General features: G+C 68.9%; 55 protein-coding genes and 1 pseudogene (2 of these 56 cut by a window edge). 27 read left to right on the forward strand and 29 right to left on the reverse strand.

The window, feature by feature from the left end; genetic code table 11:
- The 3 genes in view from MOQ72_RS03085 to MOQ72_RS03095 are tightly spaced (at most 4 nt apart) and all read right to left on the reverse strand, a layout consistent with a single transcriptional unit that may run on beyond the window.
- Positions 1–113, reverse strand: the 5' portion of a protein-coding gene (locus tag MOQ72_RS03085) for an IclR family transcriptional regulator (RefSeq protein WP_242180424.1). The gene continues 520 nt to the left of window position 1, outside the view; 113 of the gene's 633 nt are visible here — the first part of the coding sequence; its start codon is at positions 111–113; its stop codon lies beyond the left edge, outside the window.
- Between the two features lie 2 nt (positions 114–115).
- Complete coding sequence (locus MOQ72_RS03090) at positions 116–1,009, reverse strand: hydroxymethylglutaryl-CoA lyase (RefSeq protein WP_242180425.1); 894 nt, start codon at positions 1,007–1,009, stop codon at positions 116–118.
- Positions 1,010–1,013: 4 nt separating this feature from the next.
- Positions 1,014–2,225 carry a CaiB/BaiF CoA transferase family protein gene (locus tag MOQ72_RS03095; RefSeq protein WP_242180426.1) on the reverse strand — a complete coding sequence of 404 codons (1,212 nt, stop codon included), beginning with the start codon at positions 2,223–2,225 and terminating at the stop codon, positions 1,014–1,016.
- 316 nt (positions 2,226–2,541) lie between these two features.
- Between MOQ72_RS03095 and MOQ72_RS03100 the strand changes: the two genes are divergently transcribed.
- Complete coding sequence (locus MOQ72_RS03100; protein ID WP_242180427.1) at positions 2,542–3,876, forward strand: GntP family permease; 1,335 nt, start codon at positions 2,542–2,544, stop codon at positions 3,874–3,876.
- A gap of 60 nt (positions 3,877–3,936) precedes the next feature.
- Here MOQ72_RS03100 and MOQ72_RS03105 read toward each other — a convergent pair whose 3' ends face one another.
- The 3 genes from MOQ72_RS03105 to MOQ72_RS03115 are packed head-to-tail and all read right to left on the reverse strand — an operon-like array spanning position 3,937 to position 7,467.
- Entirely contained in the window at positions 3,937–4,599 is a 663-nt protein-coding gene (locus MOQ72_RS03105) for an MmgE/PrpD family protein (RefSeq protein WP_242180428.1), read from the reverse strand.
- Positions 4,600–4,601: 2 nt separating this feature from the next.
- Positions 4,602–5,918 (reverse strand): MmgE/PrpD family protein, encoded by a 1,317-nt coding sequence (locus MOQ72_RS03110; protein ID WP_242180429.1) that lies wholly within the window; start codon positions 5,916–5,918, stop codon positions 4,602–4,604.
- A 25-nt stretch (positions 5,919–5,943) separates the two neighbouring features.
- The gene (locus MOQ72_RS03115) at positions 5,944–7,467 is read right to left on the reverse strand and encodes an SLC13 family permease (RefSeq protein ID WP_242180430.1); all 1,524 of its coding nucleotides are present in this window, start codon (positions 7,465–7,467) and stop codon (positions 5,944–5,946) included.
- Between the two features lie 130 nt (positions 7,468–7,597).
- Here MOQ72_RS03115 and MOQ72_RS03120 point away from each other — a divergent pair, with 130 nt between their 5' ends.
- Positions 7,598–8,398 carry an IclR family transcriptional regulator gene (locus MOQ72_RS03120; protein WP_242180431.1) on the forward strand — a complete coding sequence of 267 codons (801 nt, stop codon included), beginning with the start codon at positions 7,598–7,600 and terminating at the stop codon, positions 8,396–8,398.
- On the opposite strand, the gene MOQ72_RS03125 is transcribed toward MOQ72_RS03120, so the two are convergent.
- The 11 genes from MOQ72_RS03125 to MOQ72_RS03175 form a co-directional block, all read right to left on the reverse strand.
- Entirely contained in the window at positions 8,399–9,223 is an 825-nt protein-coding gene (locus MOQ72_RS03125; protein ID WP_242180432.1) for an alpha/beta fold hydrolase, read from the reverse strand.
- A gap of 17 nt (positions 9,224–9,240) precedes the next feature.
- Positions 9,241–10,299, reverse strand: a complete 1,059-nt coding sequence (locus tag MOQ72_RS03130) for an ABC transporter ATP-binding protein (protein ID WP_242180433.1) — start codon at positions 10,297–10,299, stop codon at positions 9,241–9,243.
- Positions 10,296–11,294, reverse strand: coding sequence for an ABC transporter ATP-binding protein (locus tag MOQ72_RS03135; protein ID WP_242180434.1), 999 nt, complete (start codon positions 11,292–11,294; stop codon positions 10,296–10,298). The genes MOQ72_RS03130 and MOQ72_RS03135 overlap by 4 nt, the downstream gene beginning before the upstream one ends.
- Positions 11,291–12,238, reverse strand: coding sequence for an ABC transporter permease (locus MOQ72_RS03140; protein ID WP_242180435.1), 948 nt, complete (start codon positions 12,236–12,238; stop codon positions 11,291–11,293). The genes MOQ72_RS03135 and MOQ72_RS03140 overlap by 4 nt, the downstream gene beginning before the upstream one ends.
- Positions 12,235–13,179 (reverse strand): ABC transporter permease, encoded by a 945-nt coding sequence (locus tag MOQ72_RS03145; protein ID WP_242180436.1) that lies wholly within the window; start codon positions 13,177–13,179, stop codon positions 12,235–12,237. The genes MOQ72_RS03140 and MOQ72_RS03145 overlap by 4 nt, the downstream gene beginning before the upstream one ends.
- Positions 13,180–13,183: 4 nt before the next feature.
- Entirely contained in the window at positions 13,184–14,725 is a 1,542-nt protein-coding gene (locus tag MOQ72_RS03150) for an ABC transporter substrate-binding protein (RefSeq protein ID WP_242180437.1), read from the reverse strand.
- Positions 14,726–14,946: 221 nt separating this feature from the next.
- On the reverse strand, positions 14,947–15,858 hold the full coding sequence (locus MOQ72_RS03155) for an alpha/beta fold hydrolase (protein ID WP_242180438.1): 912 nt from the start codon (positions 15,856–15,858) through the stop codon (positions 14,947–14,949).
- Positions 15,855–16,325, reverse strand: coding sequence for an acyl-CoA-like ligand-binding transcription factor (locus MOQ72_RS03160; protein ID WP_242180439.1), 471 nt, complete (start codon positions 16,323–16,325; stop codon positions 15,855–15,857). The genes MOQ72_RS03155 and MOQ72_RS03160 overlap by 4 nt, the downstream gene beginning before the upstream one ends.
- Positions 16,326–16,435: 110 nt before the next feature.
- Complete coding sequence (locus MOQ72_RS03165) at positions 16,436–16,855, reverse strand: hypothetical protein (protein ID WP_242180440.1); 420 nt, start codon at positions 16,853–16,855, stop codon at positions 16,436–16,438.
- A 202-nt stretch (positions 16,856–17,057) separates the two neighbouring features.
- Entirely contained in the window at positions 17,058–17,456 is a 399-nt protein-coding gene (locus MOQ72_RS03170; RefSeq protein WP_242180441.1) for an acyl-CoA thioesterase, read from the reverse strand.
- A gap of 10 nt (positions 17,457–17,466) precedes the next feature.
- The gene (locus MOQ72_RS03175) at positions 17,467–17,679 is read right to left on the reverse strand and encodes a DUF2277 domain-containing protein (protein ID WP_242180442.1); all 213 of its coding nucleotides are present in this window, start codon (positions 17,677–17,679) and stop codon (positions 17,467–17,469) included.
- A gap of 370 nt (positions 17,680–18,049) precedes the next feature.
- Between MOQ72_RS03175 and MOQ72_RS03180 the strand changes: the two genes are divergently transcribed.
- The 3 genes from MOQ72_RS03180 (at position 18,050) to MOQ72_RS03190 (ending at position 19,670) form a co-directional block, all read left to right on the forward strand.
- On the forward strand, positions 18,050–18,631 hold the full coding sequence (locus tag MOQ72_RS03180; RefSeq protein ID WP_242180443.1) for a hypothetical protein: 582 nt from the start codon (positions 18,050–18,052) through the stop codon (positions 18,629–18,631).
- A gap of 230 nt (positions 18,632–18,861) precedes the next feature.
- On the forward strand, positions 18,862–19,203 hold the full coding sequence (locus MOQ72_RS03185; protein WP_242180444.1) for an ArsR/SmtB family transcription factor: 342 nt from the start codon (positions 18,862–18,864) through the stop codon (positions 19,201–19,203).
- Positions 19,200–19,670 (forward strand): SRPBCC domain-containing protein, encoded by a 471-nt coding sequence (locus tag MOQ72_RS03190; protein WP_242180445.1) that lies wholly within the window; start codon positions 19,200–19,202, stop codon positions 19,668–19,670. Before MOQ72_RS03185 ends, MOQ72_RS03190 begins: the two co-directional genes overlap by 4 nt.
- 62 nt (positions 19,671–19,732) lie before the next feature.
- Here the strand turns inward: MOQ72_RS03190 and MOQ72_RS03195 are convergent, their stop codons facing one another.
- Positions 19,733–20,368 (reverse strand): TetR/AcrR family transcriptional regulator, encoded by a 636-nt coding sequence (locus MOQ72_RS03195; RefSeq protein WP_242180446.1) that lies wholly within the window; start codon positions 20,366–20,368, stop codon positions 19,733–19,735.
- A 67-nt stretch (positions 20,369–20,435) separates the two neighbouring features.
- On the opposite strand from MOQ72_RS03195, the gene MOQ72_RS03200 reads away from it, so the two are divergent.
- The 4 genes from MOQ72_RS03200 to MOQ72_RS03215 all read left to right on the forward strand — a co-directional run bounded on the left by MOQ72_RS03200 (position 20,436) and on the right by MOQ72_RS03215 (position 24,762).
- On the forward strand, positions 20,436–21,239 hold the full coding sequence (locus tag MOQ72_RS03200) for an SDR family oxidoreductase (RefSeq protein ID WP_372495265.1): 804 nt from the start codon (positions 20,436–20,438) through the stop codon (positions 21,237–21,239).
- Between the two features lie 10 nt (positions 21,240–21,249).
- On the forward strand, positions 21,250–22,350 hold the full coding sequence (locus tag MOQ72_RS03205; RefSeq protein WP_242180447.1) for an NAD(P)H-dependent amine dehydrogenase family protein: 1,101 nt from the start codon (positions 21,250–21,252) through the stop codon (positions 22,348–22,350).
- A 100-nt stretch (positions 22,351–22,450) separates the two neighbouring features.
- The gene (locus MOQ72_RS03210) at positions 22,451–23,329 is read left to right on the forward strand and encodes a universal stress protein (protein WP_242180448.1); all 879 of its coding nucleotides are present in this window, start codon (positions 22,451–22,453) and stop codon (positions 23,327–23,329) included.
- A gap of 98 nt (positions 23,330–23,427) precedes the next feature.
- Complete coding sequence (locus MOQ72_RS03215; protein ID WP_242180449.1) at positions 23,428–24,762, forward strand: nicotinate phosphoribosyltransferase; 1,335 nt, start codon at positions 23,428–23,430, stop codon at positions 24,760–24,762.
- 43 nt (positions 24,763–24,805) lie between these two features.
- Here the strand turns inward: MOQ72_RS03215 and MOQ72_RS03220 are convergent, their stop codons facing one another.
- Complete coding sequence (locus MOQ72_RS03220) at positions 24,806–25,333, reverse strand: CGNR zinc finger domain-containing protein (protein ID WP_242180450.1); 528 nt, start codon at positions 25,331–25,333, stop codon at positions 24,806–24,808.
- A gap of 85 nt (positions 25,334–25,418) precedes the next feature.
- Here MOQ72_RS03220 and MOQ72_RS03225 point away from each other — a divergent pair, with 85 nt between their 5' ends.
- The 4 genes from MOQ72_RS03225 (at position 25,419) to MOQ72_RS03240 (ending at position 27,848) form a co-directional block, all read left to right on the forward strand.
- Positions 25,419–26,294, forward strand: a complete 876-nt coding sequence (locus tag MOQ72_RS03225) for an alpha/beta fold hydrolase (RefSeq protein WP_242180451.1) — start codon at positions 25,419–25,421, stop codon at positions 26,292–26,294.
- A gap of 30 nt (positions 26,295–26,324) precedes the next feature.
- A complete protein-coding gene (locus MOQ72_RS03230) occupies positions 26,325–26,498 on the forward strand; it encodes a hypothetical protein (RefSeq protein WP_242180452.1) in 174 nt (57 codons plus the stop codon).
- 51 nt (positions 26,499–26,549) lie between these two features.
- A complete protein-coding gene (locus MOQ72_RS03235; RefSeq protein WP_242180453.1) occupies positions 26,550–26,954 on the forward strand; it encodes a MaoC/PaaZ C-terminal domain-containing protein in 405 nt (134 codons plus the stop codon).
- Positions 26,955–27,035: 81 nt separating this feature from the next.
- On the forward strand, positions 27,036–27,848 hold the full coding sequence (locus tag MOQ72_RS03240) for an MBL fold metallo-hydrolase (RefSeq protein WP_242180454.1): 813 nt from the start codon (positions 27,036–27,038) through the stop codon (positions 27,846–27,848).
- A 43-nt stretch (positions 27,849–27,891) separates the two neighbouring features.
- Here MOQ72_RS03240 and MOQ72_RS03245 read toward each other — a convergent pair whose 3' ends face one another.
- Complete coding sequence (locus MOQ72_RS03245; protein WP_242180455.1) at positions 27,892–28,479, reverse strand: TetR/AcrR family transcriptional regulator; 588 nt, start codon at positions 28,477–28,479, stop codon at positions 27,892–27,894.
- A 95-nt stretch (positions 28,480–28,574) separates the two neighbouring features.
- Here MOQ72_RS03245 and MOQ72_RS03250 point away from each other — a divergent pair, with 95 nt between their 5' ends.
- On the forward strand, positions 28,575–28,982 hold the full coding sequence (locus MOQ72_RS03250; RefSeq protein ID WP_242180456.1) for a hypothetical protein: 408 nt from the start codon (positions 28,575–28,577) through the stop codon (positions 28,980–28,982).
- A gap of 110 nt (positions 28,983–29,092) precedes the next feature.
- Here MOQ72_RS03250 and MOQ72_RS03255 read toward each other — a convergent pair whose 3' ends face one another.
- From MOQ72_RS03255 to MOQ72_RS03270, 4 genes are all read right to left on the reverse strand, one after another.
- Complete coding sequence (locus tag MOQ72_RS03255; protein ID WP_242180457.1) at positions 29,093–29,518, reverse strand: archease; 426 nt, start codon at positions 29,516–29,518, stop codon at positions 29,093–29,095.
- On the reverse strand, positions 29,515–30,927 hold the full coding sequence (locus tag MOQ72_RS03260) for an RtcB family protein (RefSeq protein ID WP_242180458.1): 1,413 nt from the start codon (positions 30,925–30,927) through the stop codon (positions 29,515–29,517). Before MOQ72_RS03260 ends, MOQ72_RS03255 begins: the two co-directional genes overlap by 4 nt.
- Before the next feature lie 114 nt (positions 30,928–31,041).
- On the reverse strand, positions 31,042–32,373 hold the full coding sequence (gene dctA, locus MOQ72_RS03265; protein ID WP_242180459.1) for a C4-dicarboxylate transporter DctA: 1,332 nt from the start codon (positions 32,371–32,373) through the stop codon (positions 31,042–31,044).
- A 187-nt stretch (positions 32,374–32,560) separates the two neighbouring features.
- Positions 32,561–33,874 (reverse strand): FAD-binding protein, encoded by a 1,314-nt coding sequence (locus MOQ72_RS03270; RefSeq protein WP_242180460.1) that lies wholly within the window; start codon positions 33,872–33,874, stop codon positions 32,561–32,563.
- A gap of 109 nt (positions 33,875–33,983) precedes the next feature.
- Here MOQ72_RS03270 and MOQ72_RS03275 point away from each other — a divergent pair, with 109 nt between their 5' ends.
- The 7 genes from MOQ72_RS03275 to MOQ72_RS03305 all read left to right on the forward strand — a co-directional run bounded on the left by MOQ72_RS03275 (position 33,984) and on the right by MOQ72_RS03305 (position 44,213).
- Positions 33,984–34,514 carry a GtrA family protein gene (locus tag MOQ72_RS03275; protein ID WP_242180461.1) on the forward strand — a complete coding sequence of 177 codons (531 nt, stop codon included), beginning with the start codon at positions 33,984–33,986 and terminating at the stop codon, positions 34,512–34,514.
- Positions 34,515–34,601: 87 nt separating this feature from the next.
- The gene (locus MOQ72_RS03280) at positions 34,602–35,255 is read left to right on the forward strand and encodes a YdcF family protein (RefSeq protein ID WP_372495275.1); all 654 of its coding nucleotides are present in this window, start codon (positions 34,602–34,604) and stop codon (positions 35,253–35,255) included.
- A 63-nt stretch (positions 35,256–35,318) separates the two neighbouring features.
- Complete coding sequence (locus tag MOQ72_RS03285) at positions 35,319–36,752, forward strand: FGGY family carbohydrate kinase (protein ID WP_242180462.1); 1,434 nt, start codon at positions 35,319–35,321, stop codon at positions 36,750–36,752.
- The gene (locus tag MOQ72_RS03290; protein ID WP_242180463.1) at positions 36,749–38,137 is read left to right on the forward strand and encodes an NAD(P)/FAD-dependent oxidoreductase; all 1,389 of its coding nucleotides are present in this window, start codon (positions 36,749–36,751) and stop codon (positions 38,135–38,137) included. The genes MOQ72_RS03285 and MOQ72_RS03290 overlap by 4 nt, the downstream gene beginning before the upstream one ends.
- Complete coding sequence (locus tag MOQ72_RS03295; protein WP_242180464.1) at positions 38,134–39,390, forward strand: NAD(P)/FAD-dependent oxidoreductase; 1,257 nt, start codon at positions 38,134–38,136, stop codon at positions 39,388–39,390. Before MOQ72_RS03290 ends, MOQ72_RS03295 begins: the two co-directional genes overlap by 4 nt.
- 389 nt (positions 39,391–39,779) lie before the next feature.
- Positions 39,780–42,941, forward strand: coding sequence for an arabinosyltransferase domain-containing protein (locus MOQ72_RS03300; protein ID WP_372495266.1), 3,162 nt, complete (start codon positions 39,780–39,782; stop codon positions 42,939–42,941).
- A gap of 351 nt (positions 42,942–43,292) precedes the next feature.
- Complete coding sequence (locus MOQ72_RS03305) at positions 43,293–44,213, forward strand: AEC family transporter (RefSeq protein WP_242180465.1); 921 nt, start codon at positions 43,293–43,295, stop codon at positions 44,211–44,213.
- A 250-nt stretch (positions 44,214–44,463) separates the two neighbouring features.
- Here MOQ72_RS03305 and MOQ72_RS03310 read toward each other — a convergent pair whose 3' ends face one another.
- Positions 44,464–44,979: a lytic polysaccharide monooxygenase auxiliary activity family 9 protein gene (locus MOQ72_RS03310; protein ID WP_242180466.1), complete on the reverse strand. Its 516-nt coding sequence runs from the start codon at positions 44,977–44,979 to the stop codon at positions 44,464–44,466.
- A gap of 509 nt (positions 44,980–45,488) precedes the next feature.
- Between MOQ72_RS03310 and MOQ72_RS03315 the strand changes: the two genes are divergently transcribed.
- The 4 genes and pseudogenes from MOQ72_RS03315 (at position 45,489) to MOQ72_RS03330 (ending at position 49,605) form a co-directional block, all read left to right on the forward strand.
- Entirely contained in the window at positions 45,489–46,703 is a 1,215-nt protein-coding gene (locus MOQ72_RS03315; protein WP_308197845.1) for an RNA-guided endonuclease InsQ/TnpB family protein, read from the forward strand.
- 20 nt (positions 46,704–46,723) lie between these two features.
- Positions 46,724–46,975, forward strand: a pseudogene (locus tag MOQ72_RS03320) (AbgT family transporter); the annotation flags it as partial.
- A gap of 137 nt (positions 46,976–47,112) precedes the next feature.
- Positions 47,113–47,388: a hypothetical protein gene (locus tag MOQ72_RS03325; protein WP_242180467.1), complete on the forward strand. Its 276-nt coding sequence runs from the start codon at positions 47,113–47,115 to the stop codon at positions 47,386–47,388.
- Between the two features lie 66 nt (positions 47,389–47,454).
- A complete protein-coding gene (locus MOQ72_RS03330; protein WP_242180468.1) occupies positions 47,455–49,605 on the forward strand; it encodes a sensor histidine kinase in 2,151 nt (716 codons plus the stop codon).
- On the opposite strand, the gene MOQ72_RS03335 is transcribed toward MOQ72_RS03330, so the two are convergent.
- From MOQ72_RS03335 to MOQ72_RS03345, 3 genes are all read right to left on the reverse strand, one after another.
- Positions 49,592–51,403, reverse strand: a complete 1,812-nt coding sequence (locus MOQ72_RS03335) for a hypothetical protein (protein ID WP_242180469.1) — start codon at positions 51,401–51,403, stop codon at positions 49,592–49,594. The genes MOQ72_RS03330 and MOQ72_RS03335 overlap by 14 nt on opposite strands.
- A gap of 404 nt (positions 51,404–51,807) precedes the next feature.
- A complete protein-coding gene (locus MOQ72_RS03340) occupies positions 51,808–52,473 on the reverse strand; it encodes a response regulator transcription factor (protein ID WP_242180470.1) in 666 nt (221 codons plus the stop codon).
- Positions 52,464–52,961, reverse strand: a complete 498-nt coding sequence (locus MOQ72_RS03345) for a histidine kinase (protein ID WP_242180471.1) — start codon at positions 52,959–52,961, stop codon at positions 52,464–52,466. Before MOQ72_RS03345 ends, MOQ72_RS03340 begins: the two co-directional genes overlap by 10 nt.
- A gap of 181 nt (positions 52,962–53,142) precedes the next feature.
- On the opposite strand from MOQ72_RS03345, the gene MOQ72_RS03350 reads away from it, so the two are divergent.
- The gene (locus MOQ72_RS03350) at positions 53,143–55,395 is read left to right on the forward strand and encodes an Hsp70 family protein (protein WP_242180472.1); all 2,253 of its coding nucleotides are present in this window, start codon (positions 53,143–53,145) and stop codon (positions 55,393–55,395) included.
- Between the two features lie 21 nt (positions 55,396–55,416).
- Here MOQ72_RS03350 and MOQ72_RS03355 read toward each other — a convergent pair whose 3' ends face one another.
- A complete protein-coding gene (locus tag MOQ72_RS03355; RefSeq protein ID WP_242180473.1) occupies positions 55,417–56,262 on the reverse strand; it encodes an HTD2 family dehydratase in 846 nt (281 codons plus the stop codon).
- A gap of 226 nt (positions 56,263–56,488) precedes the next feature.
- On the opposite strand from MOQ72_RS03355, the gene MOQ72_RS03360 reads away from it, so the two are divergent.
- On the forward strand, positions 56,489–56,879 hold the beginning of the coding sequence (locus MOQ72_RS03360; protein ID WP_242180474.1) for an MmgE/PrpD family protein. 809 nt of this gene lie beyond the right edge of the window; the window shows 391 of its 1,200 coding nt (coding positions 1–391); its start codon is at positions 56,489–56,491; its stop codon lies off the right edge, out of view.

The raw sequence follows: 56,879 nt of genomic DNA on the forward strand, positions 1-56,879 counted from the left end.
AGACCGAGCGTTCTGGCCAGCTCGCTGGTGCCCATCGGCTGTCGCTCGACGCAGTCCAAGATGGCCACCGAGCGGTCCAGCACGCCGACTCCGGTGGTGAACGGTTCCGGCATGGTTATCGCCGGACCGGGGCGGGCGCGGCGGGGACCTTCGCCAGCGCGGACGGCAATGCGTGCCCGACCAGTTCGGCCAGCTGATCGCGCAGCGCGCCGAGCTTGGTGACGTCGACTCCGGTGTCGACGCCTTCCCGGTGGAACAGGTGGATCAGGTCGTCGGCCGCGATGTTGCCGGTCGCGCCCGGCGCGAACGGGCAGCCGCCCAGCCCGCCGAGCGCCGCGTCGAAGCGGCGGATGCCGCACCGGTACGCCTCCCAGGCATTCGCGTCGGCCATGCCGTAGGTGCTGTGCAGGTGCAGACCGATCCGTTCGACCGGGAACACGTCGCGCACGGCAGTGATCGCGCGGTTGATGTCGCGAGGTGAGGCCGCGCCGATGGTGTCGGCGAGGTGCAGGACGTCGACGCCGATGTCCGCGTAGTGCCGAGCGACCCGAACCACCCGCTCCACCGGGGTGTCACCGTCGAAGGGGCAGACGAACGCGGTGGCGATGCAGCCCTCGGTGCGGATTCCCGCATCGTGCAAGATCTCGGCGGCGCGCGCGAGGCGCTGCATCGCATCCGCCGTGCCGACACCGGAATTGGACTGGCTGTGGCCCTCGCTGGCCGACATCACCAGCCGCACGTGCTTCGCGCCCGCTTCCACCGCCCGCTGCGCACCCCGCTCGTTGAGCACGAGCGTGTGGCAGGTGGCCGGTTGGTCGGCCAGCCCGGCGACGACCTCGGCGGTGTCGGCCATCGTCGCCACTCGCGCGGGATTGACGAACGAACCGATCTCCAGGTGCTGGAAACCGGCGTCCACCAGCAACTTCCCAAAGCGCAGCTTGTCGGCGGTCGGCACGATCACCGGCTCGATCTGCAGTCCGTCGCGCAGCGACACCTCGGTGATGAGCACCAATTCAGATCACTCCTCCAGCCCGCAGTTCGGCGGTGTCCGCTGGCGAAAGCCCAAGCTCGGCCAGCACTTCGTCGGTGTGCGCACCCAATTCCGGCCCCAGCCAACGGGTACCGCCCGGCTCCTCGGTGAGCTTCGGGACGATACCGGGAAACAGCACCTCGCGGGTCTGGTCCCCCTCGATGCGCACCGGATGGCGTTCGTGCATGCCGCGAGCCGCGAAATGCGGGTCGGCGACGATGTCCGGCACGTCGTAGATCGGCCCGCTGGGCACCGAGGATTCCGCGAGCAGTTCCAGGACACGAGAACTGTCCAAGTTCTCGGTCCAGGAACTGATCGCCTCGTCGATCTCGGCACTGCGCGCGACCCGGCCCACGTTCGTCTGCAATGCGGGGTCATCGGCCAGATCGGCCCGGCCGATCAGCGTCATCAGTCGGGCGTAGATGGCGTTGTTGTTGCCACCGACCACCACATATTTGCCGTCGGCGCAGCGGTAGGTGTTCGACGGCGCCACGCCGGGCATGGTCGCCCCGGTGGCTTCCCGGGTGACGCCGAAGGCGTCGAAGTCGGGGATCGAGGACTCCATCAGCGAGTAGACCGCCTCGTAGAGCGCTACGTCCACGGTCTCGCCCGGCTGGCCCGCACGGCGGTGCAACAGCCCCATCAGGGCGCCGATGACCGCGTACAGACCGGCGACCGAATCAGCGAGGCTGACCCCGGTGCGCACCGGCGGCATGCCCGGATATCCGGTCAGGTGCCGCACCCCGCCGTACGCCTCGGCGACACCACCGAAGCCGGGGCGTCCCCGGTACGGACCGGTCTGGCCGAAACCGGAGATCCGCACCAGCACGGCCGCCGGGTTGATCTCGCGGATCTCCACCGGGCCGAGGCCCCACTTCTCCAGCGTGCCGGGCCGGAAGTTCTCCAGCACGACGTCCGCCCCGGCGATCAGCTTCCGCGCGACGTCCTGGCCCTGTTCGGAGCGCAGGTCGAGGGTCACCGAGCGCTTGTTGCGCGCCATGGTGCGGAACAGCAACGACACGTCGCCGCCGTGCAACCGCCAACTGCGCAGCTCGTCGCCGGTACCGGGGCGTTCGATCTTGATGACGTCGGCGCCGAACTCGGCGAGGATCCGACCCGCGGTCGGGGCCGCGATGAAGTTGCCGAGCTCGACGACCCGGACCCCGGTCAGGGGGCCCTGCCCATTGGGCGCCATCGCAACCTCTCCTGTTGTCACGGGCACTTCCAGTGGTGACGTGGTCACCGGGGGTCCGCAGGTCGATGCGGAGTCCGTCTTCGCAAGCCCTGCTTTATCAATATTTGGGAAATCTATGCCTCTATTCGGCAAGTCGGTAAAGTATCCGCTCGGACCAGGATTAACAAGATCTTGACCGCGCAACGATTACGGGTAGACTTCGCCGGTCCGTCTTCGTCGCCGCCAGGTGGGCACAACCTGCCTGAGCGGAAAAGCGCTGCTGGCAGCAGACCGTGGAGTCGGCGTGCGCCGACCCCGACGAATCGGACCCATAGTGATGTCGGACATCGTTGTCTTCGCCAACACCGCGATAACCATCATCGGTGTTGTGGTGCTCATCCTCCGGGCCAAGATCAGCCCGGCGATCGCGCTGGTGGTCGGCGCGATATACCTCGGCCTGGTCTCCGGGCTCGGACCCGAGCAGACCATCAAGTCGATCACCACCGGCTTCGGTGACCTGATGACCGAGGTGGGCCTGCTCATCGCGTTCGGTGTGCTGCTCGGCTCGCTGATGGCCTCGCTCGGCGCGATCGAGAAACTCGTCGACCTGCTGGTGCGGACCTTCGGGGCGCGGGCGTTGCCCTACACCTTCGGCACCACGGTCGGCACGCTGCTGCAATCGATCTTCGCCGACGTGCTCCTGGTGATCACCGCGCCGCTGGCCAGCCGATTGTCCCGCCAGGTCGGGCCGTACGGCGCGGCGCGGATGTGCGCGACGATGGCGCTGGGCATCGAGGTCGGCCTGGTGTTCGTGGTGCCCGGTGTCGGGGCGGTCGCGCTGGCCGGGGTGCTGCACCTGCCGTTCGGCAAGATGTTCATCTTCGGTGTCGTCACGGCGGTTTTCACCATCGTCACCACGCTGGCGCTGTTCACCGCGCTGGCCAAGCGCGGGCTGTGGAACCCGAAGCTGGACGAGACCGAGGAATTACCGGTCGCCGACGTCGCCGTGGACAAGTCGGAGCGCAAACTCCCGCCGCTGGGTCTGTCGTTGACCCCGCTGCTGCTGGCGTTGGCGCTGATCGCCTTCGGTGCGATCGCGGAAATGGCGGGGTTCAGCTCGCCGGTGGTGGCCTTCCTCGGCGACCCGGTGATCGCCCTGCTCATCGGCCTGATCGGGGCTCTGATCATCGCGCGGTGGAAGCTGCCGACTGAGCAGACCGCGGCGGCGTTCCGACGTGGTTTCCACGAAAGCGGGCAGATCCTCATCCTCACCGGTGTCGGCGGTTCGCTGGCGCAGACGGTGAAGGACATCGGCTTGGGCGAGTTGTTGAAGGGCTACTTCTCCACCAGCACGGTCGTCCCGCTGCTGCTGGTGTGGGTGGTCGCCGCGGTGCTGCACATCGCGATCGGCTCGGTGACCCTGGCATCGATCACCGCCGCCGGGGTGCTCGGCCCGGTGATGCCGATGCTCGGCATCGACCCGATCTTCGTCGCGTTGGCGGCCGGGGCGGGGTCGCTGTTCGTCGTCCACGCCACCAGCAACACCTTCTGGCTGCTGCAGACCCTGCTGCCGCAGACGACCCGCGGCGCGCTGAAATCGGTCACCCTGACGGTCTCGTGCGCCTCGATAATCGCCATGGTCCCCATCCAGCTCATGGCGCTGGTGTTCTGACGCCCTGCGGTGGCCGCGCTGGGTTGGACAGCGGACCAAACGCTGTCCAACCCAGCGCGGTCAGTTGGTTCGAGCTCCCAGGACTTCCGCGGCGAACCACCGTTTCCCCAGGTCGTGCAACAGGGTCTCGCCGTCGGCGGAAGGTGCGAGCAGGGCGAGCAGGCCCCGGCGGCCTTCGATCGGCTGGGCCGGTGCGGTGAAACCGCGCTCGCCCAACATCGCGGCCTCGATGCCGTCGGCGGCAGCGAACGCCGCGCGCAGGGCTGTCGTTTCCGGTTCCTCGGAGCCCGACACGGTAGTCACCTGCGTAGCGGCGAGGCCGAGCGCGTGGCGTGCGGCGACCGGTTCGGTCGACCCGGCGAGCGCGGCGCCGACGACCGCGAGCGCTTCCGGTCGGGCGCCGAGTGCGGCGGCCAGTCGGCACGCGACCTCGCAGCCGAGGACGGTCGCCCGATCCGCGTTGGCAGCATGGCGAATTCCGGCCACGGCCGCTGTTGCCGCGACCAAGGTGTGCACACCCGAATAGGCCAGTCCCGCCGCAGCGTCGAGCGCGCGCATGCGCAGATCGTCTTCCGGATGGGTCGAGCGCAGCGCCGCCAGGTGTTCGTCGTGCTGCGCGGGGTAGGCCATCGCGAAGTCGGCAACCGCGGTGCGGAGTTCGACTGGTATCGCAGGGTTTTCGGCCAGCACGAACCGAACCAGCGAACCGCTGATGTCCGTCATGATCATTCCTCCCCGGTGCATGCCTTCATGAACTTGGTCAGGTATCCAGGTCCGTCGCCAGCGACCGCCTTGACGACGGCGTCGGCGCCGCCGGGCAGCACCGGTTCGACGAGTCGGTGGACCTTGGTGTGCAGGTCCGCATCGGTCAGCGGGTTCGCCAAGCTGCCGCGCGCGGTCGGGACGTGCTGCCGCAGCACGTTGCCATCCTCGGTGGTGACCAAGACCTCGGCTTCCGCTCGCACGCGCTCCGGCTCGGGCACCAGCCGCACTTTCGCGCGCAACTGGGTCGCTGCGGCCGAAGCGACGAAATCGTCTTCGTAGGCAGCGAGATCGACGGTGCCCAGCAACAGACCCGCCGCAACACCGTGCACAGTGGAGAATCGCGCTTGCAGCCCGTCTCTCGGAGTCGGATTCCCGGTGAGCTCGGGAACCAGGGGATGGCAGCGGACCTCGACGCTGGCCACCTCGTCCGCCCCACCGGCCGCCTTAAGCGGCGCCGCGAGGTGCTCGGCGGCCTCGATCGCCGGATGCGTGACGATGCCGCACGGGTAGGGCTTGAACGTGTTGTGCCGCAACTCGAAACGCTCGCCGAGCTCGCCGACGAACTGCTGCTCGTCGTATTCCCTCGCGAGTCGTGCGGTGAAAGCTTCGAGGGTGTCGCCCGGCGCTGGGCCGTCCGCCGCCGCCAGCCGCGCCGCGAGCATGCCGTTGGCCGCGGCTTTGCCCGGATGGAACGGCTTCGTCATGGTGCCGAAGCCCTCCCGCATGCCGAGCCCGCGACCGATTCCCCAGAACAGCGCCGAGGCCAGCCGACGTCCGCGCAGGCCGAGCAGCAGTGCGGACGTCACGGCCGCACCGAACGCCCCGCAGGTTCCGGTGATGTGCCAGCCCAGGTCGTAGTGCGAGGGCGAAACAGCCACGCCGAGGCGCAGTTGCAGTTCGCACCCCCATGCGTAGGCGGTCAGCACGTCGGTGGCCGGTGCGGTCCCGACCTCGGGTTCGAGCGCGGCCAGCGCGCCGAGGCAAGCGGCGCCCGGGTGGATGACGGTGGCCAGGTGCGTGTCGTCGAAGTCGTCGAGGTGGGCGGCGATTCCGGTGGCGATCGCGGCATCCACCGGCGCGACTTCCGCGCGACGTCCAGGAATGCGGGCGGCTCCGCGAGAACCGGCTACGACCGCGTCCACTGCCGCGTGCCCGCTCGCGCCGATCGCGGTTCCGGCCACGTTGAGCAACGTGCGGCGCGCCATGGCGAGCACGTCCTCGGGCAACGGCCGCGCAACGGCCTCGTCGATCAGCTCGGCGATTCGTTTGGTGTCCACTGATCTCCTTCGTCGTAGTACTCGATCAAAGTCCGACCACCGGTGCGAGCGTCAGCACGCCGGTCACCAGGATGGCCACGCCCAGCACGTCGAACACGAGCCCCGAGCGCACCATGCGGGTGATGGGCACCAGCCCCGAGCCGTAGACGATCGCGTTCGGCGGTGTGGAGACCGGGAGCATGAAGCCGTATCCGGCGGCCGCGGTGGCCACCAGGCCAGGGATGAGCGGATCCACCCCGAGCGCCTGGGCCATGGGCAGCACGATCGGCAGCACGATGCCAACGCTCGCGGTGTTGCTGGTGGTCTCGGAGATCAGCAGTGCGGTGATCGCCGCCAGAACGGTCACACCCGTCAGCGACGACACTCCGATCAGTTCGGAGAAACCGGCGCCCACCCGTTCCGCGAGCCCGGTCTCGGAACTCAGGCTGCCGAGCACGATTCCGGCCGCGAACAACAGGATCGTGCCCCAGTCGATCTTCGCGGCGTCGGACCAGTCCAAAGTGGCCTTCCCCGGTTTGCCCGGCAGCGGCAGCACGAACAGCAGCGTGGCCGCGAGGATCGCGGCGACGCCTTCGGTGAGGTGGTCCCTGACCAGCTCGACGAAACCGTTGTCCTCGCCCAGCACGGGCTGCAGGATGCCGGGACCGGTCCACAGCACGACCGCGAGCGCGAACGCGATTGAGGTGTTCCGCTCGCCCCGGCTGAACGCGCCGAGCTTGGCGCGCTCGGCCGCGACGTATTCCTCGGCGTGGTCCAGCCGCTTCACCTCCGGTCGGTTCAACAGGAGCAGGACCAGGCACAGCACCACGAACATGGCGATCACGATCGGCGCGAACAGCCCGACCCACTGCACGAACCCGATGTCGCGGCCGGTCTGGTCCTCGACCAGCTGCCGCCCGATGAGCTGGTGCGGCGCCCCGATCGGGGTGAACAGCCCGCCGATGCTGGCGCCGTAGGCGATGACCAGCATCAGCGCGGTCGAGGTGCGCGATTGGCGCGGGGCGTTGCCGGTGCTGATCGAACTGACCGCGGCGATCACCCCGAGCCCGATCGGGAACAGCATGGCAACCGCCGCCGTGTTCGAGATGAACGCCGAGATCGCCGCCGCGAGGGCGCCGAAGGCGATCACCGTCCGCGCCGGTGAGCGGACCACACCGGGAATGGACAACATGCGCAGCGCGATGCGCCGGTCCAGCCCGTGCACGGTCATCGCGCGGGCGATCACGAACCCGCCGAGGAACACGAAGATCGTGTCGTTCCCGAACGCGCCGAACACGGTGTCCTCGTCGCCGACGCCGAGCAGCACGCACAGCGATACCGCCAGCAGTGCGGTCACCGCGAGCGGGATCGCTTCCGAGATCCACCAGATCATCACCAGCGCGAAGATCGCCGCCAGGGATCGCTGCGGGCCCGGTAATCCGTCCGCGAACAGCAGCACCGCGGCGAACGCGATGGGGCCGAGCAACAACCCCACGCGGCGGCGGACCAGGTCGAACCGCTCCTGCCGGTCGTGGCTGGTCACCGGCTCCGTTGCCGTCTTCCCGTCCACACCAACCTCCCATGTGCCCGTATTGCGGTACGGTGGTTCGTATCGTGGGCACCTTAGAATCAGGGGGCGAGCAGGCGCAAGCCTCGGTCGCGGCAACGGTGGCGAGATTGCGAGTGGCGTGAGGGGCAAGGTGACAGGGCAGGAAGCGCTGCCGGGCGTGCAATCGATCGACAGGGCCATGGCGCTGCTTTCGGTCTTCACCACGTCACGCCCAGTGGTTGGTGTGTCCGAACTCGCCCGCGCCACGGGACTGGCGCGGGGAACTGCGCACCGGCTGGTGACGGCGCTGGTCTCGCACGGTCTGCTCGCGCACGTGCCGGACACGACGAGCTATTGCCTCGGCCCGCGGTTGCTGGGACTGGCCGAGGTCGCCCGCCAGCAGCTCTCACTTGAGGCGCAGGCGGGCCCGGTGATGGCCTGGCTACGCGATCGCTGCACGGAGACGGTGGGTCTGCACGTCCTCGATGAGCTGCCCAGCAGGCGCACGGTCGCCCAAGCGGAATCCCCGCACCCGCTGCGCCGCACCTACACCGACCTCGGCGCCCCGATCCCCCCGCACCAGGGAGCGCCGGGCAAGCTGCTGCTCGCTTTCGCCGATTACCAGCTGTGCCAACGGGTGCTGGACGGTCCGCTGCCCGCAGCTGATGGCACCGGCAAGGTCGAGGCGCCAGAGCTCGCCGCCGAGTTGGACGAGATCCGGCAGAACGGGTTCGCGCTGTCGTTGGAGGGACGCGTGCCCGGTGTGGTGAGCATGGCCGTCCCGGTGCGGGACCACCAGAGCGAGGTGCGAGCCGCGCTGAGCATCTCGATCCCGTCGGTCCGCGCCGGTCGGGAAGAACTGCTCGCCTTGGTCCCGCTGGCCCGCGAAGCAGCCGAAGACCTATCCCACCGCCTCGGCCACACAACCGCTGTCAAAAGCCGATCAACCTGACTACCTCTCGATCACCGGCCAGTCCGCGCTCCGCGATCCGGTTAGTGCGTTGCGCAGTTTGGTCGTCAGGGTTGTTGGGTTGTCGTGGTTCATGAGGTGGCCTGCGTTCGGGATTTCCTCGTAGGTGGCCTGGGGGAGGGCTTGCAGCAGGATGTCCGCCGCCTTGCGGGGGCAGAAGCTGTCGTTCGCTGCGCCGATCACAGTCACCGGGCAGTTGATCGAGGTCAGCTCGGACGTCAGCGGGTTGCCCCGCAGGCCTGCCATCGCCGTCGCCGCGTTCGCGTAGCCGAGTCCGTCGCCGATGGCCGCTGCGCGGTGGGCTGCCACTTCGGAAACGTCCACCGTGGAGCTCGTGAGCATAGCTTCGGTGTCCTTGCGCAGTGTTTCGCGCATGCCGTCGGTGTCTCCGGCGAGGACCTGCTCGGTTCGGTGGTGGAAGAACTCCGCTGCCGTGTGCCCGACCACCGAAGAGGTGGCGAGTACGATCAGCCCCTTGACCAGGTCCGGCCGCCGCGCCGCAGCAGACAGCACCACGGTGCCGCCCAGCGAGAACCCCACGCACACCGCCGGACCGGAGACCTCGGTTAGGAAGGCGAGCAGATCGTCGCGGAGCTGGCTCAGCGTGCCGTCGGCATCGCCGAGCGTGCTGCCGCCGTGGCCTCGCAGGTCGTAGGCGAAAGTGCGGTGGTCGGTGAACTCCTCCTGCTGACGCCGCCAGCTGCGGTGGTCCTCGGCCAAACCGTGCACGAACACCACCGCTGGTCCGGACCCGCTGGTGCGGTAATGCGTCTCGATGTCGTTCAGCACGGCGGTCGCGGTCTGCAAGCCATCAACTCCCGGTGTCAGCTGCCTCCCGATTCTGATGTCCTCGGACGCACTGGTCCAGCGGCGGGCCGCAGGTCGATCACTGAGCCACCGGCCAGCGTCGGACCGCTGGTGTGCAGGTGGCAGCGGACCGTTCCGCCGCCGTCGACCGGCGTCGGCTGGGGAACCTCCACCCGGCAGATGTCCATCGCGTACGGGCAGCGGGGGTGGAACGCGCACCCGTCGGGCGGGTTGGTCGGATCGGGCGGATCGCCGGGGAGCACGATGCGTTCCCGTTGGCGTTGCACCTTCGGGTTGGGCACCGGAACTGCCGACAGCAGCGCTTCGGTGTACGGGTGCGCGGGGTGCGGGTAGATCCGCTGCGCCGGTCCGTCTTCCACCAGCCGACCCAGGTACATCACCGCGACGCGTTGGGCGAGTTGCCGGACCACGGCCAGATCGTGCGAGATGAACAGGTACGACGTGCCCAGCTCGGCCCGCAGTTCTTCCAACAGGTTGATGATCTGGTTCTGCGTGGAGACGTCCAATGCGGACACCGCTTCGTCGCAGATCACCACGTCCGGGTCCACCGCCAGCGCGCGGGCGATGGCCAGCCGCTGCCGTTGGCCTCCGGAGAACTCGTACGGATAGCGCTCCAGGTGCCGTGCCGACAGACCGACCCGGACCAGCAGATCGCGGACCCGGTCGTCACGCTCCTTGCCGCGCAGGCCCTCGTGCACTTCGAGCGGCTCGCCGACGCTTTCCGCGATCACCATCGACGGGTCCAGCGACGAGTACGGGTCCTGGAACACCATCTGGATGCGCCGACGGTGCCGCCGCAGTTCCTGGCCGCTGAGCGCGGTCAGCTCGGTCTCCCGCAGGCGCACCGTGCCCCGGTCCGGCTCGACCAGCCGCAGCAGCGCCCGTCCGGTGGTCGACTTCCCCGAACCTGATTCGCCGACCAGTCCGAGGATTTCCCCGGCGGCCAGTTCGAACGACACCCCGTCCACCGCGCGCAGCCGCCGTTCGCGCTGGAAGAATCCGCGCCGCAACGCGAAGCTCACCGACAGGTCCTCGACTTCGAGCAGAGCTGTCATGCCGGACCTCGCAGTTGGAGTTCGTCGGAGCGCACGCAGCGCGTGGTCCTGAGCTGGTCGATCTTGCGCAGTTCAACGGCGTCGGCGGCGCAGCGGTCGGTGGCGTACGGGCAGCGGGGGTGGAAGCGGCAGCCGTCCGGCATGGCGCCCGGCGGCGGCGCTTGGCCGGGAATGGTCGCGAGCCGGTCGGAGCCACCGAGCTCGGGCACGGCGGCCTGCGGCATCGCGGCCAGCAGTCCTTCCGCGTAGGGGTGCGGCGGATGGCTGAAGAGGTGGTCGACGTCGTCGGTGGCCACCACCTGCCCGGCGTACATCACCACCACCCGGTCGCAGATGTCGGCCACCACGCCCAGGTCGTGGGTGATGAACACCATGCCCATGCGCAGCTCGTCGCGCATCTGCCGGAGCAGGTCCAACACCTGGGCCTGGATGGTCACGTCCAGCGCGGTCGTCGGTTCGTCGGCGACGAGCACCTTCGGTTCGCAGCAGATCGCCATCGCGATCATCGCCCGCTGTCGCATCCCACCGGAGAACTCGTGCGGGTAGCTGCGCGCCCGGCGTGCCGCGTTGGGAATGCCGACCTGGTCGAGCGCGGCGACGGCACGGGCCGTCGCGATCCTGCGGGACACCCGCCGGTGGCGGCGCACGGTCTCGGCGATCTGGTCGCCGATGGTGAACGCGGGGTTCAGCGACGACATCGGCTCCTGGAAGATCATCGCGATGTCGTTGCCCCGGATGTCGGCCAGCCGCCGCTGCGGCATGCCGATCAGTTCGGTGCCGTCGAGCTGGATGCTGCCACTGGCGATCCGGCTGGTGCGCGGCGGCAGCAGGCCCAGCATCGCGAGGCTGGTGACGGTCTTGCCGGACCCGGATTCGCCGACCAGCCCCAACGTCGCCCCAGCGGCAACGGAGAACGACACCCCGTCGACCACCGTGACCCAGCCGCGGTCGGTGGCGAACCGGACGTCGAGGTCGGACACCCGCAGCACCGTCATCCGCCGCTCCTGATCTCGCGGCCCAGCGAGTCCCGCAGTCCGTCGCCGAGCACGTTGAACGCCAGCACGGTCAGCGCGATGGCGATACCGGGGAAGATCACCAGGTGCGGTGCGAGCGACACGAACCGCGCACCTTCCTGGAGCATCGAGCCCCAGCTGGCCTGCGGTGGCACGACGCCGAGGCCGAGGAAGCTGAGCGTCGCCTCGGCGAGCATCGAGAACGCCGCGACCAACGACAGCTGGACCAGCAGCGGGGACAGCACGTTGGGCAGCACGTGCCGTCGGATGATGCGGCCCGCCGGTGTCCCGATGCTGCGGGCCGCCTCGATGTAGGTCTCCTCCCGCACCGACAGCACCGTGCTGCGGACCAGCCGCAACAGGCGCGGCGCGGTGACCAGGCCGACCGCGAACATCGCATTGCCGAGACCGGGTCCGCGGGCGGCGACGATCGCCACGGCCAGGATCAGCGGCGGGAAGCTCATGAACGCGTCCGCCAGCCGCACCACCCAGCGGTCGAACCGACCGCCGAGGTACGCACCGACCAGCCCCAGCGGCACACCGAGCAGCACGGCCACGCCGACCGCCTCTACGGCCGCGAGCAGCGAGATGCGGCTGGCCACCAGCATCCGGCTGAGCATGTCCCGGCCGAACTGGTCGGTGCCCAGCAGGTGCCCGTCGGCGCCCGGCCCGGCGAGCACGTTGCGCAGGTTCTGGTCGTCGGGGTCGGCCGGTGCCAGCAGCGGTGCGAGCACCGCGACTCCGGTCAGCAGCACCAGGAACAGCAGCGACAACACCGCTGGACGCTGTCGTCGGAAGCGCCGCCAGAACCGCTGCCGGGGCGACTGGGGCGGGCCGAGGTCGTCCGCGGTGGCCGCCGCGGTGACGTGCCGGGTCCACCGCTGGTTGGTGTCGGTCAACTCGCGTCCTCCCTCGCCGGTGCTCATTGCGCGCGCACCTTGGGGTTGAGGTAGCCGTAGGACAGGTCCACCGCCAGGTTGGCCAGCAGCACCATCACCGCGGTGACCACCACGATTCCCTGCACCATCGGCAGATCCCGTTGCAGCACCGCGGTGATCGCCAGCTGGCCGAGGCCGGGGATGCCGAAGATCTGCTCGACGACCACGGTTCCGCCCAGCAGCACCGAAATCCGCATGCCGAGCACGGTGACCACCGGGGTGGCGGCGTTCTTCAACGCGTGCTTGCCGATGACGCTGGTGGTGCGCAGGCCCTTGGCGCGCGCGGTCCGCAGGTAGTCCTGGTCGAACACGTCGATCAGCGAACCGCGCAGCTGGCGGGTGAGTTCGGCGGCCGCCGCCAGGCCCAGCGTGCAGCTGGGCAGCAGCAGGTGCGCGAACCAGTCGATCGGATCGTCGTCCAGCGGCACGTATCCGGTGGCTGGCAGCAGATCCAGGTGCAGGGCCAGCGAGGTGGCCAGCAGCAGCCCCAGCCAGAAGTTCGGCATGGCCACGCCGACGGAGGTGCCCACCGTGAGCAACCGGTCCAGCCAGCCGCCCCGGTTGGTGGCGGCGACGATCGCGGCGGGCACGCTGATCAGCAGCGCCAGCGCGATGGCGAGCGCGGTCAGCGACACGGTCGCCGGGAGCCGTTCCGCGATGGCCCCGGAAACGCTGCGGTTGCTGAACATCGACGTACCCAGATCGCCTTGGACGGCGTTGCTCACCCAGCGCCAGTACTGCACCAGCAGCGAGTCGTTGAGGCCGAGCCGTTCGCGGGTGGCCGCGATCTGCGCTTCCGTGGCGTTCTCCCCGGCGATGGTGATCGCCGGATCGCCCGGCACCAGCAGGACCAGGCCGAACACGATCAGCGAGACCAGCAGCAACAGCGGGACCATCGCGGCCAGACGGCGGACCACCAGCTGGAACACCGCCTCACCTCCAAGTTCCGGCCGTGCCGACGCCGCGGAACTCCGGTTTGTTGGACAACCAGCTGCGCAGCCCGGTCACCCGTGGCGCATGCCCGTAGTTGGTGTCGGCGAAGACCACCGGCACGTCCAACGCCTGGTCCACGACGATCCCGCCGATCCGGTGGAACAGCTCGGCGCGCGCCGCCGGGTCGATCGTCTGCCGGACCTGGCCGATCAGCTGTTCCAGCTGCGGCAAGGTGTGGCCGCCTGGGTTGGAGAATCCTTTGCTGCCGTACAGCAATCCGAGGGTCTGGATCGGGTCCGCGCGCCCGCCCCACGGCGCGACCATCGCGTCACCCTGCTGGCGCCCGTAGAACAGATCGGCCGCTTCGCTGGAGGCGGCCTCGCCGATGTTCATCCGCACACCTACCTCGGCCAGCTGCTCCTGCAACGCGACGGCGACGCCGGGATCGGTGCTCGGCACGATCGCCTCGAACTCGAATCCGCCGGGCAGCCCGGCTTCGGCGAGCAGTTGCCTGGCCTTTCGGGGGTCGTACGGGTACAGGTCGGGCAGCTCGGGATCGTTGGCGTAGTAGCCAGGCGGGAACGGCTGAACGGCCGGTGCGCCGTTGCCGAACAGCACTCCCGCGATGATCGCTTCCCGGTCGATGGCGTGGTTGAGCGCGCGCCGCACCCGGACGTCGTCGAACTCGGAGCGGGTTCGGTTGAGCTGCAGGTGGTAGAAGGCCAGCGTGACATCACCGACGACGCCCAGGTCGTACTGCCGGGCCTCGGCGACCTGGTTGCCCTGCAACAGCGCCGCGTCGACCTCACCGGCGCGCAGCGCGTTCATCCGCGTGGTCTGGTCGGACTGGATGACGATCACCATCGTCTCGACCAGCTGAGCGGCCGGGTCCCAGTAGCCCGGGGAACGGCGCAGCACGACCCGGTCGTTCGGGCTGTAACTGACGATCTGGTACGGCCCCGCACCGACCGGCCGCAGGTCCAGCTGGGGGTCGTCGAACGCCGCCGGGCTGACCATCATCCCGGCCCGGTCCGACAGCGCGCCGACCAGCGAGCTGTCCGGTGCGCTGAGCACCAACTCGACGGACAGCGGTCCGAGCACGTCGACCCGCGTCACCGATCTCAGTTCGGAGGCGACCGTGGAGCCTTCCAACGTCCGGGCGCGGTCCAGGTTCGCCTTGGCGGCGGCCGCGTCGAACGGGGTGCCGTCGTGGAAGCGCACTCCCGGTCGCAACTCCAGGACCAGGCGTTTGCCGTCGTCCGCGTAGTGCCAGCCGGTGGCCAGGCCCGGCACCGGTTCGGCCATCGTGGTCAGGTGCACCAGTCGGTCGTAGACCGGGAACAGCGTGGCGTTGTCGAAACTGGACGATGCGCGGTGCGGGTCGTAGCGGCTGGGGCCGACGGTGTAGGCGAACCGGAAGGTGCTTCCCGCGCCGCCGGAGGCCGAGCCGGTCGCTTCGGTGTTGATGCCTCCGCAGGCCGCGGTGACGGTCAGCAGCCCGGCCAGGGTGGCTGCGGCGAAGCGCTTCCGGTGTGCGGGCACGCGAACCTCCGGCTTCCGGTCGGTGCTGCGACGGTCGAGCGGGTCTTCGGCGGAAGTTCACGAGCACGCCTGGTGATGCGGCACGAGTCGGGGATCTCGCGGTCGGTCGCCCTATTCAAGGAGACCTGAGTCACAGAATCAAATAGCGTTGGCCGAACGGACGAATAGGGCGAAACGATGCCTGCGAACGGGTGTTGATCGGTGCAGAACCGCCGCGTGGTTCAGCGTGTGCCGGACAGGAAGGACTGGACGATTTCGGCGACCTGATGCGGTTTTTCGAAGAGCATGCCGTGGCTGGCGTCGATCTCGCGGACCGTCACGTTCGGTCGCTTCGCGGTCAGCGCGGCGAGGTCGCGGCTCAGCCCGGCGTGCAACGCCTGCATCAGATCGGTGAATTCCGGTGGGAATCCGGCGAGCCGGGTCGCGCGCACGAGCTGGAACGGTCCGGTGATCCGCTGGAAGATCGGCAGCGCGTCGGCGAATTCCGAGGCATCTCGCAGCGCTTCGAGCACCGCGGGTCCGGGGTGCGGCCATGTTTGACCATTGTGGACCGACAGACCGCGTTGTGTCATCGCTACCCAGTGCTCGGCGTCGATGCCCAGTTGGGTCGCGAAAGCGGCCTGCTGGTCCAGCAGCGCGGCCACCTGCTCGGCGCTCATCGGCTGTCCGGAAGCTGTTGTCTGGGTGGCGAAAACCTCGCGCAGCCGGGCCAATTGCGCGTGCACCTGTTCGGTCGGCATCCCGACGTAGTTGTCGGGGTGCGTTGCTGCCGCGCGATGGCCGTCGAGGCTCATCGCGGCGGGGCAGTCGGGATGGCGCACCGCCCACATCCCGGCGATCATCCCGCCCAGCGAATGTCCGACCACCGCAGGCGATGGCGATGCGAAGTGTTCGGCCACCGCGTCCAGATCGTCGAGCACCGCGTCCCAGTTCCAGGGCCCGTCGCCGGAATGTCCGTGGCCTCTGAGGTCCACCGCCAGCACTCGGTGCGTCGCGGTCAGCAGCGGCGCGAGGTGCTCCCAGGCGAGCAGATTTCCGCCAGCGCCGTGCAGCAACAGCACGGCTGGACCCGAGCCGCCGTGATCGCGCACCGCGATCTCCACCGCTGCGGACTTGACCAGGACGTCATTCATCGGTGCCCTCCGGAGAGTTGGTCGAGGCGCGCGCGGATCGACGCGGTGCTGACCCCGCCGTCCGGGTGACGCTCGAGCTTGTCGCGGTTGACCAGGTCGTGCACGCCTTGCCGGGTGATGCCCAACATCGCGCCCGCTGTGGACAGCGACACGTGATCGGCGCCGGGATGCCCGATTCGCCGCGCGACGACTTGCCCCAGCGCGGTGCGCCACCAGGCATCTGGCGGGTCGAACGGGCCGTCGTCGGGGTAGAGCGCCGCCAGCAGGCGAGCACAGGTGTGCACTGCCGCTTGGTGATCCGGACCGAGCAGCCGCGTGGCCCACGTGGCGGCATCCCGGTCGATGCGCCGCTGCAGAGACGCGGTAGCCGCATCGGATTCCAGCAGGATCCGCAACGGATCGAGCAACCGGATCGCCACCAGTCGGCGCAGCTCATCGGCCAATTCCTGGTGTTCGGCACGTGACATCCCCGGGCTCCTGACTCGACTACTTGACACAACATAGCAAGTACTTGTCAGAATCTGTCAAGTAGTCGAGTCGGGAGTCGTCGGTAGGAGTCGTGCGCTGTCCCGTCGGTTCAGCCCACGAACACGGCGACCTCCATGCCCTCCTCGGCGTGCCTGCCCACCGGGCAGTAGAAGCGGTAGCTACCGGGAACCAGCGTCACGTTGAGCACTGCCGACTGGCCCGACTGGACCACCGCAGTGCTCTGATTCGCCACACCCGGGCCGTCGATCGCCAAGGCGTGCACGATCCTCCCGGCATTCACCGCGTTGAACGCGTAGGGGCCGGGCGCGAGGTGCGTTGGAAGTTCGAGCCGGAACTCGGTCATCCGGACCGTCATCGGGAATGCGGCGGATGCGCTCACCACCGGTCGCACCGGTTCTGGCGAGGTTGGCGTGGCGGCCGCGGCGCCGGTGCACATCGTGATCAGCAACGCGAGAACGCCGACCACCGCCCCGATCCGGGCGCGCTTGTTGTCCGCGAAGATCCGCATTGTTCAGCCCCCCAAGGAATTCGAGCGTCGACCGCTCGATGAGAAAACCTTTGCCAGCCTTGGGTTCGCCGAGACGAACAGGCGTTTCAAGCGTACGTCCGAGGGCCCTGCGACGGGTGTCCGATGTGCCCCGTGTGCCCAGCGGAGCAGCCGTTGAGACTCTTAACGCGCGGGTCGGACGACTTCGCTGATCCCCGTGGGGCTACCGCGAGAGGGCGGCGCGGATGTCGTCCGGCATCGGGGTTTTCCGCTTGGATGCCGGGTCGACGAACACGTGCCGCATCTCGCCGTCGGCCAGCAGCCGGTCGGCGCTGCGGAACTCCGGGTTGATGATCATGCTCGTGGTGCCCAGGTGCGAGATGGGCAGCGCGATGTCGACTTCGTCGTCGAAACGAGCCGGTTCCCGGTAGCGCAGCCGTGTTTCGGCCACCACGAGGTCGACCCCGTGGTCCAGCAGCCGCTGCCACGGCCCGACCCGGTGGCGGAACAACTCGGTGATCGCCACGTCGTAGAAGAACAGGTAGTGCCCGTTGAACACCACGCCCTGCTGGTCGCACTCGCTGTAGCGCACCCGGAGCCGGTGGGTGAATGCGGTACTCATACCGGTGAGGTTACCGAGCCCCGCGAACCTCAAGTGCGGCCAGCAATGCCGCGGTAGCCTTCTCGATCTCGTCCACCGCCTGTTCGAACGCGGCCGCGTTGTGCGCGGCGGGCTTGCGGAATCCGGAGATCTTGCGGACGTATTGCAGGGCCGCCGCTCGGATGTCGCCGTCGGTGACCTGCTCGGCGTACGGCGGGCGGAGCGTTTTGATGCTGCGGCACATACCTGTTCCCGGTGGATTGCCCCGGCGGTCGCCGGGGTCGATGACCTGTGAACCGAACTGGCTGTCCCGGTCATGCTAGCGGGCGGGGCTCCGTCCGGGCAGCTGGCTGACAAGATCGACAGGGTGTCGCCGATGCGAACCAATGCCGGATTTGGTTGCGGGAAAAGACAATATCGCTCGGTGTCAGCATTTATCGTCGCCTGATCCGCGATTCCTCTCCGTCTCGTGTCGCGGAATGCGGCTGAAACCGGGGCGCATTCGGCTGCGAAATTCAGGATGAAAACCGCAGTGCAACCAAACCTGCTGGGGTTCTTGCTTTTGCGCGGATTTTCCGGATGCGGCCCTTTGGTAGCGCTGTTAGCCTGCGTTTATGGTCGTGCAACGATTGCAGGCCGCAGCGCTCCTTTTGGGGCCGCTGGTCTTCGCGGCATCGCCGCTATTCTGGGTCGACGGGCATTATGGGGTGACCGGCGGAATGCTCATCGCGTTGGCCATGGTGCCGTGGGTGTACGGGCTGATCGGTGAATACGAGCGGTTGCGGGAGCGCGTGCCAATATTGGCCGGACTGTGGTTGTTGCTGCTGCTGGTAGGGATGTTCGGGAGTATCGCCTTCGGGCTGCAGGGCTTTTTCGAGGGGGTGTTCGGCATCAGCGACCGGGCACCCCTGGCCGCGCTGGACGATTATCCGCCGCAGAGCGTGTTCGTGCTGTGGCTGCCGGGACCGGCATTCCCGCTGTCCCTGCTGGCATTCGGCCTGCTACTCGGTTGGACCCGAATGTCCCCGCGCTGGGTCGCGGTCCTGGTCTGCGTTGCCGCGATAGCCTTTCCGCTGGGCCGAGTCCTCCGGCTCGATTGGGTCGCGTACATCGCGGACCTGCTGATGGTGCTGCCGTTCTGCCACCTCGCTTGGTGTGCCTGGCAACGTCCGGTCATGGCCACCACATCGACCTGAGCTGACCGTCACTCGGCACTGCCGCAGACGCCGCGGCCGTTGCCTGTGCTGGCCGCGACACCGACGAATCACCCTATGTCGCTGGAAGTTCTTGGCGATCAGGAACAGCCTCGGCACATCTGCATGCTCAGCGAGGGACGCACGCTGGGTGGCGTCGCCCGCTCCCGTGCGGTGAGCGGCACAACACTTTGCCATTGCGCTAAGTATCTTGGGCGTGCATGCTTAGCCACATGGCACAGTGTTCAACGGGGCTTGATGGCGTGTTCCTGGCACTCGCGGATCCGACCAGGCGGGCTGTGATCCACCGGCTCGGGCGTGGGCCGACGAGCGTCGGGGAGCTGGCCCGCCATGCCCCGATGACACTTCCTTCCTTCATGAAGCACGTGCGGGTGCTCGAATCGAACGGGCTGATCCGCACGGCGAAGTCCGGTCGCGTGCGCACGTGCGAGCTCAACCGGCAGCGGTTGGCACTCGTGGCGGACTGGCTGGAGGAGCAGCGGAGCCTCTGGTCGGACCGCACCGATCGGCTGGAACAGTTCGTTACCGAATTCGAGGAGAAGACGACGACATGAACCCCGACCTCGACCTCAGCATCGACCGGGTCATTCGCGCGCCCCGCAAGGTCGTGTGGGACGCCTGGACCGATCCGGCCAGCCTGGCGCAGTGGTGGTTGCCCGCTCCGACGCAGTGCCGCGTCGACCGCTTGGAGGTCCGCCCAGGCGGCGCGTTCGTCACGAGGATGAGCGAGGACGGCGTCACGTTCGTTCCGCACGTCGATGCGTGCTTCCTCGTGGTGGACGAGTTCGAGCGCATCGTGTTCACCAACGCCGTCGATGGCGCGTGGCGTCCGGCGAGCCCCGCCCCGGTGGCGATGACCGCCGAGGTCACGCTGCAGGACCACGCGGACGGCACCGACTACCGGATCGTCGTGCGCCACGGCGACCGGGCCGCCCGGGACCGCCATGCCGAGCTGGGATTCGCCGAGGGGTGGGGCACTGTCGCCGACCAGCTCACCCGGTTCGTGACGGGCGCACGGTGAAGATCACCCGGAACATCGTTCTGACTGTCCACTTTGGTCACACGTGCTGACTGCGCCCGAACTCACGGTGCCGCCCCTGTTGTAGCGGACACGGGAGCGGTCAGCATCCCGGTGAGCAGGTCGACGAGCTCGGTGGCCGAGTCCGGGTCGTCGGGCGCCAGGCCACCGGTCTGCACGGCCCGCTCGCGGTCGGCGAGCAGGGCGAACAGCACGGTTGGAAGGGTGCGCAGCCGACGGCGCCGGAGAGCGGTCGGCAGATCCTGCAGCGTGCGGTCGAGGCGGGTGATGATCAGCCGTACGGAAGCCCGCTGCGTTCTGTCCAGGTTGGCGAACGCGGACAGCGCGGCGTGAGTCCGGATCCGTTCGAGGAATCGAGCGTAGTGGGTGGCGCCGTTTTCGTAGGGCACGGTGAGCATTGGCAGGACAAGCGCCGAAACCAATGCGCGGACGCTGTGCGGCGCACCGGCGGTTTCATCGTCGGCGAGCCGCTCAAGGCGATGTTGCTCCAGGTCGGCCATGCGGTACTCGGCGACGGCGTTGATCAGTCCGTCCCGGCTGCCGAAGTGGTACTGGACGGCGGAGTTGTTGCGCTGGCCAGCGGCGATCGCGATGTCGCGCAACGGCACGTCGGTGCCGCGTTCGGCGATCAGCCGCTCGGCGGCGACGATGATCCGCTCCCTGGCGTCCGCGCTGGCCACCCCACCACGCTAACACGGAAAAGCGCCCACTCTTGATTTTTAAGCAACTGTGCTTAATGGTGGTTGGGTGGTGATTGACATGCTGGGCTTGCCCGGTGCCGCAGCGGTGGTGACCGGGGCTGGCCGAGGCATTGGCGCGGCGTCGGCGATCGCGCTGGCGGAGGCTGGCGCGGACGTGGTGATCAGCGCGCGCACCGCGGAGCAGTTGGCCGAGGTCGCCAGCAAGATCGAGGCACTGGGGCGGCGCGCTGTCGTGGTTCCGGCGGATCTGTCCGATCTGGATGCTGCGGCCGGGCTCGCGCAGGCGGCCGCGGAGCAGTTGGGACGGTTGGACGTGGTGGTGAACAACGTGGGCGGCACCGTGCCGAACACGTTCCTGACGACCACGTCGGCCTTTCTGGAGGACGCTTTCCACTTCAACGTCGCCACCGCGCACGCGCTGACCCGAGCGGCGGTGCCGCTCATGCTGGACGGTGGCGGCGGGTCGGTGGTGAACATCTCTTCGGTGATGGGTCGGCTGGCGGGCCGCGGGTACTTGGCCTACGGCACGGCGAAGGCGGCCCTTGCCCATTACACCCAGCTGGCGGCCGCGGACCTCGCGCCGCGGATCCGGGTGAACGCGATCGCCGTGGGCTCGGTGCGGACATCGGCGCTGGACGTGGTCGCGCGCGACGAGGAGCTTCGAACCGCGATGGAAGGGGCGACCCCGCTGCGCCGCTTGGGGCATCCGGACGAGGTGGCGGCTGCGGTGCTGTTCCTGGCGTCGAGGGCAGCCGGCTACACCACCGGCGCGGTACTGCGGGTCGACGGCGGCATCGGCGCGCCCAACCTCGACCTCAACCTCCCGGACCTGGAGCACCCGACGAAATGAGGAGGCACCGGTGGCGTACCGCGTGGTGCAGTGGAGCACCGGCAACGTCGGCAGGTGGGCATTGCGCGGCATCATCGACCACCCCGATCTGGAGTTGGCGGGCGTGTGGGTGTCCAGCCCGGCCAAGAACGGTCGCGACGCGGGGGAACTGGCCGGTGCGGACCGTCCACTTGGGATCCGCGCGACCGCCGATGCCGACGAGCTGATCGCAGCCGAACCGGACTGCGTGGTCTACACGGCGATGGCGGACAACCGGCTGTCGGAGGCGATCGACGACCTGTGCCGACTGCTGCGGGCCGGGATCAACGTGGTGGCCAGCGGTCCGGTGTTCCTGTCCTTCCCCGACGGCACCGTGCCGCTTGATCTGGTCGAACCGATCCGCTCGGCCGCGGCTGACGGCAGGGCCTCGCTGTGGGTCAACGGCATCGATCCGGGCTGGGCCAACGACTGGCTGCCCCTGCTGCTGTCCGGCACCTGCCAGCGCATCGACTTGGTCCGCTGCTCGGAGATCACCGACTACTCCACCTACCACAATCCGCTGGTGTTGTTCGACCTCATGGGCTTCGGCACACCGCTGGACGAGACCCCGATGCTGCTGCAACCAGGCGTGCTCTCCATTGCCTGGGGCAGCGTGGTACGCCAACTGGCCGCCGCCCTGGAAGTGCCGCTGGATTCCGTCGCCGAACACCACGAGCGGTTCCCGGCGCCGGAGCCGTTCACGGTCGCTGGCCGCACGATCAACACGGGCACCATGGCGGCACTGCGGTTCACGGTCAGCGGCATGGTCGCGGACCGGCCGGTGCTGGTGCTGGTGCTCGAACACGTCACCCGACTCCGACCCGACCTCGCGCCGGACTGGCCGCAACCAGCCGGGACCGGCTGCTACCGCGTGGAGATCACCGGCGAGCCGAACTACGTGCTGGACCTGCGGCTGACCGGTGGCGACGGCGACCACAACACCGCGGGGGTGGCATCCACCGCGATGCGCCTGGTCAACGCCGTGCCCGCGGTGGTGGCCGCGCCACCCGGCCTGCTCACCGCGCTCGACCTTCCCCTGACCACCGGACGGGGACTGGTGTCGATCCCGGCACGCGGTGTCATCAACCCGTGAGCTGTGGTCCGATGGCCCATCGTGGCGGGTTGGACCTCCGGTGCGAGTGGTACCCGAAAGCAGGCCAACTCCTACAAGCGACCTCGGCGAGGGGGTCTGGATGCGGCGTGAGGTGCTGGCGGGGGTGGACGGCTCGGCAGAGTCGGTGACCGCGGCCCTGTGGGCAGCGGACGAGGCAGCGTTGCGCGGAGTGCCGCTGCGGTTGCTGACCGTCGATGCGAAAAACACCGGCGACCACGCGTGGAACATCGTGCGCAGCGCCCGACAGTGGTGCCACCGCGCGCATGGCGGGATCGACATCGCCGAAGACGTCCTGGCCGGATATCCGCCGCAGGTGCTGGTTCGGGAATCGACGGATGCCCAGCTGCTCGTGGTGGGCTCGCGGGGACTCGGTGCGGTCACCGAGACCCTGCTGGGGTCGGTGAGCATGGGTGTCGCGATGCGCGCGAACTGCCCGGTCGTCGTCGTGCCGAGACGTCGAGGCAGCTTCGCGCTGGGACCGGTGGTGCTCGGGGTCTCGGGCCCGTCGAGGGGTCGGGCGGCGATCTCGTTCGCCTTCGCCGAAGCCGCGTTGCGGGGCACGGCGCTGCTGGCGGTGCACGTGTGGCGACCGATCTCCTGGACCGAACCGGCACAACTGGCGGCGTGGTCGACAATGGACGGTGCGCGCCAGGACCTGACGGCAGAACTGGTCGACTGGGCCTCGGGCTACCCAGATGTGCAGCTGAGCACGGACGTGCGGTACGGCAGCCCTGCCGACGAGCTGAGCCAGGCCGCGTCCGCCGCGCAGCTGTTGGTCATCGGTCACTGCGGCACGGCGCTGGCGTTGGGCACGGTCGCCCACCGGACCCTGCACCACGCCGATTGCCCGGTCGCCATCGTCCGCGAAGAACACCGAAGGGAGGACATCGTTTTCTTCGAGGCCGGGGGAGGAGCCGATGAACGACAGGTCCCGCGAGATTCGAACGCAGCTCCATGAGGTGTTCGGGTGGGCACCTTCGCCACTGGTCGAACTCGCCACCAAGGCTTGGCCATCGCGGGGAAAGCGCTGAACAGCGAGTCTGAGCGAGGCGCACGATGACGGGATTGTGCACGGACCTGTACGAGATCCGGATGGCGGCGAGTTATCTGCGCCGGAGCATGACCGCACCGGCGACCTTCAGCCTGTTCGTCCGGGAACTACCGCGCAGCAGGGGTTTCCTGGTGGCGGCTGGACTTGCCGACTGCCTGGACTTCCTGGAGCGCTTGCACTTCAGCGCAGCTGACCTGACCTATCTCGGCGACGTCGTGCACCTGCCGGAGGCAGATCTGGCGGCGTTGGCCGAGCTGCGCTTCACCGGGGACGTGTGGGCGGTCCCGGAGGGACGGGTGGTCTTCGCCGGTGAACCGCTCCTGGAGGTCACCGCGCCCCTCCCGCAAGCGCAGTTGGCGGAGACGGCGTTGCTGAACTTCGTGACGTTCCAGTCGTCGGTGGCGGCCAAGGCGGCGCGGTGCCACCTCGCGGCGCCGCGCGCGGATCTGGTCGATTTCGCTGCTCGCCGCACCCACGGCCTGGAAGCCGCTCGGGCGGTCGCTCGCGCCTCGGCCATCGCTGGGTTCGCGGGTACCAGCTACGTGGCGGCCGCGCGGGAGTTCGGGCTGCTCGCCGCTGGCACGATGGCGCACTCCTACGTCGAGTCGTTTCCTTCGGAGCGCAGCGCCTTCCGCGCGTTCGCCGAAGATTTCCCGGACGCCACGGTGTTCCTGGTCGACACCTACGACACCCTGCGCGGGGTGCGCACGGCGATCGAGGTCGCCCGAGACCTGCCAGTTGGCAGCCGGATCGGGATCCGGCTGGACTCCGGTGACCTCGGCGGACTGGCGGCGCGGGCGCGTCGGCTGCTCGACGACGCTGGGCTGGCGAACGCCCGGATCATGGCCAGCGGTGGGCTCGACGAACATGCGCTCGCCGAACTCGCCGACGCGCCGATCGACCTGTTCGGCGTGGGCACCCGGATGGGCGTCTGCGCAGACGCGCCGTCCCTGGACAGCGCCTACAAACTGGTCGAATACGACGGAGCGCCGGTGATGAAGCTGTCCACGGGCAAGCTGACCGCACCCGGCGCCAAGCAGGTCTACCGCGGCACGGCCGGACAACCCGACCTCGTGGCACTGCGCGGCGAAAGTCCCCCAGCCGAACGGGAAACGTTGCTGCGTCCCGTGATGTGCGGTGGGGTCCGAGCGGCGCAGCAGGAGCCGATCTCGGCCGCCCGGCGGAGGTGCGAACGAGATCTGCGCTGGCTACCCGAGTCGGCACGGCTGCTCACCGATCCGGTACCGGTCGACGTGGCGTGGACCCCGACGCTGCGGCAGGTCACCGAGGACCTCCAGCGGTCCCTAGTAGCGAAGCACCGCCTCGCCCCGAACCAATGACGTGAGCCGGAGTCGCCTGCTGCTACCGGATTCGTACCGGGGCTCAGGGCAGCGGTGGTTGCTCGCGGGTCGTCTGGTTCTCCGAGGCGCGAGCGCGTGCGTAGTGCCTGCGTGCCTTGAGGCGGTTGCCGCAGGTCGCCATCGAACACCAGCGCGCCGAGTTGGCGCGGCTGCGGTCCAGGAGATACCGCGTGCAGTCCGGATTGGCGCATGGCCGCAGGCGGCCGGGGTACCGCTGTCGCACCTCGATCCAGGCGAGAACCGCGCGGATCGCCAAGCGCTGCGTCGGTGGCGCTTCGAGCTCCCAGGACAGGTGCCCCGCATCGATGGCCGGTCGCAGTCTTGCGGTCCGCAGGAGCTCCCAGAATTCCGCTGGCCCGGCGTCGGTATCGGTGGCGTTCCGAATGCGGTCTCTGGTGGCGCGCAGTACCTTCGCCTCCTCGGCCGTGCCGACGCCGCCCCAATCAGCGCTCCACTCCCGCGCTGATTCGGGCACGGCGAGGGCGTCGACCACTTGACCGTCGATCCGCGGTGCCGTGTTGAGCAGGCTGACGACGAGTTCCTCGTCCAAGGATCTAACCCCCTTAGTGCGCTTGACGAGGTTATCACGCCTCTTTATTGTTATAACCATATTGAGTCATTCAAGGGAGTTAGTCATGGATGTTCGGCATAGGTGCGCGCAGATCGACGGGCACCGGATCTTCTACCGGGAAGCTGGCCCGGCAGACGCGCCCGTGGTCGTGCTGCTGCACGGCTACCCGACGAGTTCGCACATGTACCGGCACCTCATCCCACTGCTGGCCGATCGGTATCGCGTCATCGCACCGGACTACCTCGGCTTCGGGCAGTCGGATGCCCCTGGCGTCGATGAGTTCGACTACAGCTTCGACTCGCTCGCCGGGATCGTCGACAGCTTGCTGTCGGAGCTGGGCGCGACGAGCTACGCGATGGTGGTGCAGGATTACGGCGCTCCGATCGGTTGGCGGCTCGCCCTCGCGCATCCGGAGCGGATCACGGCCATCATCTCGCAGAACGGGAACGCCTACGAGGAAGGCTTCGTCGCGGAGTTCTGGGATCCGATCTGGAACTACGCGGCCCACCGGAGTCCGGAAACCGAGGATGCCGTGCGGCCAGCCCTGGGGCTGGATGCGATCCGCTGGCAGTACCTGCACGGCGTTCCGCGGCCCGAACTGGTCAGCCCGGACACCTGGGTGCACGACTACGCGCTCATCCAGCGCCCCGGCAACGCCGAGATCCAGCTGAAGCTCTTCCGGGACTACGTCACCAACCGCGCGATTTATCCGCCGCTGCAGGAGTACTTCCGCACGAGCAACGTCCCGCTGCTCGCGGTCTGGGGGCGCAACGACGAGATCTTCGCGGCCGCGGGAGCGGAGGCGTTCCGCCGCGACCTGCCCGATTCGCAGATCCACCTGATCGACGGGGGACACTTCCTGATCGAGAGCCACCTCGACGTCGTCGCCGGGTACGTCCGCGGCTTCCTGGGCGAGGTCACCGGGTCCGCGAAGTCGTAGGGCAGCGGTGTCGTCGCAGCGGGGGCGGCGATGCGCGAGGTGGTCCTCGGGACGATGATGTGCGGCATGCCCGATGAGGAAACGACCAAGCGTTCGGACGACACCGACGCGGCGGCGCTGCTGTCGGTGGAACTCGCTGGTGAGGCCGACCCGGAGTTCTGCATTGAGCTCGACGTGGAAACCTACGGCAGAAACAGGGAATGATCGCACCCGCAGGTGCTCGAATACGGTGGGCGACGAACGTGGAGGTGCGGTATGACGAGGCAGCTCACTGTCGGCACGGAACTTCCTCCGCTGGAACTGCCGCCGATCAGCCGTGCCACGCTGGCGCTGTTCGCGGGGGCCTCCGGCGACCACAATCCGATCCACATCGACCTGGACAACGCGCGCAGCGCGGGATTCGACGACGTCTTCGCCCAGGGCATGCTGTCGATGGCTTACCTGGGGCGGCTGCTGACCGGCTGGGTGCCGCAGTCCGCACTGCGCTCGTTCGCCGTGCGGTTCGTCGCGATCACTCCTGTGCACGGGCAACCGACCTGCACCGGCCGGGTCACCGAGATCGACGAGACCGGCGGTGAACGCCGCGCCCACCTGGACCTGGCGGTGACCCTGACCGACGGCACGGTGACCTTGCGCGGCAGCGCGGTGGTCGCGGTCTAGGCGGCCTGCCCCATCCAGGGCAAGGGTAGCGAAACCCGGCGGTGGGAAGCCGCCGCGCCTGCGATGAGAGGACGTCACGACATGGAAGCCCACTCGGTCCTGCCGATGTGCGCCACCTGCGGCATGCAGTACGCCGCCCCGCGACCGGACTGCCCGATCTGCGAGGACGAGCGGCAGTACGTGCCGCCGGGCGGGCAGCAGTGGACCGACCTCGCGACCGTGCGATCCGGCGAGCACAGCGCGTTGATCCGGGAGCAGGGCGAAGTGCTCGGGATCGGCTGCCAGCCGAATTTCGCCATCGGCCAGCGCGCGCTGCTGGTGCGCACCGAGGCGGGCAACGTGCTCTGGGACTGCGTGTCCTATTTGGACGATGAGATCATCAGCACCATCAACGATCTCGGTGGCCTGATCGGCATCGCGATCAGCCACCCGCACTACTACACCACGATGATCGAGTGGAGCCGCGCGTTCGACGCGCCGGTCCACCTGCACGCGAGCGACCAGAAGTGGATCGGCCGCCCGGACCCGGCGATCCGGCTGTGGGAGGGCACCAGTACCGAACTCGCGCCCGGCCTGACGTTGATCAACCTCGGCGTGCACTTCGAAGGCGGCACCGTGCTGCACTGGGACCGCGGCGACGGTGCGTTGTTCTCCGGCGACATCGTGCAGGTCATCCCGGACCGCAACCACGTGGGTTTCATGTACAGCTACCCGAACCTGATCCCGGAACGGCCCAGCGTGGTGCGCCGCGCGGCGCAACTGCTCGAAACCTACCGATTCGATGCGCTCTACGGCGCGTGGTGGGATGCCGTGATCCCGACCGGCGCGCACGACATCGTGCAGCGCTCCGCTGCCCGCTACCTGCGCTTCGCCCTTGACGAACCGTCGAACTGAAAATGTCCAATGTGGTCGGACAGATGGCTTCGTCCGAGCGCGTTCACCGCGGCCGGTGTTCGTCGATCAGGTGGTGGGCCATCCGCCGAGCTCGGCGAGCGGCCGTGCGGTCGCCTTCGGCGGCCGCGATGATCGAGCCCTTCGCCAGCAAGTGCCAGGAGTGGGCGAATTCGACCGGGTCGCGCAGGCCGCCTTCCTCGGCCCAGCGCTCGACGAGGATGCGGATGTTGGCCAGGTGGTGGGTGGACGCGGTGCCCGCCGGGTGCTCGGGGCCCATCTCCAACAGCACGCTGATGAACGAGCAACCCTCGAAGTCGGCGTGGTGGAACCACGAGTCGAAGACGTCGAAGACGGCCAGTAGTCGTTCCAGCGGGGTTTCGGCGCGCTGCCGCGCCCCGGCCTCGACCACGCCGCGGGTCCACCGCCTCTCCCGGTCGTCGAGGAACGCCAGCACGAGGTCGTTCTTGGACGGGAAGTGGCGGTAGAGTGTCGCCTTGGCGACGCCCGAGCGCGCGATTATCTCGTCGACGCCGACGGCGCGAATACCGCGCCGGGAGAACAGGTCGTATGCGGTGGTCAGGATTCGCTCCCGCGTCGTGGCTCGACGCCCACCGGCCGGATCCGTGGTCATCGTCAGGCGAGTCTAGGGTCCCGGCGGGCTGTACATGACCGTTTCGATCGTGATAGAGACAGACTTGTCTATCTCGTTGTCGAGGAGGAGCCCGCGTGCGAAGCCAGAGCCGCGGTGCCATCCGCGACCGGCCCTACGATGCCCCGTCGGCGTTCTCGCCCGCGACGGGGAGATTGGTGCGTGGTGCCATGACCACCACCGGACGACCGAACCTCGACATCGACCTGTTGGACACCACCCAATGCAAAGTGCGACTGGCGTGCGAATGCTGCCAGGGCCGCGGCGATCTCGCGGTGTCGACCTGCCACACCCCGCTGGGCGTGCTGTGCGTGACGTTGTGCGGGACGTGCGGCGCGGCCGGGAAACGGCCGCGGTGGTCGGGCCCGCGCGGCGCGGACCGGATCAGCCAGCACTGCCTGCACCTGGGCATCGACCGGACCACGATGTCCGCATTGCTCGCGCAGCAGCACCATTTCGGCGTGCCGGAGGTGTGGTTCCACTGATCGATTCCAAACGCCGTCGCACTCGTCTCGCGCCGTGGCCCGGATCGCGTTTTCGTTCGAGTTACCCGTCCAGGTGCGCTCCGGTGCGCGTCGCCATTGATCGAGTGGGATCAGACGTCGATCGTCGCCGCGCAGTACCAGCCCTGGTCGTCGCTGGTGAGGTGAAGTCCGTGCAGGGCAACGGCTTTGGGCGCGGCGCCGGTGACTTCCACGCGGGTCAACGCAACGCTGGTCAGATCCAGCGCTAGGCCCGTTGGCCTGGGGCGGACGTTGAGGTGCAGTGGGACCGTGCCTTCGGCGTCCAGCAGGTAGATGATCTCGTCCAGGACCGCGAGCAGGAGTTGTTCGTCGGTGCCGTGGAACTCGACGGTGTTCGTGTAGTCGGGGCTGGTGTGCTCGGGTTGTGCGGCGCAGCCTTCGGCGAAGGCCGCCACCAGCGCTCGTGCCGCCTGCGCCACGCATTCCTCCCGCGTCGAGCCCCACGCCTCGAACCGGATGTCGGCGGTGTGCGGCAGGAAGCGGAATCCGCCGCTCACCCCTTCACCACACCCAACGGCACCAACCGCGCGATCCGGCGGCAAAGCCCGGCTCCTTCGGCGACGGCGACGACCGCGTCGACGTCCTTGTAGGCGGTCGGTGCCTCCTCGGCCAGGCCACGAGCGGAACTGCCGCGCACCACGATGCCGTCGTGTTCCAGGTCGCGGCGCAGTTGCCGGGCATCGATCGACCGGACCGCCTGATGACGGCTTTGCGTGCGACCAGCACCGTGGCACGTCGAGAAGAAGGCGTCCCCGCTCGGCACGCCGGTGAGCACGTACGACGCCGTGCCCATCGAACCGGGGATGAGCACGGGCTGACCGGCTTCCCGAAGGCCCGGCGGAAGATCCGGGTGGCCGGGCGGCAAGGCGTGCGTGGCACCCTTGCGGTGCACGCACAGCGTGCGCGGCTCACCCCGCACCTCGTGCGTTTCGAGCTTCGCGAGGTTGTGCGAGATGTCGTAGACGAGGTCGAGCCCGCAGCCGGTCACCTTCCGCAGCACCTCGCTCGCCGCAACACCGAGCACCTGCCGATTCGCGCGGGCGTAATTCGCCGCCGCTGCCATCGCGCCGAGATAGGCGCGGCCTTCCGGCGAGTCGACCGGTGCGCAGGCCAGCTGCCGGTCGGGGACGGTGAGACCGTGGTCGGCCATGCTGTCGTCCATCCGGCGCACGTGATCGGTGCAGATCTGATGGCCCAGCCCGCGCGAACCGCAGTGGATCATCACGCACAGCTGGTCGCGTCGCAGTCCGAATACCTTGGCGACGCCCTCGTCGTAGATCTCGGCGACCGCCTGCACCTCCAGGAAGTGGTTGCCGGAACCGAGACTGCCGACCTGCCCGAGCCCGCGGTCCCGTGCGCGAGTGCTGACTCGTCCCGGCTGGGCGTCGGCGACAGCGCCGCCGTCCTCGCAGCGTTCCAGGTCGCGCGGCGTGCCCCGGCCACGCGCGACCGCGTAGCGGGAACCTTCTTCGAGCACCCGATCCAGGCCCTCGCGGGACAACTCCCACACCCCGCCCCGGCCCGCGCCGCGTGGGGTGGCCCGGCTGAGCCCGTCCATGATCCGCTCGGCCGCTCGGCGGAAGTCCGACCGGTCCAGTTCGGCGGCGAGCAGCCGCACACCGCAAGAGATGTCGAACCCGACGCCACCGGGCGAGACCACGCCGCCCGCGCGGACGTCGGTGGCGGCAACGCCGCCGATCGGGAACCCGTAGCCCCAGTGCATGTCCGGCATCGCGTACGACGCGCCGACGATGCCCGGCAGGGCGGCGACGTTGACCACCTGGTCGAGCGCTCCGTCGCCCTTCGGTGGCAGCAGGCTTCGCGACGCGAACACCACCCCATGCACCCGCATCGAGCCGTGCTTTTCGATCCGGAACCGGTACGGGGTCTCCTCGACGAGCTCCACCCGGGCCTCCCACGGACGTCCCGACCCCGCAGTACCCGCCAGCGCCTGCCCCGACACCCAATGCGGCCGAGGTGCGTCGTGAGTGGGAATGGCCGCTCCAGCAGCCAATACCACTCACGACACCTTGGCGGCTTCGTCCTGCGGCGGGGGAGCGGGGACCGGGTTGGCGAGCACGGCGCGGGCCTGGTCCCGGTCGAGCGCCCCATCCCACCTGGACACGATGAAGGTCGCGACGCAGTTGCCCAGCAGGTTGGTGACCACCCGCATGGTGTCCATGATCCGGTCCGCGCCCAGCATCAGCGCGACCGCGGCGACCGGGATGACACCGACCGCCGATGCCGTCGCCGACAGCGCGATGAACGCCGAGCCGGGAATCCCGGCCATGCCCTTGGAAGTGAGGATCAGCACCAGCACCACGGTGAGCTGCTGGCCGATGGTGAGGTCGACGCCGACGGCCTGGGCCATGAACAGCGTCGCCAGCGACAGGTAGATCGACGCGCCGTCCAGGTTGAACGAGTAGCCGGTCGGGATCACCAGCCCGACTGCCTCCTTGCGGCAACCGGCGCGTTCGAGCTTCTCCATGATCCGAGGCATCACGACTTCGCTGGAGGCGGTGCCCACCGCGAGCGCGAACTCCTCGCGCGTGTAGCGCAGGAACCGCAGGATGCTCAGCCCGGTGAACGTCCGCAGCAGCACGCCGAGCACGACGCAGAACAGCAGCGCCGCGCCGTAGCAGGCAGCGATGAGGGTGGCGTAGGTGCCCAGCGAGGACAGCCCGTACTGGCCGATGAGGTACGCCATCGAACCGAACACCGCGATGGGCGCCAGCCGCATCACGTAGCCGATGATCTTGAAGATGATCTCACCGGTCTGCTCGATGAACGCGAAGACCTGCGGAGCGCGTTCGATGCCGATGTGCAGCAACCCGGCCGCGAACAGCACCGCCAGCAACAACACTTGCAGCAGCTCGTTGTCGGCGAAGGCCGCCACCGCGCTTTCCGGGATCATGTGCAGCACGAACTGGGCCGGACCGGGCATCTGCTCGCCCTCGGTCTTGGCGGTCACGCCGGAGGTGTCCAACGTCGCCGGGTCGATGTCCAGGCCAGCGCCGGGCTGCACCACGTTCCCGGCGATGAGGCCGAGGGCGAGCGCGGCGGTGGTGACGACCTCGAAGTAGATCAGCGCCTTGAGCCCGATGCGCCCGACCGAGCGCATGTCCCCGGCCTTGGCGATGCCGACCACCACCACGCAGAAGATCAGCGGCGCGATCACCATCTTGATCAGCCGGATGAAACCGTCACCGACCGGCTTGAGAGCGCCGCCGAAATCCGGCCACAGGTGGCCGACGGCGATGCCGACCACGGCCGCGATGAGCACCTGGACGAACAGCGAGGACAACACCCTGGACACGCGACCCCGCCGGATCGGCGACGCTGGCTGAGCCACGTCGGCCTCCAATTCCTCTTCGCGGAAGTATACTTCTGAAAATTCGAGAGAAGTTTGCGCGGCGAACTGAACCGACGTCAAGGGGCCGGGTGTGAACGTTGCTTTGCGGCCGTTCGCCGGACGGCGTCGAACCGAGGTGTCGCCGCGGGTTCCAACCCTGACCGGAACGGGTCCGGCTCGGGTTTCGTCAAGGTTCGAGGTAGATGAAGCCACCCGCGTCGAGCGTGCGCCGCCGAAGGATGTCGTTGCCGTCGAGCATCCGTCGCAGCGTGCCCGGATCGTCGGCTGGAGCGGTGCGCAGGACGGCGAAGAGGAACGCGACCGGCTCATCGGGCAGCCGGCGTCGCGGCGTGCGGATCACGTCGGTGCGAAACGGGTACAGCAGCACCAGCCCGCCGTCGGGGGCGCCGAGGTCGGCCGGATCGAGATCGCGCACCGTCCCGCCGATCACCTCATCGGCCGTCGAATCGGGCAGGAAAGCGTTCAACCACGGATGCGGCAGGTGCCACGCCCCGGTGCCGCGGAGCAATTCCTCGTGCGGGGCCATCCCGTCGAGGAACTCGAAGTACTCCACGTCCTGGGACTCCGCGCCGCGATAGCGGAGCCCCAGATCGGCGAACATCGGTGGCGTCCGGGTGTAGTAGGTGGCGAGGTCGAGCACGTACTCCCACTCCGAGCCGTCCTCGGCCGGTTTCGCCAGTCCTTCCAGGTAGTCGAACTCGCCGCCGGTCATCAGCCGCCGCTGGTCGGCGAGGAAGTCCGCGAGGTCGTTGTAGCGCAGCAGGCGGCGGCTGACCCGCTCCGGCGCCGGGACCAGCCGCAATGTGGCGCGCAGGATGATGCCGTGCCGACCGTGCCCACCGCGGACCGCGTCGAACAGCTGCGGATCTTCGGCGGCCGAGCAGGTTCGAACCTCGCCATCCGGGGTGCGGACTTGGAGTTCGAGCACGTTGTCGGTCAGCAGGCCGTGTCGGTGGGTCGCACCGCCGATGCCGCCCACCGACAGCGTTCCGCCGACGGAGAGTTCGAGGTAGTCGGTCAGCACGGGCGGGGTTCGGCCTTGCGCGAGGCTCGCGCGCAGCACGTCGCTCCAACACGCGCCCGTGTCAACGGTGATCCGATCGCCGTCGACGTCGTGCACGGTGCGCAACTCGTTGGTGTCGATCACCAGCCCGTCCGGGATCTGCGAGCTACCAGCAGGTGAGTGCCCCTGGCCGCGCACCACGTGCGGCAACCCCTGGGCCTCGGCGTACTCCGCCGCCGCGCAGAGTTCGTCCACCGAGGACGGTCGGGTCACCGCTCGCGGTAGGTGGTGCACGAGGTGGCCCCGGTCGTCGGCGGCGCTGTTGCGGGAGTCCGCGTCGGTGTGCAGGCGCGGGGCGTGCTCGGAGGTCTGCATCGGTGTCCTCGCTCGTCGGTCCCGGGGCGGCGGCTCGATCATGCCCAAGATCACCAGTTCGGTCGAATCCGGATCGGTGAGCGGTCGAACACAATGGGTCATCAGCACTGGTGGATCGGCGTGCGATGCTGCGGGCCCGCAGTTCCCAGCGTTCTCCCAGGTCGTTCATGCAGGTCTCCCGCACGTCAGAACTAGCTTGGCAGCAGATCTGGTGAGTTCCGTGGGAGTGGGGTTGATGCGCGGTCTGGCGGTGCGGCAAGCGAAGGCAGCCAGACCCGTCACCACCGTCGCGCGGACCGCCAAGCGCGACAACGTCCTCAGCCAGGCCGTGCTCTTCACCGCCGTCGGCGTGCTCGCCACGCTCTTGAACGCAGGGCTCTACATCGCGTTGCGGGGCACTTTCTCGGCAGGTGCCTCGAACATCTTCTCGCTGCTGATCACGGTCGTGGGCAGCAGCGAGGCGCACCGGCTGTTCGCCTTCGCCGACCGCGCCGAGCATCCGATCCGGATGCACCTGCAGACCCTCGCGGTGTTCGGCTTCTACTGCGTGTCGAACAACGTCGCGCTGGGTTTGCTGCATCTGGTCGTCGAAAACCCCTCCAGCGTCGCGGAAGCCGCCGCGGTCACCGCAATGAGCATCTTCGGCGGCATCACCCGGTTCGTCGTGCTGCGCGCCTGGGTCTTCAGCCGCGAGCAGCGGCCGGGACATCCCCGGCGCGGGCGGCGCGGCTGGTCGTCGTAATCGATCAGGCTGGATACTCGGTGGGCAGAGCTCGGTGCTGGTCGCGAGTCGGAGGTATTGGTGGTTGATGGCGTGCGGGTGACCGGTCTGGGGCGTGGCATCACCGATGACGAACGCCGCGATGCGGCCCTGATCTGGGATTATCACCTGATGGAGCACGAGGTTCGGCCGTGCTCGGTGGGTATCGGGTTGGGTAGCCACGATCTCGGTGTGGCGAGCTTCGCCGCCGAGCTCTACCGGCGGCGCCTGTTCCCGGTTCTGGTCTTCACCGGTGGCAACAGCCCCAAGACGGCAGCGCGGTTCCCGCGTGGTGAGGCCGTGCACTACCGGGAGCGCGCGATGGCGTTCGGTGTTCCCGATTCCGCGATCCGCGTCGAACCGCGTGCTACCAACACCGGGGAGAACATCGCCTTCTCGCGGGAACTCCTCGCGACGCAGGAGATCGATTCGGTGCTGCTGATCACCAAGCCGTACATGCAGCGCCGGGCGTTCGCCACCTGCCGGAAGCTGTGGCCCGAAGTCGACATCGTCTGCGCTTCGGAACCGTTGTCGCTGGCCGACTACTCGACCGCGTTCGGCGACGAGCGGTTGGTCATCGACATGCTGGTCGGTGACCTCCAGCGGATCATCGAGTATCCAAAGCTGGGCTTCGCCATCGAGCAGCAGGTGCCGGACGACGTCCGGCGGGCCTGCGACCGGCTGATCAGCGCAGGCTTCGACAGCCACGTGCTCAGGTCGTGAGCGCGAAGTTGGGCTCCAACCCGGTTCCACACTCACGACCAACGATCCGGGAGGAATCCGAGCATGACCACTGTCCTGGCGATTGACCAAGGGACCTCGGGAACCAAGGCCGTGGTGGTCGACGAGACCGACCGGACGCTGAGCATCGCCGAGCGGCCGGTGCACCCGCGCTACCTCACCGGTGGTGGTGTGGAGCAGGATCCCCGCGAACTGCTGGACTCGGTGCTGGACTCCGGGCGGCAGGCGGTCACCGAGGCCGGGGTGCCCATCGACTGCGTGACCCTGGCCAACCAGGGCGAAACGGTGCTGGCCTGGGACGAGAAGACCGGGCGGCCGCTGAGCCAGGCGATCAGCTGGCAGGACCGGCGGGCCGCGGAGATCTGCGCGACGCGCGGCGATTCCGCCGAGTTCGTGGCCGCGCGCACCGGCCTGGTGCTGGACCCGTACTTCTCCGCGCCCAAGATGCGCTGGATCCGGGAACGGCTGACCACCGCAGGTGTGGTGACCACTTCGGACACCTGGCTGATCCACCAGCTCACCGGCGAATTCGTCACCGACGTCAGCACCGCCAGCCGATCACTGCTCACCGGACTGGACGCGGTGTCCTGGGATCCCGAACTGCTGGCAGTGTTCGGCCTCACCGACGAGCACCTGCCGCGCATCGTCGCCAACGACGAGCCGGTCGGCGAGACAACGCTTTTCGGGGCGACATCGCCGGTCGGCGGGCTGGCCGTGGACCAGCAGGCGGCGCTGCTCGCGCAACGGTGCCTGGCCCCGGGGGAGGCGAAGTGCACCTTCGGCACCGGGGCGTTCCTGCTGGCCAACATGGGGCAGGTGCCGGTCCGGTCGAGTTCCGGGCTGGCTGCTTCGGTGGCGTGGCGGGTGCGCGGCGAAACGTCGTACTGCTTCGACGGACAGGTCGCCACCGCGGCTTCGGCCGTGCGATGGCTGCGGGGACTCGGACTCATCGCCGACGCATCCGAACTGGATCGGGTCGCGGCGCCCGACAGCGAGGGCGTGCTGTGCGTGCCCGCGTTGGCTGGGCTGTCCGCGCCGTGGTGGGCACCGGAGGCGAAAGCGGTCTTCACCGGGATGACACTGTCCACAGCGGCCGGTCACCTGGTGAAGGCGGTGCTGGACGGCATCGCCGCCCAGGTCGCCGAACTCGCCGACTGCGCGGCGCGCGACATCGGCGGGCCGCTGCAACGGCTGCGCGTGGACGGCGGACTCACCCGCAGCCAGGTGCTGATGCAGGCCGTCGCCGACCTGCTCCAAGTGCCGGTCGACGTGTACCCGTCGGCGCACGCCACAGCTCTCGGCGCGGCCGGATTCGCGCGCACCGCAGTCGATTCCGCGCTGCCGCTCGCGCGGGCGATCGTCGACTGGACGCCTACCACGAGCTTCGCACCGCGGATGAGCGCTGCGGACGCCGCCGGATTTCGGGTCCGGTGGCGGGCCACCGTCGATGCCGCCGCTGTTCCGAAGGAGCAGTCGTGAGCGAGACCTTCGACGTCGCCGTGATCGGTGCTGGGGTCGTCGGATCGGCGGTCGCCCGACTGCTGGCGGGATACCACCTGGACGTCGCGCTGATCGAGTCGCGCTGCGATGTCGGCGACGGCACGAGCAAGGCCAACACCGCGATTCTGCACACCGGTTTCGACGCCGAGCCCGGCACGTTGGAATCGCGGCTGGTCGGCAAGGGGTATCAGCTGCTCAAGGACTATGCCGACGCGACCGGCATCCCGTACGAGTCGACCGGTGCGCTGCTGGTGGCCTGGGATGCGGAGCAACTGGCGGCGCTGCCCGGCCTGATGGACAAAGCGGAGCGCAACGGCCGCGCCGACACCGAGATCGTCGGCCGGGACGAGGTGTATCGGCTGGTTCCGGAGCTGGGGCCGGGTGCGCTGGGTGGCCTGGCGGTGCCTGGCGAGTCGATCATCTGCACTTGGACCACCAACCTCGCGTTGGCCACCGATGCCGTCCGTCGCGGCGCGCAACTGCTGCGTTCGCACCACGTCGGATCGGTGACCGTCGGCGCGGCCGAGACCGAGTTGCACACCAACCGCGGCGACATCCGCGCCCGCTGGGTCATCAACGCAGCCGGGCTCGGCAGCGATGTGATCGACGCGCAGTTCGGCTACGACCGGTTCCACCTGCACCCGCGACGCGGCGAACTGCTGGTGTTCGACAAGCAGGCCCGGCGCCTGGTCGACAAGATCGTGCTGCCGGTGCCGTCCAAGCTGGGCAAGGGAGTGCTGGTCAGCCCGACCGTCTACGGCAACGTGCTGCTGGGGCCGACCGCCGAGGACATGACCGACCGCGCAGACACCTCGACCACCGCGGACGGTTGCGCGTTCCTCCTGGCGAAGGGCGCGCGGATCATGCCGCGCCTGCTCGCCGAAGAAGTCACCGCCACCTACGCCGGACTGCGGGCGGCCAGCGATGTGCCGGACTACACCGTCGAAATCGACGGCGAGCAGCGCTACGCGGTCGCTGGTGGCATCCGCTCCACCGGCCTGACCGCGAGCATGGCCATCGCCGAACACCTGCTGGAACTGCTGGGCGGAGCAGGGCTTGAACTGCGCGAACGCACTGATCTTCCAGGTCCGCCGAGGATGCCGAACCTGGGCGAGGCGTTCCTGCGGCCCTACGCCGACGGTGCTCGTATCGCCCGGGACCCGGCCTACGGCGCAGTGGTGTGCTTCTGCGAGCGTGTCACCGTCGGCGAGATCCGAGACGCCATGCACAGCACCATCCCGCCGCGCGACATCGATGGCCTGCGCCGCCGCACTCGCGCGATGAACGGGCGGTGCCAGGGGTTCTATTGCGGGGCACGCGCCACCGGCATGTTGCAGGGCGATGAGCCGGAGGAATACCGATGAGCACCGCACGCACCCGGCTCACGCCCGAGGTGGTCATCGTCGGTGCGGGCCCGGCTGGTCTTCGCGCGGCGAAGGAGATGGCGCCGAAGGTCTCCGGCGAAGTTCTGGTGCTCGATCGCGAGCCGCAGGCCGGGGGTCTCCCGCGGCATTGCGCGCACCCGGGTTTCGGGATCCGCGACCTGCGCCGGATCACGACCGGTCCGGCCTACGCGCGGCGGTTGGCGCGCAGCGCCGCGCAGGCAGGCGCAGTGATCCGCACCGGTGCGATGGTCACCGGCTGGTCAGCCGACGGCGGGCTGGAAGTGACCACGCCGGACGGGCTGTGGGAGGTCCGTGCCGACGCGGTCGTGCTGGCCACCGGCGCGCGAGAACGTCCGCGGTCCGCGCGGTTGGTGCCCGGCGACCGGCCCGACGGCGTCTACACGACCGGACACCTTCAGAACCTGGTGCACCTCAAGCATTCGCAGGTGGGCCGCAAGGCGATCGTCGTCGGCAGCGAGCTGGTCTCCTGGTCAGCGGTGCTGACGCTGCGCGCGGCGGGCTGTCAGACCGTGCTGATGACCACCGAACGACCGCGCGGCGAGGCGTACGCGCTGGTCGCCGTGCCGGGCAGGCTCGGCCTGGGGATCCCGGTGCGCACCCGGACCAAGGTCACCCGGATCATCGGCAGGCAGCAGGTCGCGGCCGTCGAGGTCGAAGATCTCGACAGCGGTCACCGCGACACCGTGCCCTGCGATGCGGTGGTGTTCACCGGCGATTGGATCGCGGACAACGAGCTGGCGCGCGCCGCCGGTCTGGAGATCGACCCCGGCACTCTGGGGCCGGTGGTCGACACCGAGCTGCGCACCGACCGGCCAGGTGTGTTCGCCGCTGGCAACCTGCTGCACCCGGTCGACACCGCCGACGTCGCCGCCCTTGATGGAGCGCGAGTGGCGGCGAGCGTGCTCGACCACCTCGGCGGACGGCGGTCCTCGGCGCAGGGTGTCCGGATCGTCGCTGACGAACCGTTGCGGTGGATCTCGCCGATGCTGCGCCGGGTCGGCGATCGGCCGCCACCCCGCAGGCGCCTGCTGGCCTGGGTGGACGAGTACCTGGCGTTCCCAGTTGTCGTGGTGCGCCAGAAGGGTCGGGTCGTCGCCGAGCAGCGGTTGGCGTGGCCAGCCGCGCCGGGCCGGGTGTTCCGGATCCCCAGCGAGATCCTCGACGCGGCTCGTCCTGGCCAGGGTGACGTGCACGTCTCGCTGCGCCGATGACGCCCTGGGACGCCGATCTTCGACGTGTTGGGCGCCGAGAAACGAACTGAGCGTGTGCATTTCGTCGCACAGCGCGACTTTCGCCGCGCCAGTTGTCGGTTTGGCCGCGCAACTCTTTGGAGAGTGTGCGGAGTTCCTTGCGTGGCGGTGCGGGTGGCGGAACCTCCGAGGTTTTCTCGTCTCCGGGATCCCCGACTTGTGTATGTCCGATACGCGGCGTCGGGGCTGTCCTCGCGAGAATGCCTCTGAGAACCCGCGGCGGTGCCAGCTGCGAGAGTGGTTGAAAGCGGCTCACGCCGCTTGCCTGACGACCACCCCGACACACCAATCCGCGCAACTCTTTAAGCTCTTCGGGATCGAAAGCTTGCGGAAGAAGAGGTGGCGGTCGCGTGACTCAGCGGTCAATGCAGGTCACGCGTCCCGGATCAAGATCGAGATCCGCCCGCTGCTGGGCGGCTGTGCTCGGCCTCTGCGCCGCGCTGCTGGCCTTGGCCGTGCCGTTGCTGCCGGTCGAGCACGACATCACCACCTTGCGCTGGCCGACTGCGGAAGGCACCAAACCGATTTCGGCGCCGCTGGTCAGCCACGCGCCGCTGTGGCTGACCGCGGATGTGCCCTGCGCGGCGGCGCGGAACCTGGACGCGCGCATCGACGGTCCAGGCGTGCTGATCGCGACCAACGCGCCGTCGTCGGATTACGGCGGGTTGACCGGGCTGAGCCTGCAGATCGACGCCGGGCAGCTCGTGCTCTGGTCCAGAGGGCACCAAGCGGGCACCGCTGTCCTTCCCGAGGGTGACTGCGCGATCTCGGTGCGTTCGGACGCGGCCGGTACGCAGGCCGATGTCGGCGGGCTGCCGCTCGCCGCCGTGCCGGGTGATCAGCGTCCCCAGCTCACCGGCATCTATTCGCAGCTCGACTCCACTGTCGACGATGTGCGCGGCCTTGCTTTCGCGGCGCGTGTGGACAACCGCTTCGCGAGCCAGCCGACGCCGCTGAAGATCGCCGTGCTCGTGCTGACCGTGTTGACGTTCCTCGGCTCGATGATCGCGCTGTTCCGGCTGGAGGTCCGGCGGCCGCTGCGCTGGGCGCCGGTGCGGTGGTGGCGGCCCAAGTTCCGAGACGTCGTCGTCCTCGGCGCGCTGGGCGTGTGGTGGCTGATCGGTGCGATGACCGCCGACGACGGCTACATCCTGACCATGCTGCGCGCCTCGGACAGCGCCGGGTACGTCACCAACTACTTCCGCTGGTTCGGCAATCCCGAATCGCCCTTCGGCTGGTTCTACGAGCTTTACGCGTGGTGGGTGCGGATCTCACCCGCCACGCCGTGGGTGCGGCTACCGGCGCTGTTCCTCGGGATCATCAGCTGGCTGCTGCTCAGCCGCGGGGTGCTGCCGAGACTCGGGCAGCAGGTGCGGCGCAGCGAGTCCGCGGGCTGGGCCGCGGCGGCGGTGTTCCTGGCCTTCTGGCTGCCCTACAACAACGGTCTTCGACCTGAGCCGGTCGTCGTGGCGTTCTTCCTGCTGTCGCTGTGCGCGGTCGAGCGCGCGGTGGCCACCCGACGCGTGACTCCGGCCGCGTTGGGACTCGTCGCGGCGGCGTTCGGACTCGGCGCGAATCCGCACGGCATGGTCGCGGTGCTGCCGTTCATCGTGGCGGCGAAGCCGCTGCTGCGGCTGTTGTGGCAGGGCATGCGGGCACGCGGGGTGCTGCCGGTGCTGGCACCGGTCGCGGCCGCCGGGCTGGTGATCTTCGTCGGGGTGTTCTTCGACCAGACCCTGCAGTCCGTGCTGGATTCGGTGCAGCTGAAGACGAAGTTCGGGCCGAGCGAGTCGTGGTACGAGGAACTCGACCGCTACGACCGGTTGTTCGGGCCGTGGCCGGATGGGTCGCTGACGCGCCGGTTCCCGGTACTGCTGCTTCTCCTGTGCCTCGCGGCGAGCGCGGTCGTGCTGCTGCGCCGGGGCAAGATCCGCGGCGCTTCGCTCGGCCCGAGCCGCCGTCTGCTGGCGGTGGCCGCGCTGTGCTTCGTGGTGCTCGCCGTGACGCCGACGAAGCACACGCACCACTTCGGCATCCTCGCCGGGGTGGGCGCCGTGGTGGCCGCACTGACGGCGCTGGCGACCAGTGCGGCGGTGCTGCGATCCCGGCGCAACAGGGCGGGATTCTTCGCTGGTCTCATGCTCATCTGCGCTTTTTCGGCAACCGGTACGAACTCGTGGTGGTACGTCTCGGGTTGGGGCGTGCCGTGGTTCAACCGGGCACCGAGCCTCGACGGGCGAAGCGCGAGCACGTACTTCCTGGCAGCTGCGGCGATCGCCGGAGCCGTCGCCCTGGTCGAGCACCTGCGCCACGACGAACTGCCGGTCACCACCCCGGACGCGCGTCGCCGGGTGCTGCGCCTCGGAGCCGCGCCGTTGACGATCACCTGCGCGGTCCTGCTGCTCGGCGAGGTGGCCCTGTTCGCCACCGGGATGTACCGGCAGCGCGGCGGCTACAGCCTGGGCGCGGACAACATCAAGCAGCTCACCGGTTCGAGCTGCGGGCTGTCGGACTACATCGGCGTGGAGACCGATCCGCGTCGCGGGATGCTCACCGCGTCGCCGAGCCAACCGCGAAGCGCAGTTCGCAATGCCAGCGCGCGGTCGGAGGACTACCTCGAAGCGAGCTCGGCGGGCTTCCACCGGTTCGGGTTTCCGCAGGCACCGGCCTGGACACCGCCGTTCGGATTCGGCGGCGATGACGCACCGGTGTGGGGCAGTTACGGGCTGTCCGACTCCGCCACGGGCGAATTGCGCACCCAGTGGTACGACCTGCCGCCGCAGGCGGGCAGCGGTGCGGCACCGGTCGTCGTGTCGTTCGCCGGATCCGCGACCGGGATGAACTCGCTGACCGTCGAATGGGGCCGGGACACCCCGCACGGCTTCGAGATCACCGGACACGGCGAGGTCGGGCAGGACAGCGGGCGGTGGTTCGACCGCCGGTTCACTGTGGACGGTGCGACCAAGGTCCGCGTCGTGGCCGAGGACCAGAAGGTAGACACCGGCGGCTGGCTCGCCTTCAGCGCGCCTCGCGTTCCGCAGCTGACCCCGATGACGAACGTGATCGGCGATGCCCCGGCCTTCGTCGAATGGCCAGCTGCCCTGGTGCACCCGTGCCTGCGCCTCGCCCGGCTGCACAACGGCGTCGCCGAATTGCCGCGGTTCAGGGTCGCTGGGGGCGGCATCATGCGGGACATGGGCCAGAGCTGGTCGGCGCCCGGCGGCGGCGGACCGTTCGGCTGGCTCAGCGTGGCCAGCAGCATGCGGGAGATGCCGACCTACCTCAAGGGCGAGCTGAACCGCGACTGGGGATCGCTCTACCTGGTGGATTCCTTCCAGGAGGACGCGCTCGCGGCCGAGGTCGCGATGGAGGTGCACCCCGAAACGCACTGGGGGCTGTGGACGCCCGGACCGGTGACGAAGGCGGTGAAGCTGCCCGGCGGCGTCCCCAGCTCCGACGGCCGCACCGACATCCGACCGCTCGACACCATCGCGACCGGCGCCGCGACCTGACCGGTTGTGAGCATTGCCATTCCGCGGGGCCACGACGGCGCTGATCGCTTAGGATGGCTAACCGTGTGGGGAGCACCCGTGCAACGGCGCCCGATGTGACTCTCGCGCCGTCGCAGATGTGTTCGTCGCGGCAGGCTCTGATTCCGTTGCCTGAGCGGGGTTTTGCGTCTCCGGGGGAGCGAGACCGCGCTGCGCTTGGACGTGGTGCCACCCGCGCGCACCTGAACCCGTTCGCACGAAAGACAAAAGAATGCCTCGCGCTCGACAACGACCGGTTCGGCACCACCACGTCGGTATCGCAGTCGTTGGTGTCCGCAGTGGACGCCCCGCGTTCGGTCGGGTGGCGGTGTCGTGTCCGGCGTGATCCAGGGGTTCGGCGTCATCGCCACCCTCGTGCTGATCGGTTATCTGCTCGGGCGCGGCCAAGTCCTCGGCGCGAACGGGCGCGAGGTGCTGACCCGGCTGTCGTTCTACGTCGCGACCCCCGCACTGATGTTGCAAATGCTCTCGCAGTCCGACGTCCGGATCATCTTCTCGATTCCGCTGCTGGTCACCGCGTTGAGCACGTTCGCCGCCGCGGGGCTGTTCGTGCTGGTCGGCGTCCTGCGCCGGTGGAACATCCGCCGCACCACCATCGGCGCGCTGTGCTCCAGCTACGTCAACGCCGGGAACCTCGGCATTCCGATCGCGGTCTACGTGCTGGGTGATGCGGCGCTGGTGGCGCCGGTGATGCTGTTCCAGCTGCTGGTCATGACGCCTATCGGGCTGACCGTGATCGACTTCGCGCAGGCCGCCGAGCGCAGGTCGGTGTGGCTGCGGATCCTCGCGCCGTTCCGCAACCCGATCGTCATCTGCTCGCTGATCGGCGTCGGGATCTCGTTGAGCGGCTGGCGGATTCCAGCGCCGGTCATGGAGCCGATCACGCTGATCGGACACCTGTCGGTGCCGACGGTGCTGCTGGCGTTCGGCATCTCGCTGTGGGGTAGTGCGCTGCCCGCCGGAGGCGCGGAACGGTGGCCGGTGCTGCTGTCGGTCGGGCTGAAGTCGGTGGTGCACCCGGTGATCGCGTGGGCGATCGGCGCTGGTCTGTTCGGTCTGGAAGGTGCGCCGTTGTTCGCGGCGGTGGTGATTTCCGCACTCCCAGCGGCGCAGAACCTCTTCGTCTACGCCTCCCGCTACAACGTCGGGGTGCGCCTGGCGCGCGAGTCGATCCTGCTGTCGACGATCCTATCCGTCCCGGTGCTTTTCACAGTCGCGGCGCTGCTCGGCTGACGCCCGTTCGCTGGCCGCGTGCCGCCTTGGCATCCTGTCTTTGATCTTCTTTTGAAGCGGCGTAGCCGCTTGGCCCACGTACGGCGCTTGCACCGCCGCGGGTTCTCAGAAGTCTTCTCGGGAGGACAGCCTCGACGTGGTGTATTGGACATACATGATGTCGGGGATCCCGGACCGAGAAGACTTCTGAGGTTCCGCTACTTGCACCGCCACGCAAAACGAGTTCGGAGACAGGCTCTTACTCGCTCGGTCAGCCGACGTTGAGGTCGACGCAGGCGTAGAAGGCGTTGGCCGTGTCGGCGATGTTCCAAACGGCGAGCAACTTCTGCTGGCCGCTGACGCCGCCGAGGTCGACGGTGTGCGACACCTGGCTCGGGGGCCGCTGGCCGCCGTCGTCGAAGACGGCCACCCGGTTGCCGCCGATGAAGTACTCCCAGGTGGAGGTGGCGTGGGCGGCGGTGAGCGTCCAGTTGAACGTCACCGAGTTGCCCACCGAGGTGGTGGTCCAGCCCTTGCTGTCGTCGTCGAGCTCGGCGAACCGGGAGTTGCCGCCGCTGCAGCTCGTCAGGCCCTTGGGACCTTCGACGCTCTGCGGTTCGTACTTGATCTCCCCGCAGGGCACCGTTCCGGCGGCGCACTGCGCCTGTCGGCTCGGCGGTGAGTCGATGTAGCCGTGCGCGCTGGCGGTGCCGGTCGGGATGGCCACCAGGAAGGGGGCGATCGCCGCGCCGACTGCCGCGGCGGCGACCTTCCGCTTCGAATTCATCTCAACTCCTCGTCGATGCGACCGAGATCCCTCGGCCGAACAGATCCCCCCGATCGGCGGTCGGCGAATCGGCGCATGATGCGGCGATGGAGCGGGAGGAGACTGGTCCGGTCGATGACCGCCGGTCGACTGGACCTTCCCCGAAAAGCAATGTGGTCTGGACCATACTGTGAGCCTGGAATTCGGTCAATACCTGCGAAAACAGTCACCGCGATGGACCAGGACCACTCCGCGAACTGGTCCGCGCCGAGTTCTCCGGCCAACCGCGACACGTAATTCCCAGAGGGCAGTGCGATCCCGTGCAGCGCGGCCCGTTCGGTGAATTGCGCCAGCTTCCTCGGCCCTGTCATTCGCGGACGCAGAATCTCCTCTTGTCCTCATTGGACAATAGGTGGAGAATTCCTGGTCTAGCAGGGAAAGAGGCCGATCCTGGGTGTAGCGTCTTCTGGGGCGCGTTGATGTCGCTACCTCGAAGATCCTTCACGTACCAGCGGATTACAATGATCGTCGTGTGTAGGACGCTGGTGAAGCGGGCGTACAAGTACCGCTTCTATCCCACCGAAAATCAGCGGCAGGTGTTGTCGCGTACGTTCGGGTGCGTCCGCAAGGTCTACAACCTCGCCCTGGATGTCAGGACGCGAGCGTGGTTCACCGAACAACGCCAGGTGACCTACGTCGAAACGTCGGCGATGCTCACCCAGTGGAAGAAAACCGAGGAACTATCGTTCCTGGGTGAGGTGTCGTCGGTTCCGCTCCAACAGGCGCTTCGGCATCTGCAACTTGCGTTTGCCGCGTTCTTTGACAAACGCGCGAAATACCCGCGCTTCAAGTCCCGCAAGCGCTCCAAAGCGTCGGTCGAGTACACGCGCTCCGCGTTTCGCTACCGAGACGGGCAGTTGTATCTTGCCAAGATGACCGAACCACTGGACATTGTGTGGTCTCGGCCGCTGCCGGACGGGGCGGAGCCGTCCACGGTAACGGTGTCGCGGGACGCCGCTGACCGGTGGTTCGCGTCGATCCTGGTCGAAACCTCGGTTAAACGTCACTCCCCGAGCGACAACGCTGTTGGGGTGGATTTGGGGATCACGTCTCTGGTGACTTTGTCGACCGGGGAGAAGGTCACCAACCCCAAGCACGAAAAGCGTGAGCGCGCTCGGCTGGCTCGTGCCCAACGAAACCTCGCCCGTAAACAGAAGGGAAGCGAGAATCGGGATAAGGCTCGCCGGAAGGTGGCTCGCGTGTACGCGCGGATCATTGACCGGCGGCGGGATCACCTGCACAAGGTCACTACTCGACTCGTCCGCGACAACCAAACGGTCGTGATCGAAGACCTTCAGGTGTGTAACTTGCTCAAGAATGGCAAGCTCGCCCGCGCCATCAGTGATGCTTCTTGGTCGGACTTCCGGACCATGCTGGAGTATAAGTGCTCATGGTACGGACGTGACCTGGTCGTGATCGACCGATGGCTCCCCTCGTCGAAGACGTGCTCGCATTGCGGGCTGTGGTTGGAATGCTTGCCGTTGAACGTTCGCGAATGGACGTGCGAAGGCTGCGGTGCGACCCACGATCGGGACATCAATGCCGCGCGCAACATTTTGGCCGCTGGGCTGGCGGTGTCGGCCTGTGGAGCTGGTGTGAGACCGAACCGCACTCGTGCGGGGACGCAACCGGCCGTGAAGCAGGAACTATCCGGCGCGAGCCGGATGGGAATCCCCGGGCTTTAGCTGGGGAAGCAGTCAAGCGGCTCGACATCCCGCCCGAGGCGACCCAGGCGGTGTACCGGATCGCGGACTCGTGCCTGAACGCGGTGACCCCGATGAGCGCCTACTTCGTGATGACGCTGGGCATCCTGCAGCGCTACCGGGCCTCGGCCGGGATCGGCACGCTGGCCTCGCTGACCGTGCCCCTGTCGGCGGTGATGCTGGTGGTCTGGTCGCTGCTGTTCTACGCCTGGTGGGCGCTGGGCATCCCGCTCGGACCGGGGGCGCCGGTGCGGTTACGGGTGGGGCTGTCCCCAGCCGACATCTGGTGGTTGAGCACCGGCAGCTCGGGGGAGCGCTCCATCGAGACTGTCAGGGGTGCGCGGGAGCATTTCGGTATCGGGGAACACCGGGGAAGCCGAGGGGGGCGACCATGAACCCGCAGCAGCACATCACCGACGCGCGCAACTCGCTCGCCACCGCGGACCTGTTCGCGAGCAGCGACCCGATCGCCGTCATCGCCGATCTGGCCGCCATCGCGGAGCTGGTCGGTCGCCTCACCGAGCAGGCCCGGCAGGACCTCGCCAGCTGGGCGACCGTGAGCCCGCACCTGGCGCAGGCTCGGGACCACGCCGCCGTGCTGACCCGCAACCTGCGGAACGCTGGCGGCATCCTGGCGTACAACACGGCGCTGCACGCGGTGGCTTGATCGGGCCGTACGGCCCGATCGCCCGGCCTGCGCGCGGACGACACTGCATGCAGGGGGCGTACGCCCATGGCAGATCACGCAGCGCGACGAATCGGCGGTGCGGCCTTGCAGGTCGTGCTCGCCGGATTCGTCCTGGTGACGTCGGGGTGGCTGGCCATCGGCGCGCTGGCCGCCGTGGCCCAGTACTCGACGGGTTTCCACGATCTGCTGGTGGTCTCCGACAACGGCTGGGCGCAGGGGCTGCTCGACGGCGCGGAACGCAGCGAACCCGCTGGCCAGGCGGTCCTGGACTACCTGCTGAGCCTGTTCAACCTGGTCGTGGCCACGGCGTTGTGGTGGTCGGGGCGGCGCGACGTGGCGACCCGGCTGCTCACCATCGCACTGGTGGCCACGGCCGGTGCGGTCAACCTTCAGGCGCACGCGTCGGTGTCGGTCGTGCACACCGCCTTGGGGGTCAACATCAGCTGGTGGCACGTCCTGCTGCTGCACGGCGTCGGCGGCCTGGCCTACGTGCTGGCGCTGGTGCTGTTCCCGACCGGGCGCTGGGACCGGATCGGCCCGACGTCCTGGCTGGCGCGGGTCGCCGTGGGCGTCAGCGTCGCCGGAGTGCTCGCACTGCTGGCGCTGTCCACCGCCGACTACCCGCACACCATCAGCTTCGTGATCTTCTTCGGCATACTCGTGCCGGTCGTCGGCTTCGTCGTGCAGCGGCATCGGGCGCGCACCGGGCCGACGCCGGAGATGCGGCGGGAATCCCGGCTGCTGTGCGCCGCGCTGGCCGTGGCGTTGATCGTGATCTTCGCGCTGAGCGTGGTCACCGCGGTGCTGTGGGTGCTGGGCGCGCCGGGGTTGACGTTGTTCGACCCGACCGCGCACGTGCCGGGCAGGCCCTACGACGAGCCGCTGGCCGTGGTGTTCTGGCCAGCTCGGTTGATCTTCGCCGTGGTCCCGTGCGCGCTGATCGTGGTGACCCGCCGGACCCGGCCGTGGGAAACCGAGCACCTGTTCAGCCGCGCCTCGGTGCACACCCTGGTGGTCCTCTTCGTGGGCAGCGCGGCGATCGTGGTCACGGCCGCCGGTGCTGCGCTGCTGGGCGTCGCAGCGGGCGTGATCGCGGCGGCTGTGGTGGCCGCGCTGCTGTTCCAGCCGGTGCGGCAGGGCTCGGAAAAACTGGTGGAGCGGCTGGTGTTCGGTCGACGACCGGCCTCGGCGACGGTGCTGGAACAGGTCGCCGAGATCTCCGGTGGCCGCGACCGGCCCGACCTGACGGGACTGGCGGAGGTGGTCGCGCGGGGGCTGGGCGCGGCCTTCTGCGAGCTGAGGCTGCACGTGCCGGGTGGCGAAGAGCGGTTCCGCTGGCCCGCCGACCTGGCCGAGCTGTCCGAACCGGTGACGCTGCCGGTGAGCTACGGCGGCGAGGAAGTGGGCGCGCTCGTGGTGGACCGCACCAGCGTCACGGACGTTCCGGGACAGCGGCAGCGGCTGCTGAACGACCTCGTCGGGATTCTCGGCCCGGTGCTGCACAACAGTCGGCTGGGCCTGGAACTGGAAGACCAGCTGCGGACCACGCTGGAGCGGACCGAGGAAATCGCCGCGTCCCGTCGCCGCGCAACGGCCGATATGGACAGCGAGCGGCGAGCGCTTGAGCGCAACCTGCACGACGGTGCCCAGCACCACCTGGTGGCGCTGCGGATGAGCGTCGGGTTGGTGGAGCACGAAATCACGCACGACAGAGCGGAGTCGGCCCGCGACCGCGTGGACCACCTGCTCGAACAGCTCGAAGGCACGCGCCGCGTGCTCGCCGACACCGCGGCAGGGGTTTTCCCGGTGGTGCTGGCCGACCACGGCCTGTCCGCGGCGCTGGCGGCCGAGTTCGGCACTGCGGAGTCCACTGTGGAGCTCGATCTGGAGGAAGCCGCGGCGCGCCGCAGGTTCCCGCTGGACGTCGAAACAGCGGTGTACTTCACCTGCTTGGAAGCGGTCAACAACGCGTTCAAGCACGCGCCGGGCGCGACGGTGAAGGTGACGATCCGCGACGAGTACCGCGGGGTGTCCTTCCGCGTCGCCGACAACGGTCCGGGCTTCAGCACGAGCGGCGATGACGCCGGGCACGGCTTGCACAACATCGCCGACCGCACCGGCCGGGTGGGCGGACGGCTGGCCGTCCGCTCGGCGCCGGATCAAGGCACCGTGGTCGAGGGCTTCATCCCGCTATGACGTGCAGCAGGCCCTCGCAGGTCCGCGCGACGCCCCGGCAGATCTCTCGAACTTCCCTCGGTGCCAACGGATTCTCGGCGCGATCCCGCCAGCGCGTCAGCTGCTCAACGGCGACCCGGTGGAGCTCCGGGGCCGCGGTGCCGACCGGCAGGGCCAGCCGGGTGCAGGGATCGCGCCCGGCCGCGCCGAGCAGTCGGGCCGCCCGGCTGCGGTCCGCGTCGGACAGCGAGACGTTGTTGCTGTGCAACCTTTCGATGAGTTCGAGTTCGAACAGCTCGTGCGCATTGCTGCGAATCTGCTCCAGTTCGAACACCAGCTCCGCGCGCCGCGGATCGTCAGCGGGCAGCTCCCGCACCGCGATGTCCAACGCCCCCAACACTTCTCGCGCTCGGCGCACGTCCTTGGTGATCGGGATGTTCGCCTGGCGGATGTCCGCTACCTCCTGGTAGCGCTGGGCGAGTCGGTGGATCCTGACCGGCAGCGAGGCGGTGTCGTCGGCCTCGGCCTCGGTCGGTTCGGGCGGGGCTTCCTCGACCATTGGGGCGAGCTGATCGGGCAGCCACCCGGTGACCGCGACGCGGTCCGCGAGCTGCGTCCACTGGACCTCGCCGCCGAGCGCGGCGATTCGGTCCTCGTCGTCGGCGAGTGCTGCCTGCAGGTCGAGCGGTTCAGCGGGCGCCGGTGCCTCGATGCGTGCGGTGATCTGGCCTGCTTCCTGCGCGAGGTGCACCAGCACCGGATTCTCCTCGTCAGTGCTGCCGAGCAGCCGGATCGCCGAGGCGGCCAGGTAGTAGACACCGGACTCGATCTCCCAGTCGACGCGATGCGTCAGCTCGCCGGTGACCCGCACCGGTCTGGCCAGGTCGGCGCAGAGCTCGCGCAGCGCCGCCAGCGGCCCCTCGTCGCGCAGCACACCCGGATAGACACCGCGCACCACGGCCCGGAACCGCTCGATCACGGTTTCCAAGGTCGAGCGCAGCTGGGTGAGCACCGCGTCGGCCGTCGTCGGATCGTCGGCGAGCACGGTCTTGAGCTCGGTCAGCTCGGAGCGGATCGCGCCCAATCCGTCGTCGGTGACCGCGGTGATCTCGCCGACCAGGCGGCGGCGTTCGACGTCGCGCGCGTGCAGGAGTCGCTGCTGGGACGCGGTGAGCTCGGCCCCGAGCTCCTCGGCACGCCGCACCCGAGCGCGCAGCTCGTTGGCGAGGGCGACGCTGCGCAGCAGCAGCGCGGTGCCGTTGGCGATGTCCTGCATGCGCCGGTCGTCGGCCTCGGTCACCGCACCGGATTTCCCGATCGCCAGCGCCCCGCGGTGGATGTGCCCGTCCATGATCGGCACGACGTGCCGGACACCTGGCACTTCCCGGAGAGCCGCGGCGTCGGTGACGACGTGCGCTGTGCCCGGTAGCGCGGACGGCCACGCCGCCGCGCTGACCAACCGGCCACCGGCGGTCAACCACAGCGAAGCGTGCGTCGCGTCCGTGCTGTCGGCGAGCATGCGGGTCAACACCGGCAAGGACTGCTCCCACGAGCCGACGGCAGGCAGCTTCCCAGCTACCGCGGCGAAGTCGGCGGGCGGCGCGGGCGGCAGCTGCTTGACCCGGCGGTCCGCTACGGCGAACCCCGCGACGCACAGCGCGGCGGCGACGAATGCGGGCACGATCAGCGACTGCCCGGCCCCGAACAGCAATGCGCATCCACCGACCACGACGGCGTAGACCAAGGCGACGAACCCGCCCAGCGCCAATCGGTGAAGCGGCGGCATCGGCAAGTTCCCGTGCAGCACCGTTGCCCGCACCCGCACACCTCCACCCCGAACCTAAGCCGCAGCCCCCCAAAACCCCAGGGCACAAAGTCGGCCAGCCACCGCGACCGAGGACGAGACCCCGGAGTCGTCTTCTCGATGGCTGCTGCGGGGGAGGGTTGTTGTGTGCAGACGGGCGATTTCGCCAGCTCCACCACGCCACACCGGCATGCGGCGTTCAACACTCGTTCTTGTTGTTCTTCTTTGTTTTTGAAGCGCCGAAGGCGCTTAGCCCACCTACGCCACTCGCACCGCCGCGGGTTCTCAGACGTCGTCTCGCGAGGACAGCCCCGACGCCGTGTATTGGACATACATGAGTCGGGGATCCCGGAGTCGAGACGGCGTCTGAGGTTCCGCTACTTGCACCGCCACGCAAATGGGGTTCAGAAACAAGAAACTCAGGATTCTGTCCAGTGGGCGCGTAGGTAGGTCAGAACCGCTAGTACTCGGCGGTGGTGGTGGGTGTCCTCCGGTGGGATGCCGAGCTTGGACAGGATGCTTGCGACGTGCTTCTCCACCGCTTTCGGGCTGACGTAGAGGCGGTTGGCGATGCCGGGGTTGGACCGGCCTTCGGCCATCAGCTTCAGCACCTCGGCCTCGCGTTCGGTCAGCGCGGCCAACGCCTTCTCCTCCTTGCCGCGGGGCCGCTCCACCAGGCGTTTCGCCAGCACCGGTTCGATGACGATCTCGCCGTCCTGGATCCGGGTCAGAGTGTCGGTGAGCACCTCGACGCTGGCGATCTTCTCCTTCAACCGGTAGCCGATGCGTTCCGTGCCGATGTCGAGGATCCGCATCAGGTAGTGCGTTTCGGCGTAGTGCGAGAGCAGCAGCAGCCCGAGGTCCGGGTACTGCGCGCGCAACCGTTCCGCGGTGCTGATCCCACCGTCCGGTTCCGGCGGCATCCGGATGTCCAGCACCGCCACGTCGGCGGTCGCTGTTTCCGGGGCGTCGAACAGCGCGTCGCCGTCGGAGACGCAGGTGACCACTTCGTGGCCCGCGGCGTCCAGCAACATCACCAGGCCCTCGCGGAACAGGGCGCCGTCCTCGGCGATCGCTACTCGCATGGGATCCTCACCAGGCTCAAGTCGTGCTCGTCGGAGTTGATGGCCACCACCAGGTCCGGGCCGCTGCGCTGGATCGACACGTTCGCGGCCACCGCGCCTTCGGGCAGCTTCGCCAACCGGTCGGCCACCTCGAAGTAGACGGCGGCTTCGACCGCGGCGTCGAACCGCTGCGCGGGAACCTGCATCGCCACCGGAATGCCGTGTCGTTCGGCCAGCGCCTCTAGCGCGGCGGCCAACCCCGCGGTAGCCAGCACCGGCGGGTAGATCTGCCCGGCCAGCGCTCGCAACTCCTCCAACACCTCGTGCAACTCGTCCTGCACGCCCGACAGGCAATCGTGCACCCGCTCGTCGTGCGCGGCGCGGTGTCGGCACACGCCCAAGCGCAGGGCCAGCGCTGCCAGGCGCAGTGCCGGGCCGTCGTGCAACTGCTGCTCCAGGGACTTCCGGCGGGCCCACCCGACCGAGTCGTACTCGCGCTGCTCGGTCATCTCGTCGCCTCCCAGCACATCGCTGGTTCCAGGGTGGACCGGTCGCGGCAGCGCGCAACAGGGGGTGCGCACCCCCGCGGGGGTAGGGAACACCCCACCGATTCGGGCCGGGAGACCCTGTGCTCGGCCTGCGGCCCGGCATACTTTCTGGGCTGAAGTACATACCCCGCAAGGGGGAATGATGGCTTACAACCTGGGCGTCGACCTCGGAACCACGTACACCGCCGCGGCGGTCGAACACTTCGGCCAGGTCGAGATGCTCACCCTCGGTGACCGGGCCGTGATCGCTCCGGCCGTGGTGTTCGTGCGTGCCGACGGGACCGTGGTCACCGGGGATGCGGCGGCGCGCCGCGCGGTTGGCGAGCCGCATCGGATCGCTCGGGAATTCAAGCGCCGCTTGGGGGATCCGACACCCCTGGTGCTGGGCGGCACGCCGTTCTCGGCCGCCGCGCTGCTCGGCCAAGTGCTGCGCGACGTGCTGCACAAGGCGACCGAGACCGAGGGCGAGCCGCCGGAGCGGGTCGTGCTGACCCGGCCCGCCAACTGGGGTCCGTACCGGCAGGAGCTGTTCTCCGAGGTGCCGAAGCTGGCGGGGCTGGACGAGGCGGACACGCTCACCGAGCCGGAGGCGGCGGCCGCCTACTACGCCGGGAAGCGGCAGTTGCCCGACCAGGTGGTGGCGGTCTACGACCTCGGCGGCGGCACGTTCGACGCGACCGTGGTGCGCAAGACCCGGGACCACATCGAGATCCTGGGCGAACCCGAAGGCATCGAACGGCTCGGCGGCATCGACTTCGACGAGGCGATCCTGGCGCACGTCGACGCCAGCCTGGACGGCGCGCTGACGGAATGCGGCGCCGAAGGCCCCGAGTCCGCGGCCGCGCTGCGCCGCCTGCAGCGGGACTGCGCGGAGGCGAAGGAAGCGTTGTCGCTGGACACCGAGGCGACCATCCAGGTGTTCCTGCCGCAGCGGCATTACGAGGTCACGATCACCAGGGACCAGTTCGAGGAGATGATCCGGGCCCCGATCGAAGCGACCATCGATTCGCTGCGACGTGCCCTGCGCTCGGCCCAGGTGACCGCCGACGACCTCTCGGCGGTGCTGCTGGTCGGCGGTTCGTCCCGGATCCCGCTGGTGGCGCGCATGGTGTCGGAGGAATTGGGGCGTCCCACCGCGGTCGACACGCACCCGAAGTACGCCGTTGCGCTGGGTGCGGCAGCTCTGGCCGCCGACCACGAGGGGGCGCGGGAACCACCGGCGCCGCAGGTACCGGTGGAAGTGGCTGCTCCGCCGCCACCGCCCGAGGAACCAGGTCCGCCGACGGAGCGGGGCGAGCCGCCGCCGCGGCGCCGCAAGGGCGCGTACCGAGGCCTGATCGCGGCGGGCGTCCTGCTGATCGTGCTCGGCTTGCTGACGTCCTTCAGCCTGTTCGACGCGGAAATGCGCCGAGCGCAAGAGCAAACCGGCGAGGGATCGGTCCCGACCTTGGTCCGGCCACCGGTGGCCGGGGTGGGACCAATCGCCGCGAGCTCGCCCACTCCGGAGGTCGCGGGCGGCATCGGCGTCGCGGCACCGCGCGGGATCGCGCTGACCCCCGACGGCCGAGCCGCGTACGTGACGAGCCGGAACACCAGCCGGGTGTCGGTCGTCGACACCGCCGCCGGATCGGTCAGCACGTCGCTGTTCCAGTCGGTGCCACCGCAGTTCGTCGCCGTCACGCCGGACGGCCGCCGCGCGTACGTCAGCGCCTACCCGCAAACCGGGCCGGAGAACCTGGTCTTCGTGCTGGACGTCGCCACGAACACCGTGCAGACCAGCATCCAGGTCGGCAAGCACCCGTACACCCTGACGGCCAGCACGGACGGCAGCGAGGTGTGGGTGCCCGACCACGACTCCGCGCAGATCTCCATCATCGACACCACCACCAACAAGGTCGCGGACACGATCGAGGTCAAGCCCAATCCGCATTCGGTGGCGTTCACCCCGGACGGCCGGACGGCCTACGTCGCGAACCACGATTCGAACCTGGTGACGGTGATCGACACGGCGACGCGGTCCATCGAGGACGAGGTCGCGGTGCCGCCGAGCCCGCACAACGTGGCGATGTCGCCGGACGGCAGGACGGTCGCTGTCTGCAGCTACGACGCCGCCAGCGCGTCGACCATCGACACCAAATCGCGCCGGGTGACCGGCACCATTCCGGTGGGCACGAAGCCGTCCAGCGTCGCCTACGCTCCGGACGGCCGACACTTCTACGTGGTCAACGAGGGCTCGAACTCGCTGTCGGTGGTCGATCCGAAGGCCGAGCGAGTCACCGCCACGGTGCCGGTGGGCGAGGCGCCGGTGGCGGTCGCGTTGAGCCCGGATGGCCGCCAGGCATACGTGACCAACGTCAACTCCAACACGGTGTCGGTCCTCAACACCGCCGGCTGACCTCGTTCCCCGCCGCGCGGGTCAGCGGAAGCCCACCTTCGCCTCGGCAATCAAGTTCTCCGGTGCGGTCCGCACCGCCATGTTCCCGTCGGGTCCGCCGCAGACCAGCACCGGGTCTCCGGCGAACACCGGGCGGCGCAGCCGGTAGTCCACAGTGGATATTTCTCGCTCTGGTGCCTGCTGCCTGGCTAGTTCGGTCATCAGCAGCGCCAGGATCGGGCCGTGCACCACGAGTCCGGGGTACGACTCGACATCCCGCACGTACGGCGCGTCGTAGTGGATGCGGTGCGAGTTGGCGGTCAGCGCGCTGAACCGGAACAGCCGCACCGGGTCGCCGGTGAACGCCTGCTGCCACGGAGCGTCCGAGTCGGGCAGCCCGGTGGGCCGCGGTGGGTCCGGATTCTTGGTCGGACTCTCGCCGCTGCGGTAGACGTAGTCCTGCTCCTCGACGAACCGGACCGCGCCTTCTTGCCGGTATTCGCTGCGCACCGTCACGAACGCCATTTCTCCGGAACGGCCCTGCTTGACGACCACGTCGAGCAGCGCGGACGTGCGTTCGGCCGGGATGCCCAGCCGCAGCGGACCGGTGACCGCGAGCCGACCACCGGCGAACATCCGCCGCCGGTCCGGGATGGGCGGTAGGAAGTGGCCGTGCGTCGGGTGCCCGTCGGCGCCGAGTTCGCGGTGCGGCGGCCAGTGCAGGAAGTGCACCCAGTGCCACAGCGGTGGAAGCGTGTCCGCTGGGGCGAACTCCTCCGGCGTCTCCAGCACGGCCGCCAGCGCCCGCGACTGCTGCGGGGCGAGGGCGTCGGCCTCGACCAGCGGTTCGGGGCGCCAGCCCTGCAGGTAGGTATCAAGACCGGGCACTGCGCCTCCTCCACGTCCGGGCCCGCGCTGGTCCGGACGGCGCGTCGATTGGGCCGTACAAACTCAGTGCAAGTCTCGGCTCGGCACGGCGCGACGTCAACGATGAGTTGGTGATTCCGCTAACAGCAGCCAAATACGAGTTCGGAACGCGGTCTTGACCGAGGCGTGTATTTGGCCGTACAAAGATGGTCCGAAGGGTGATCGTGGCGCCGGGAGGGCTATTCAAATGGCATCCATCGCGGATTCCCTCGCGCAGTGGGCGACTGAGCTCGAACCGGGCGCGGATGATCTCGCGCTCGCGCAACGCTCCCTGGTCGACACCGCCGCGGTCGCGCTGGCCGCACGGGGCAATCCGCTGACCGAGATGGCCGCCGGACTTCCGGACGCGGCGCGTTGGGCGGCGATCGGACACGTGCTGGACTTCGACGACCTGCACATCGAATCGACCACGCACATCAGCGTCGTCACGGTGCCTGCCGTGCTCGCCACCGGCGGCGATGCACGGGCGTACCTGGCGGGAGCGGGCGTGATGGCGCGCCTGGGCACGGCACTGGGCTGGTCGCACTACGTCGCGGGCTGGCACGCGACGTGCACGGCCGGAGCGCCTGCCGCGGCAG

The organism is Saccharopolyspora soli (assembly GCF_022678645.1).
Taxonomy (GTDB): Bacteria; Actinomycetota; Actinomycetes; order Mycobacteriales; family Pseudonocardiaceae; genus Saccharopolyspora; species Saccharopolyspora soli.

Bases quoted from the DNA above. Each gene is read 5' to 3' on its own strand.
- MOQ72_RS03130 (WP_242180433.1), bottom strand. From the start codon at position 10,299: ATGACAGCTCTGCTCGAAGTCGAGGACCTGTCGGTGAGCTTCGCGTTG.
- MOQ72_RS03185 (WP_242180444.1), top strand. From the start codon at position 18,862: ATGGCACAGTGTTCAACGGGGCTTGATGGCGTGTTCCTGGCACTCGCG.
- MOQ72_RS03215 (WP_242180449.1), top strand. From the start codon at position 23,428: ATGACGGGATTGTGCACGGACCTGTACGAGATCCGGATGGCGGCGAGT.
- MOQ72_RS03245 (WP_242180455.1), bottom strand. From the start codon at position 28,479: ATGACCACGGATCCGGCCGGTGGGCGTCGAGCCACGACGCGGGAGCGA.
- MOQ72_RS03230 (WP_242180452.1), top strand. From the start codon at position 26,325: ATGCGCGAGGTGGTCCTCGGGACGATGATGTGCGGCATGCCCGATGAG.
- MOQ72_RS03325 (WP_242180467.1), top strand. From the start codon at position 47,113: ATGAACCCGCAGCAGCACATCACCGACGCGCGCAACTCGCTCGCCACC.
- MOQ72_RS03180 (WP_242180443.1), top strand. From the start codon at position 18,050: ATGGTCGTGCAACGATTGCAGGCCGCAGCGCTCCTTTTGGGGCCGCTG.
- MOQ72_RS03100 (WP_242180427.1), top strand. From the start codon at position 2,542: ATGTCGGACATCGTTGTCTTCGCCAACACCGCGATAACCATCATCGGT.
- MOQ72_RS03165 (WP_242180440.1), bottom strand. From the start codon at position 16,855: ATGCGGATCTTCGCGGACAACAAGCGCGCCCGGATCGGGGCGGTGGTC.
- MOQ72_RS03105 (WP_242180428.1), bottom strand. From the start codon at position 4,599: ATGACGGACATCAGCGGTTCGCTGGTTCGGTTCGTGCTGGCCGAAAAC.
- MOQ72_RS03135 (WP_242180434.1), bottom strand. From the start codon at position 11,294: ATGACGGTGCTGCGGGTGTCCGACCTCGACGTCCGGTTCGCCACCGAC.
- MOQ72_RS03330 (WP_242180468.1), top strand. From the start codon at position 47,455: ATGGCAGATCACGCAGCGCGACGAATCGGCGGTGCGGCCTTGCAGGTC.
- MOQ72_RS03310 (WP_242180466.1), bottom strand. From the start codon at position 44,979: ATGAATTCGAAGCGGAAGGTCGCCGCCGCGGCAGTCGGCGCGGCGATC.
- MOQ72_RS03210 (WP_242180448.1), top strand. From the start codon at position 22,451: ATGCGGCGTGAGGTGCTGGCGGGGGTGGACGGCTCGGCAGAGTCGGTG.
- MOQ72_RS03225 (WP_242180451.1), top strand. From the start codon at position 25,419: ATGGATGTTCGGCATAGGTGCGCGCAGATCGACGGGCACCGGATCTTC.
- MOQ72_RS03285 (WP_242180462.1), top strand. From the start codon at position 35,319: ATGACCACTGTCCTGGCGATTGACCAAGGGACCTCGGGAACCAAGGCC.
- MOQ72_RS03175 (WP_242180442.1), bottom strand. From the start codon at position 17,679: ATGTGCCGCAGCATCAAAACGCTCCGCCCGCCGTACGCCGAGCAGGTC.
- MOQ72_RS03270 (WP_242180460.1), bottom strand. From the start codon at position 33,874: ATGACCCATTGTGTTCGACCGCTCACCGATCCGGATTCGACCGAACTG.
- MOQ72_RS03160 (WP_242180439.1), bottom strand. From the start codon at position 16,325: ATGTCACGTGCCGAACACCAGGAATTGGCCGATGAGCTGCGCCGACTG.
- MOQ72_RS03240 (WP_242180454.1), top strand. From the start codon at position 27,036: ATGGAAGCCCACTCGGTCCTGCCGATGTGCGCCACCTGCGGCATGCAG.
- MOQ72_RS03295 (WP_242180464.1), top strand. From the start codon at position 38,134: ATGAGCACCGCACGCACCCGGCTCACGCCCGAGGTGGTCATCGTCGGT.
- MOQ72_RS03155 (WP_242180438.1), bottom strand. From the start codon at position 15,858: ATGAATGACGTCCTGGTCAAGTCCGCAGCGGTGGAGATCGCGGTGCGC.
- MOQ72_RS03140 (WP_242180435.1), bottom strand. From the start codon at position 12,238: ATGAGCACCGGCGAGGGAGGACGCGAGTTGACCGACACCAACCAGCGG.
- MOQ72_RS03095 (WP_242180426.1), bottom strand. From the start codon at position 2,225: ATGGCGCCCAATGGGCAGGGCCCCCTGACCGGGGTCCGGGTCGTCGAG.
- MOQ72_RS03235 (WP_242180453.1), top strand. From the start codon at position 26,550: ATGACGAGGCAGCTCACTGTCGGCACGGAACTTCCTCCGCTGGAACTG.
- MOQ72_RS03190 (WP_242180445.1), top strand. From the start codon at position 19,200: ATGAACCCCGACCTCGACCTCAGCATCGACCGGGTCATTCGCGCGCCC.
- MOQ72_RS03170 (WP_242180441.1), bottom strand. From the start codon at position 17,456: ATGAGTACCGCATTCACCCACCGGCTCCGGGTGCGCTACAGCGAGTGC.
- MOQ72_RS03340 (WP_242180470.1), bottom strand. From the start codon at position 52,473: ATGCGAGTAGCGATCGCCGAGGACGGCGCCCTGTTCCGCGAGGGCCTG.
- MOQ72_RS03345 (WP_242180471.1), bottom strand. From the start codon at position 52,961: ATGACCGAGCAGCGCGAGTACGACTCGGTCGGGTGGGCCCGCCGGAAG.
- MOQ72_RS03350 (WP_242180472.1), top strand. From the start codon at position 53,143: ATGGCTTACAACCTGGGCGTCGACCTCGGAACCACGTACACCGCCGCG.